The following is a 40667-nucleotide window of genomic DNA, read 5'->3' as shown; positions in this document are numbered from 1 at the left end:
ATCATACTTTTACAAAAGCAAAGCACCAACAATTAGTTGGTGCTAATGTTTCACATGATTTGGGACATTTTCAAAAATGCTTGACAGTTTTTTTGTTGTAAATATTACAATATGGACTAAGATTTTCTTCATAAAATATAAATCAACTAAATTTTCCCAAAATTTTCTTTGAATTGTATTTATTTATTCAAATTATATTTTTCTAAACTTTTAACTATTACAGAATCATATTCTTTTGAATCCAATATTTCCTTAAAACACTTTTGAGAATCTGCGTCCCCATGTACCAGAAAAACCTTTTTAGGTTTTATCTTTATATTTTCCAGAAAATTAATTAAGCCATTTCTATCTGCATGACCGGAAAGCCCTTGTAAATTATATATTTTTGCTTCCACTGAAATATCTTCTCCAAAAATTCTAACCATCTTATTCCCATCTAAAATCCTTCTACCTAGGGTGCCCTCAGCTTGATATCCTACAAATACCACTGAATTTTCACTTCTCCACAAATTATGCTTTAAATGATGTTTTATTCTACCTGCATCACACATTCCACTACTTGATATTATAATGATTCCCTTTTCTATATCATTAAGCTTCATAGAATCCTCAGCGCAGTGAGTAAAAGTAAGTCCTTTAAACTCCAGTACATTACTATCATGTTTTTGGTATTCTTTTGCGTCAGCATCGAAATATTCTGTATTACTTTCAAAAATTCTTGTTGCTTTTTCTGCAAGAGGGCTATCCACATAAACACCACAGTTTTTAATAGTATCTTCTTCGATGTACATATTAAGTGCATATAGTACTTCTTGTGTTCTTCCCACTGCAAAGGATGGGATTATAACATTTCCACCTCTATCGAAAGTTTCTTTTATTATATTAGCTAATTCTTTTAATACATCTTCTAATTTACTATGTACCTTATCTCCATAAGTAGTCTCCATAATCACATAGTCTGCACTCTCTATAGGTATAGGATCATTTATTAGTGGGATATTGAAATTACCTAAATCTCCACTATAAACAAGCTTTACTGATTTTTCATCTTCTTCTTCCATTTCCAGTTCGATAATAGCCGACCCAAGTAAATGGCCTGCATCCTTTAAAATAAGTGTTAGTCCTTCAAAAGGCTTTATTTCCTCATTATAATCATAACCTTTAAAAAGTTTTATACATTCTTCTGCTATTTTCGAAGTATATAATGCCTCTTCCGGTAGTAGGCCTTTCTTTTCAATTTTCTTATTTTTCCAGTGTACCTCCATCTCTTGAATATGCCCACTATCCGGTAGCATAACCTGACACAATTCCATTGTAGCTTTACTACAAATTATTTCACCTTTGAATCCTCGCTTATATAATAATGGGATTCTACCACTATGATCCATGTGAGCATGGGACAATATCACTAAATCTATATCTTCTGGATTAAACCCGAAATTTCGATTTTTACCTTTGTCTCCATCTTTTCCTTGATATAACCCACAATCCAATAAGATAGTTTTGCCTCGTAACCTTAGTATATGGCATGAACCTGTAACACACTGCGTTGCACCTGAAAATTGAAGTTCCATTTTCTTCTCCTTTAATTTAAATTTTAAAACAATTATTTATCCTCATAATTACAGTCTTCACCACTTTCGTTTTTTTTATATGCAAAATATTATTTTAATATTTATTAGCTAATTAGAACCTAATAAAAAGATGAAGAATTTTCACATTCATCATCTTTTTCTATATTTTTCTATTAAATCTACTATTAAATCAATACTTTTTTCAGTATTGCTAGAATTCATGCTTTTAATATATTCGTGTCTATCATTATAGAGTTCATTAATTTTTGTTTCTAAATTTTCAGGGGTGAGCTCATCCTCTTGGATAACCATACTATAACCGCTTTTTTGAAAAGACTCTGCATTAAGTATTTGATCTCCTCTGCTAGATTTACCGGATAGAGGAATTAATAAATTAGGCTTCCTCATTGCCAAAAGTTCAAAAATAGCATTGGCTCCCGCCCTTGACACAACAAGATCTGAACTAGTAAGTAAATGAGGTAATTCTTCTTTTACATACTCATATTGCACATACCCCTTTTTGTTTTCAAGTGTTCTATCAATATTACCATTGCCACAAATATGAATAACATTAAAGAGTAATAACAATTTTTCAAGTTTTTTACGTATTGCTTCATTTATAATTTTAGATCCCAAACTACCACCGATAACCATTAGTATTGGTCTATCATTTTTAAAACCACATATTTCCTTACCTTTTATTTTGCTTCCCTGAAATAATTCGGCTCGTATAGGATTTCCAGTTAATACCCCTTTATCATTTTTTATTTCCTTTAACGACTCCGGAAAAGTTACACATAGTTTAGTACAATAAGGAGCCGCCAGCCTATTAGCAAGTCCTGGTGTAATATCACATTCATGTGCAATTACTGGCACTTTATTTAAGTATGCTGCAAGCACTACAGGTACCGAAACAAAACCGCCTTTAGAAAAAACTATGTCTGGCTTTTGCATTTTTATAATTTTTTTCGCCTCAAAAATACCCTTGATTACTTTAAAAGGGTCAGAAAAATTTTTAAAATCAAAATATCTTCGAAGTTTCCCACTAGATATAGGGTAATATTTTATATTTTCGCCCTCTATTATTTTTCTTTCAATACCATCCTTTGTACCTATATATTCAATTTCATAATCTAAGGTTTTAAGTTTTGGTATAAGTGCAAGATTTGGTGTTACGTGTCCAGCAGATCCGCCACCAGTCATTATTATTTTATGTTTTACCACTTTAACACTCCTTCTAAAAAACATGTTTTAATCAGTATATTCTACATTATTATATACCAAGTTGGATGAAAAGTTCTACTGTTCACTAAATAAATTTATTGTTCACTAAATAAATTTATTGTTTATTATAATTATAGTTGTCCATAATTTGCTAAACTGTATATAATTTTCAAAACTCTCCTTCAACTCACTAAAATAAAAATTAAATATACGGATAAACTACTATTATAAAATAATCACAAAAATAAAAGGAGGAATTAATAATGGCTAACAAAACATTAGTACCACAAGCAAGAGAGGGACTTAACAAATTTAAAATGGAAGCTGCTCAGGAAGTTGGAGTTAGTTTGAAGAATGGATACAATGGAGATCTTACTTCAAGACAAAATGGTTCCGTAGGCGGACAAATGGTAAAAAAAATGGTAGAACAGTACGAAAAAAATTTATAATTTAAAAACCATAAGTTGAAATTTAAAAAGTTAAGAGGTATATGCTAGTCATATACCTCTTAACTTTTGTTGTTTTCGCCTATTTAAATCATGTAATTATTTTTAAATATATTAAGTATTTCCTAATTTGGTTATCATTAATTCAAAATATTGTACTTGCCTTATTTTCCTTAAATAATCTGTTATATATTTTGAATTTCTGCACAAGATACTATCATAACAAAACAAAATATAATTTAAAAGGAGTGATTAACAAATGTCAAACAGAAAATTAGTACCTCAAGCTAAAGCTGGATTAAATTCATTTAAAATGGAAACTGCAAAAGAACTAGGTGTTAATTTTACAGATTATAATGGTGATTTAACTTCAAGGGAATGTGGTTCTGTTGGCGGAGAAATGGTTAAGAAAATGGTACAACAATACGAAAGTAATTTATAATTTTAAAAAAATATAACAGAGACACATAGGCTTAATGTCTATGTGTCTTTAATGCTTTAATGTATCTTAAATTCTAGAATCTTTAATTGAATAGATGTACGCCCATTATATTCATTAATTTGAGGCGAATAAATCAGATCTAGTTTCATACCTCTAGGGCTTTTAAGATAGTTCATATGATCTTGTCCATAGTTATCTTTTAGCATTTCTATAAACTCTTCGACTTTATTAAAACATATTCCATCTATTATTTTATCTTCCCCTGACACTCGACATTTTATTTTTAATGTATTAGCATTTTTACCTAGTATGTCTATCTTTAGAACAGAAATATTCTTTTCAGCAAGAAGAGGTGCTGGATTTCCTTTGCCAAAAGGCTCGAGCATTTCTAATTCTTCAATTATTTCATAATTTATTTTATTTAATGGCATCCTCTGGTCTATTCTTACCTTTGGAACTATGTCCTCATCTGTTAAAGTGCAAATGCGGTTTAACTTTTCCCTTAACCTATCTATATTTTCTTCTTTTATAGATAGCCCTGCAGCCATGGGATGACCTCCAAATTTCTCCATAAGTTCTTCACATTTTATTAGTTCCTCAAATAAATTGTATTCTTCAATAGACCTTGCAGAGCCTTTTGGATTATCTTTTCCCTTAGTAAGTATTATAGTTGGAACATGAAAAGCTTCCCTAACACGCCCTGCTACAATTCCTGCTATGCTCTCATGAATAGTATCTTTATAAATTACTAGTACTTTATCATTTTTATAAGTGGAATTTTCTATGAGCTTTATTACCTCTTCTACATTAACTGTTGTCATCTCTTGTCTTGTTTTATTAAGATCAAATAATACCTTAGCTAGGTCCTTTGCTCTAGTTTCCTCTTCGCATAGGAGTAACTCCACGGAAAGTGCTGCTGTATCTAATCTTCCTGTAGCATTTATGCATGGTCCTATTTGAAACCCAACATTGTAAGATTTCATCTCCTTGCCTTCAATGCCCAAAATTTCCTTTAGACATTTAAGCCCAAGATTTTTTGTATTTGTTAACGCTTTTAAAGCGTTCTTAGCAATTGTTCTATTCTCTGAAACCAAATCTACCACATCACATATAGTTCCTATCCCTGCTATCTCCATAAGTTCTTGTGCCTTTTCACAATCAATCCCAAGTTTTATATATAGTGCTTGTACAAATTTAAAAGCTATACCTGCCCCAGATAAATTTTTAAAGGGATAATTACATTCCACTTGTTTTGGATTTATAACCGCATCCGCTAGTGGAATTTTAAAAGTTCTTACTCCACTATCTTCTTCGTCAAATGCTAACTCATGGTGATCAGTCACTATAACAGTCATTCCTAGTTCTTTTGCTAGTTTAACTTGTTCAATAGCAGCTATTCCATTGTCACAAGTTAAAATTACTGAAACTCCTTGTTGCTTTAGTTTTCTTATTCTATCACTATTGATCCCATATCCTTCATTTTCTCTATCTGGCACATAGTAATCCACTAGTGCACCGCAGTGTTTTAGTGCCTTATACAGTATAACAGTACTAGTAACTCCATCAGCATCATAATCCCCATATACAACTATTTTTTCACTATTTCCTATAGATAATACTATTATACCTATGGCCTTTTCCATATCTTTCATTAAAAATGGATCATATAAATCATCCAAACTAGCTCTCATAAATTTTTTTATATCTACTTCATTATTTAATCCCCTATTAATTAATATCTTAGCAATAACTTCACTTACCCCAGAGTTTTTTGCTAGTAAACTAATATCCTTAGAGGTATTTCTTAGTAACCACTTTTTCTCCATAATTATCTCCTATTTATTATTATTTGAATTCGGCATTAGTACTTGTATAGTAGGATTCACTAATACTTTGTTTACTACTGCCATTATTTCACTTTCACTTATACTTTGCATACCTTCAAATTCGGAAAAAATTTCTAGTCCACTTCCGTACATGATTTCATGTACACATAAATTCATGCTAGTTTGAATAGATTTCTCTAGTGCTAGCATTCTTCTTAATTTGTAACTTTTGCATAGCTTTAAAATACACTTCTCATCAAAATAATTCCTAGGTTTTTTAACTTTTTCTATTTCATCATTAATAATTTTTATAGTGTTTTGGACATTTTCATATGAAGTTCCAAGATAAATTGTAAAAAGTTTTATTCCTGTTTCATTTTTAATTTTGCTGCCTATATCATATACAAGCCCTCTCTTAGTTCTAATTTCATGGTACAATATACTACTTGTACCTTCTCCGAACACTAAATTAAATAACTTTAATGCGCTAATTTCTCTTGGATTTAAATCATGTACTGAAAAACAATATTGAATTTTTGCTCCTTGTATATCATTTTTATATTGAAAGTAGGTGCCGGGATTATTATTTTCGTATACGTACTCCTCATCCTTTTTTACTGTCTGTTTTTCATTAGTTAACTTAGAATCAGAATTGCATAAATACATCTCTACTATTTTCGAAACACTTTCAATGCTCATCGAGGATACAACTGACACTACACAATTATCCGCAGTATAATGTTTGTGGTAAAAATCTATAATTTGCTTTATCGTAATGGATTTAATGCTTTCCTCCGTGCCAATAATTAAATCCTTTAATCTTCGCTCTTTAAAACAACTATTAAACATGGTATCTTCGCAAAACTGATTTGTGTCATCCTTCCATTCTTTTAGTTCTTCAATAATCACACCTATTTCCTCTTTGAATCCATTTAGCGGGAAAGTTGGGTTTAAAAGAATATCAGAGTAAATTTTAAAACCTTTTTCAAAATCCTCATCTAGGGTGGTTCCATAATATACTGCATAAGGATAATTAGTCATTGCATTACAAAACCCAAAAGTTTCATCGCATAATATATTTATTTGGTATTCTGTCAGCGAAGATGTACCCTTAAAAAGCATGTGCTCTACCACATGAGCAATTCCTAGTTGTTCTTTTTTTTCACTGTTTGCACCTGCATTAAATCCTATTGTAAAAGAAGTCAAATTATTTTCTGCACTCTTATATAATAATTTTATTCCGCTCTTAAGTATTATTTTTTCCATATAAGCACCTTCATTTTTTTATTTGATTTAAAATACAAAAAAGACATGCTAAGATTAGTTTATTTAAACTCACATTGCATGCCTTTTTTATATTTCTATTCTAAAATAACAACCTCTACGTAATCATCCACTAGTGCATTGGTTAAGTTTTTACCTCTACCTGCTCTATTTTGAACGTTTATATCATCAAGTCTTATAACCTTTTTTTCACCTTTAAATGAACTAACTGTTAGTGATAAACCCTGATCTAGTGTGGCAACTACTTCACTACTTGATTCTGTGTTTTTCGTTACTGCAACTACCAAATCTACAAATATAACTTCATCATCATCCTTTAGACTTATTCCTGTTACCCCGGAGGCAACCTTCCCCATAAAGTTAATATTATTCACATTAAATCTTATGCACATTGCCTTTTTTGTTATAAGCAATACGTCTTTCTCGACATTATCAAGGTTGATTTTTACAGAGGTTATTTTATCTTCCTCTGTTTTAAGTTTATAAACAAGTGTAGAGAAAAAGTCTCCCTGAAGTTCACTAAGTTTAGTTCTTTTTGTAAATCCTTTTTTTGTAAAGAAATATATACTAGAATCCTCGTTAAAATCATCAACTGAAACAATATCTACTATTTTATCATAAAGATTAAAATTATCTAATAGAGTATTAATAATTATGCCCTTCTTTGGAGTATTCTGGATCATATAGCTAGGCAGCTTATGAACTATGCCTTTTTCCGTAAATATAAGCAATGTAGAAGATGATTTAGTATAGGTACTTAAGGGAGTATTGCTCCTTCTACTAGATATTTTTATTACACCTTTTACATTTATACTAATATTAAATTCTTTATAGTCAGAATCCTGCGTAAATTCTATTGCACCCACTTGATCCTGTGCTGTAAGGTGGAATAACTGAGTGCCCAGTGTATTTCTATCAATGGATTCTAGTGATGGCCTTTCTACTGAAAATTCCAAACCTTCCACAGTGGATACCTTTATAAATTTTTCTTGTTTTTTCTTGCCTATTAACCACACTTTCAGAAGTGTTTCATTTTCTCTTAATTTTAAAGCTGCTAGTTTAGTATAACTAGTAACAAATTTATCCAGATCAGTTTTCTTTATATTACCTTTGCTAGTAAAAAACATAAATTCATTATGACAAGATAGATTTTCTGCTGAGAAACAATCAACAATTTTTTCTTTTGTAAGGTCTATCCCTCGAATAAGCGTATCAAGTCTTTCGCCTTTTTCTTTCCACTTATATTCTGGAACTATGTCTCCCTTTAGTTGATACATATTTCCAGCATCAGTAAATATCATTAAGGCATCCTTAGTATTTGTTTGAAGTAGACATGTATTAAAATCTCCCTCTCTATACTCTATATCTTCTATATTAGTGTTAGACCTATTATAAGATTTCATAGGTACTCTCTTTATATATCCGTCATTAGATAAGGTTATCATAATATCCTCTACCACGATTAATTCATCTAAATCTATCTTAGCTTCGTTGTCATCTTCAATGATTTCAGAACGCCTTGGATCGTTATATTTTTCTTTAATTTCTGTAATCTCCATTTTTATAACTTTCAAAAGTTCATTTTTATTTTCAAGAATTTTCTTATATCCCTTAATTAGTATTTCTAATTTTTTATACTCTTTTAGAAATATTTTTATTTCAAGGCCCGTAAGCTTATATAGCATAAGTTCAAGTATGGCTTCCGTTTGAGTAGCTGTAAAACCAAATTTAACTTCAATGTTTGCACCAGCATCCTTTTTAGATTTTGAACTTCTAATGGTAGCAATAATCTCATCCATTACATCTATAGCCTTAATAAATCCTTCTACGATATGAAATCTCTTTTCTGCAACTTCTAATTGACTTAGAGTTCTTCTAGTCACAACATCCTTTTGATGATTTAAATAATGCATTAATATAGTTTTAAGTCCCATAGTTTCAGGTTTTCCATTGGCCAGGGCTACCATATTAAAAGGTACCGTACATTGAAGTTCTGTTTTCTTTAATAAGTATCTAAGTACCATAGCTGCAGTGTCCTTACTTGTAGACTTTTTAAATTCAATTACTGATCTAAGTCCACTTCTATCGGATTCATCTCTAATATCTATAATGGATTCTAACGCTTTTGAGTGTTTTTTATCCGCTGTCATCTCAGAAATAAATCCTAGTAATTTCGCCTTGTTTTTTCTGTACGGAAACTCTGTAATAACTATGCCAAGACGTCCAGTTTCTAAAGTTTCAATTTTAACTTTTGAACGTAGTGTTACCTTACCTTCTCCAGTTTCATAGGCAGACTGTATAGCATTCCTGCCTATTAATATTCCGCCTGTTGGCAAATCTGGTCCTTTAATATATTTCATTAACTCTTTTACAGTAATTTCCTCATTATCAGCATAAGCTAGTACTCCATCAATAACCTCTCCTAAATTATGAGGGGGTATATTTGTAGCTATTCCCACCGCTATTCCAAAGGTTCCATTTACAAGCAAATTAGGATATCTTGCAGGCAGTACAGCTGGTTCTTTCTCTGTGTCAGAATAATTATCTACCATATCCACAACGCCTTTATCAATATCCCTTATCATTTCAAGCGCAATAGGAGAAAGTCTTGCTTCTGTATAACGCATAGCAGCTGCATTATCCCCATCCTGACTTCCCCAGTTTCCATGACCATCTATTAACGGTTTTCTTGTAGAAAAACTTTGAGCAAGGATTACCATAGCTCCATAAACAGAGCTGTCTCCATGAGGATGGTATTTACCAAGTATATCTCCAACAATTCTTGCTGATTTAAAGTAGGGTTTATCTGGAAATGCCTTTAGCATATACGCTCCATAAAGAATTCTTCTATGCACTGGTTTTAGACCGTCCCGTACATCTGGAAGGGCCCTTTCTCTAGCAACTTCCACGGCATAAGGAAGATAGTTATCTGGCATTGCTTCTTCAATTGGAGTCATTATTATATTATTATCTTTGGGTATATCAATTTTTTTTGCCATTTAATAAATTCCTCCTAAAATTCAGCATATTTATACATGTAATTTTTTCTAGGTGCAACAACATCGCCCATCAGAAGTGAAACCATTTTTTCTGCCTTAGCTGCATCTTCTATAGTCACCTGTTGAAGTGTCCTAGTAGTAGGATTTAGTGTAGTTTCCCAAAGTTGATCCGGATTCATTTCCCCAAGTCCTTTATATCTTTGGATAAGGTACCCCTTACCGATTTCTTTTTTCGTCCTATTTAATTCTTCATCACTATATGCATACTTAGCTACTTCACCATTTTTTCCATTTTTATAAACTTTGTATAGCGGAGGCATACCCATATAAAGATGGCCATTTGCAATTAGAGGCCTCATATATCTATAAATAAAAGTCATCCATAGTGTTCTAATGTGATATCCATCAACATCAGCATCACTTAAAATAATTATCTTATCGTATTTTAAGTCTTTTTCATTGTAATTGGCCAAAACACCAGTTCCAATAGCGGCATTGAATATTTTGAGTTCTTCACTAGCTAGTACATTTTCTAGCTTCTGTTTTTCAGTATTCATAATCTTACCCTTTGAAGGCATTATAGCTTGAAATCTTCTATCCCTAGCTTGCTTTGCACTTCCACCAGCTGAGTCACCTTCCACCACTATAAATTCTGTAACTCCTGAATCTTTTAGTGTACATACTGCAATCTTACCTGCAAGAGGAGATGCTCCCTTACCTACTTTTTTTCTTTCAGCGTCATTAATTTTTTTTATTTTATCGCGTCTTGCTGCAGCTGACATAGCATTATTTATTATGTTTGTAGCTATTTCTTTATTGTCCTCTATCCATTCTGAAATTTTAACATAACAGAGTTCATTCATCATACTATAGGCTTCATTATTTCCAAGTTTGCTTTTAGTCTGACCTTCAAACATTGGGTTACTTATTTTAATTCTTACAATTGCCGTCATCCCTTCTCTTAAATCGTCCCCTTCAAATTCCTTATCCTTTTCTTTTAAAAGGTTAAGCTTTTTGGCTCCTTCTTTAAAAGCTCTTGTCATCCCCGTTTTAAATCCTGTTTCATGAGTTCCTGATTCTGTAGTTGGTATATTGTTAACATAGCTTGCAATGTATTCCGTAGTAGAATCAGTAAATTGCATACATATTTCTCCGTATAATTGCATTCCATTTATTTCTTTTTCACCTTGAAAGAATATAGCCTCCTTGTGTAGAAGCGTTTTACTTTCATTTAGATAATCAATAAAATCTAATAGACCTCTTTCAGAATGATATTCCTTTTCTGTTTTTTCTTCCATACGCTTGTCAATAAACACTAAGGTAATTCCTTTGTTTTGGAAGGCTAATTCTTGTAGTCTTTCATCAATGATATCTGTTTTAAACTCTAAAGTAGTAAATACATCTTTATCAGGCATAAAACTGACCTTACTACCCGTTTTTTTCGTATCTCCTGTGATCTCAAGCTTACTTACCGGAGTACCTGGCATAAGTCTTTTTAGGTCCTTATCGTAAGCATATTCAAATCTTTGAGTGAAAACTTTTCCCTTTTGTTTTATTTCAACTACTACCCATTCTGATAATGCGTTTACAACTGCGGCTCCAACACCATGAAGTCCTCCAGAAGTTTTGTAATTTTTATTATTAAATTTTCCACCAGTGTGCAGCTCAGTAAACACCATTTCCACACCAGATTTATTTTTTATAGGATGCATACCAGTAGGAATTCCCCTACCATTATCTACAATTGTAACACTTTTATCTTTATTTAAAATTAACTCTGCTCTATCACCATAGCCATTAGCTATTTCATCTATAGAATTATCTAAAATTTCCCATATACAATGATGCAACCCTTTGCTTCCTGTAGTTCCTATGTACATACCAGGTCTTATTCTTACAGGCTCTAGTTTTTCTAAAGAGGTTAAGTCAGTTACATCATAGGTTTGCATTTCTTCAACATCTAAACTCATAAAAATCCTCCAGTAAAATTTTATTACACAATTGTTATTTTATATGTTTACTCGCAAAAGGTAAAGCAAAAAAATCTTTAATTTCTTCAGTAGCAGTTTTTATGTCTACTACCTGAAGTTTTAATGCATATTCGTATTTATCAGAACCATGAGTGTACATAGGGTCATAATGTTTTATCATAAGTTCACTTACCACTTCATCGTATTCTGATTTTAAAACTAACTCAGAGTATCTATCGATGTTTTTTACTCCAATATATTTTTCCAGTCTTTTTAAACATTCGATTATTTCCTCGTTACAGTTTTTATATTTTGTATATTCATTAACAATAAGATCCACTCTAAACGCAATATCTGCTTCTACAAAAATATGTATGCCCGTTTTCATTTTCTGGAATATAAAATCAGGTATTGTGGCGTTTCCTATTCGTTTGCTTTCTGCTTCAAGAAACACGTAAGAATCCTTCCCTTTTTGTAACATATGAAATATGTTGGATTCAAATTGTTTTTGACTAGTAGATTTTCCAAGCCCTACTGTTCCTAGAAGTGATCCTCTGTGATTAGCCAATCCTTCTAAGTCCAAAATATGAAATCCGTCTTGCTGTAACTGTTTAAGTATTTCAGTTTTTCCAACACCAGTGTTACCATGTAAAACAATATATTGAACACTTTCGTTAACCTTTGGTAAATTTTCAACTACAAACCTTCTGTATCCTTTATATCCCTCATTTATTCTCTCTATATTTACTCCAAGAGAACTTAGCAGTGTACCAAGTATACCACTTCTCATTCCTCCTCTAGCACAGAATAAAATAATTTTATCATATTGTTTCTGGAGTTCTTTTACCTCATCATAAATATGGAGTAATTTTGTAGAAGCTACTTCAATACCTATTCTTTTTGCTTTTTCAACACTTTCTCTTGTATATGCGGTACCAATAATTTTTCTTTCTTCATCATCAAATAAGGGTATATTAATTGCTCCATTTATAGTTCCATCGCTGAATTCACCTGGACTTCTTACATCAACTAATATGTAATTTCCTTCAATTTCTCCATATTCTATAGTTTTTAACATTAATTTTTCCTCCTAGTGCAACTTATACTTTCAATGTTATCTTTTATAAAAATATTAACCGGCAGAATTAAACACTCCTACCGGTTAATACAGTAATTCGCTCTAATTTTGTTAAATACTTAATCAATTGTGTTGTTAGTTGGTGGCAATAATGCCACAGCTAATCTCACCAGATATTTTATGCTTTCGTCATCTATGTTACTTTGAAAACACAATAAATTAGTAGCATGCTTTGCCATTTGAATAGCTTTCTCTTCTTTAAAGTTATTATCCATATCTTTATAATTAGTTTCTACATATTGAACTGTTTTTGAAATTACTCTAATGATTTTTTTTGCATTTTCAGCTGTAGCTTCTCCCTGGTCTAAAGAGCCAAGTATTACATAATTGAGCCCATAATAGTCATCCACAATATTTACATCATTATCCTTTAACAAATAAACTAAATAGCCAAGGCCTATCACTAAAAGAAGTATTAATATATATTGAATAATTATTTCTACCATGAACGTACCCCCTTTATTTGAATTTATACTACTTTATATGCAATTCAAATAAGAAAGGGTACAAGTTTCGGTTTAATCCTAAAAATATATGTTTAACTATTTTAAATTTTTACTATATCTACAATAGTTTCTATGTGAGGTGTATGTGGAAACATGTCCATAAGTACTACCTTTTGCACTTTATATCCTCTATTAATCATTTCCTTTAAATCAACTACTAAACTTTTAGGGTTGCAAGAAACATAAACTATATGAGGTGCATCAAATTTTATAACATAATCTAAGGCTGTAGGATGAACTCCAACTCTTGGAGGATCTAGAATAATGCTATCCGGTTTGTATTTTATATCTTGAATAACCTTAGCAATATCCCCTGCTATAAACTCACAATTATCAAGGTTATTAATTTTTGCATTTTCATTTGCAGCAGCCACCGCTTCTTCTATTAATTCGATTCCCAAAACTTTTTTTGCTTTAGGTGCAACAATTTGTCCAATAGTTCCCGTTCCACAATATAAATCAAACACAGTTTTTGATTCTGAATCTCCTAAAAAGTCCCTAACTATGCTGTAAAGCTTTTCTGCTCCCTTTGTATTAGTTTGAAAAAAAGCTAAGGGATTAATTTTAAACTTAAGATCTAATAATTCCTCAATAATATAATCTCTTCCGTATAATATTTCAGTTTTATCATCTTTAACCATATCTGATAACGAGTCATTAAACATATGTATTATTCCAGTAATGTTTCCATCGCATTTTAATTCTTTAAGCATGTTAGTTAACTGCGTAAGATCAAGGTCAATTTGAGTTGTGGTTACTAGATTAACTAATATTTCACCAGTATTTTTAGCCTTTCGTACAACTAAGTTTCTTAAATACCCCTCTCGTGACATTACATTATATTGTGGTAATTTAAGTTCTATAAAATAATTTAATACTAGTTTTAATATTTCTCTAAAATCATTATCTACAATTTTACAATCTGGTACATTAACTATACTAAAGCTTCTTCCTTTGGTATGCATACCTAGAGCGAGTTCCCCACCCTTTTGAAAATCACCAAATGTATACTCCATTTTATTTCTGTATTCGAAGACCTCAGGACTTTTTTCTACTCCTAAAAACTCAAAATCTTTTATTTCTGCTTCCGCAAACAATCTTAATACCTGTTGCTCTTTTAATTCTAATTGTTTTTCATAAGAAAGAAATTGATGGCTACATCCACCACATAAATCCGTAATGCTACACTTAGGCTCAATTTTATAGTCTACATCCTTAAGGATCTTTATAAGTTTAGCCTCTACTCCTACTTGTTTCTTTTTTGCTACCCTACCAATTACTGTTTGCCCTGGCAGTGTACTTTTTATTGAAACTTTCTCACCCTCGTAATAGGCTATGCCCTGTGCTGGAAACTCTATGTCTTCTATATAAAATTCGTAATCTTTTCTTTTTTTCATATTATTTAGCAACTCCTATGCTTTTGTAATAATTAGTCCAGATATTTTTTTGCCAAGTGTAGTTGATGTTTTTCCGCTTTCCATAATACTCGTATATAATACCATTACAACCATAAATATTATAAATGACATTTGGAATTTTTGGGTTACAAAAAAACCTGCTAATCTAAGAATAGAATCTCCTATAAACACTAATGCTGTTGATATTCCACCTATAACTATTAAATCTATAATGCTAGCCTTTAAAGTATCTACAAACCTAGGTTTTATTGATTTATCCACCTTTATATTTTCAGCGATACCTTCTTGGCTTTCCACAACTTCATTATTTTCTATATGGTTTAATTCTTCACTATTATCTTCATTTTGTTCTAACATATTAAATCCTCCTATATTATTGTATTATTCTCATAATTTTCTTACATTTGTTTTACCAAGAGAAAAAAGCTAATGTTTTTAACCCCATCTATATATAATACGTATATATTCCATATAAATCAAGGGTCTATGTGTATCTTTAAGAAATATGACATTAATAACCCTTACATTTATTCTCATAATCAATTATAATGATTATGAAATCTTGTACATATTTTAGCTTTAATTAAAATTAGGTAGGTGTTTTATGATTACTATCCTTCTATGTATAGCTGGGTTTTTAGCAGCTTTTGTCGACTCCATAGCAGGAGGTGGCGGCTTAATAAGTGTACCAGCCTTTATGCTTACTGGGCTACCTATTTACACGGTGCTTGGAACTAACAAATTTAGTGCCACTGCTGGTTCTTTTACCTCTTCTCTTAAATTTATAAAGTCAGGTAAGGCCAATTTAAAGCTTTTAAAATATCTTATTCCCTTTACTTTCATAGGTGCAATGATAGGTGTTAGATCAGTATTATATGTAGATCCAAAATTTCTAAAACCATTAGTTTTAATTCTTATTATGTTTATTGGATTTTATACTCTTTTTTCTAAATCCTTAGGGCTTGAAGATAAATTCCAAGGGCTTACTAAAAAAAATGTGATATATGGAATAATACTCGCTCTTTTTCTCGGCTTCTATGATGGTTTTTTCGGACCCGGTACTGGTTCATTTTTAGTTTTTGGTTTTATAAATATCTTCGGGTTCAATTTTTTAGTTTCTTCTGCCAACGCCAGAGTTTTAAATTTTACTAGTAATGTTACATCCCTGGTTTTGTTTGCTCTAAGTGGTAATATTGATTATACATATGGAATCCCAGTGGCAATATGTATGATTATTGGGGCTAAAATGGGTACAACCGTTGCATTAAACAAGGGTTCAAGACTTATTAAACCTATTTTTATAACAATGTCTTTAGCTGTTGCCATAAAAATGCTTATAGACATGTTTTAATAATTCACTTCAAATTCAAACTAAAAAAGTAGTTGACTATTACCCCAACTACTTTTTTAATTTTATATTTTCTATACATATACTGTAAATATTTAATTATTTACCATTTCAAATAGTTTATCAAGATAATCGTATGCTATAAACTCTCCATGGCGTACCATTTGTTTAATTTCCTTATCGCTTACCCATTTTGCATCAGCTACCTCCTCATACTGAAGTTTTAAATCCCTTATATCCACATTTTGACGTACAAGCCATATATCATCAAAGCCACTAGAGAATTTCACTGAAAATAAATTTTCGCCTTTACCAATATCCAAATCAATGCCCAACTCTTCCTTTGTTTCACGCATAACTGCATTCACACTACTCTCCCCTAGTACTGCACACCCAGCAGCAGAACCATCCCACATATTAGGCCATCCCTTTTTCCAAGGCTGTCTCTTTTGAATTAGATATTCTCCACTATCATTAACAATCCAAACATGAATCACCAGATGATAGTCACCTTCCTTCATAGGCATACCTCTTTTATGAGTCCCTCCAGTTTTTTCTCTATTTCCATCATAAATATCCCATAATTCCATATAAACATACCTCCTCAAAGCCATCTACATTAGAATATAAAAAAGCAGATGATTTATTTCATCTACTTTTTTAGTATTATTCTACTTTCCCACGATTATAATATTTACCTACCTTGTGAAAACCTGATTTTTCTATTTCACTGAGCACTATACTTTGAATAAGATAAGATTGAATAGTATCCTTATGAAGATTAATTATTTCACTTTCAACGCTCCTAGCTAAATTCTCAATATCTGACGTATTTAATGGTTCATTCGCATCATCAGAAGCACTATATATACTAGTTTTTATTCTTTGTATATCAAAACTTTGAAGTCTTCCATCTTGTTTAACAACTTTCATATTTATCATCTCCTTGTATAAATTTCAATAATTGCAATTTAACTTATTTCTAGGTTAATACTTATTTTTATTCTACTAACATCATATAAGACATTTTCACAATATTCAAGCTTTTTATTTCCATATTACAGGAATCATCAACGGCTCATAACTATATTCTCCTACTGCCATCACTGATCATCCTACGGAGTTCACGATTTATCTTTAAATTCTATTTCCCTATATCTTTTCTGTATTGCATTCCATCAAACTTTATTTTCTCCATATCGGCATAAGCCATTTTCCTTGCCTTCTCTAATGTTTCACCAAATCCAGTTATTCCAAGAACTCTTCCACCAGCAGTCTTCATAATACCATCCGTCTCACTAGCCCCTGCAACATATAACTTACCCTCTAGTTTATTAAGCTCACTTATTTCAATTCCTGTACTATAATTACCTGGATATCCTTTTGATGCAGCAATTACACAGCAAGAATGTCCATCTTTCCACTGTAAATCAAAATCCGTAAGTTTTCCATCTAAAGCACTAATTAAAAGTTCAGTAAAATCACTCTTCATAAGTGGTAGCACAGCTTGAGTCTCAGGGTCTCCAAATCTTACATTGTATTCGAGCAGATATATGCCTTTCTTTGTTATCATTATGCCAAAAAATATTATACCCGTATAGTCCATTTCTTCCTCTTGAATACCCTTAAGAGTAGGCCTTAATATATTTTTGGAAAACTCGTCTAATACACTTTTATCACAATATGGATTTGGCGCTATAACTCCCATTCCTCCTGTATTAGGTCCTTTATCACCGTCAAATATTTGTTTGTGATCTTTTGAAGATATAAACGGAATTATGATTTCACCGTCAGTTATAGACAGTATAGAAGCTTCTACTCCCTCCAAAAACTCTTCAATTACAATTTTCTTGCCGCTACCCTTAAATATATCTAAAACCATAAAATCATTTATGCTTTTTTGTGCCTGTGCGTAATCATTACAGATAACTACACCTTTGCCTGCTGCCAAACCATCTGCTTTAATCACTACAGGATATTCACAATTTTTCAAATACGAGGTAGCTTCATCTTCATTTTCAAAAACTGCGTAAGCTGCTGTTTTTATACCATATTTTTTCATGAATTCTTTAGAATAAGATTTACTCCCTTCAAGCATGGCTGCCTTTTTACTAGGTCCCAATATCTTAAGTCCATTCTCTTTAAATTTATCTGCTATACCTTGTACAAGCCATTCTTCTGATCCAACTATGGTAATGTCTATTTTATTTTTAACGGCAAAATCTAAAAGCTCATCCATTTTTGTAATATTGACATTCTCACATTTATTTTCTCTTCTTGTACCACCGTTACCAGGAGCGCAATATATTTTGTCAACAATTGAATTCTCTGAAACCTTCGATACTAGTGCATGTTCCCTTCCCCCAGAACCAATAATTAATACCTTCATAACAATCCTCCTCCTATATATTTATTAAGCTCATGATGAAATAACTAGGTTATCCATCATGAGCTTTATGCTTTCATTCTTAATGTTTAAAATGCCTTGTACCCGTAAATACCATGGAGATACCATTTTTATCGCAGGCCTCTATTGATAATCCATCTTTAATAGAACCACCCGGTTGAATAATGGCTTTTATGCTATATTTTGCAGCAAGTTCTACCACGTCTCCAAATGGGAAGAACGCATCTGACGCAAGTATCGTAGCATCTCCTGCTCTTTCTAAGGCTTGCTCAGCTGCCCATATTCTATTTACTTGACCTGCTCCAATACCTTTAGTCATACCGTCTTTCACCACGACAATAGCATTTGATTTAACATATTTAACTACTTTCATAGCAAATATCAAATCTTTCATTTGGTCCTCTGTTGGACTATTTTTAGTAACCACTTTTAGATCTTCTACTAATTTATCATCAGAATTTTGTACGAGTATTCCTCCATCAACTTTAACCATCTGAGTTTTATCAATTGCTTTACTTGTACATAATATAATTCTTAAATTCTTCTTACTTTTTAGTATTTCTAGAGCATCATCGTCAAACTCTGGTGCAATAACCACTTCTAAAAATATCTTTATAAGTTCCTTTGCAGTTTCACTGTCTACTTTTTTATTAAAAGCAACAATGCCACCAAATATAGACATAGGATCACACTCGTATGCGTTCTTGTAAGTTTCAAGCGCGCTTCCTCCTATGGCAACACCACAAGGTGTATTATGCTTTAATGCGCAACAAGCAGTTTCATCAAATTCACATACCATCTTCCATGCAATATCCATGTCCTTTAAGTTATTATAAGATAATTCCTTGCCATGTAACTGCTCCATATCCTTCATTGCTCCACTTTCTGCTGTGCTAACGTAATAAGCTGCGCTTTGGTGAGGATTTTCCCCATATCTTAAATCCATTTGCTTTTTATAGGAAACAGAAAGATATTCAGGGTATGAATCCTCTCCTAGTAAGAAATTACTTATAGCTGCATCGTAAGCTGAAATTAAATTAAATACTTTTCCTGCTAGATATTTTTTAGTTTCAAAAGCAACTTCCACTTTATCATCCATTGCACTTATAATGTTTTTATAATCTTTTATATCACTGAGTACAATAACATCTTTGAAGTTTTTAGCAGCGGCTCTTAGCATAGTTGGTCCGCCGATATCAATAAATTCAACTTTTTCTTCAAAACTTATATCTTCTGTTACCTTATCAAAGAAGGGATAAAGATTTACTACTACCATATCGATAGGTTTTATTCCTTTAGCTTTAATAGTTTCCATATGCTCTTTGTTATCTCTTATAGCTAAAATTCCGCTATGAATTGTTGGATGTAGTGTTTTAACTCTTCCATCTAGAATCTCTTCAAAGCCAGTAACATCAGATATTTCCAAAACTTTAATGCCATTTTCACTTAAATACTTAAAAGTTCCACCTGTAGATATAATTTCTACACCGTTATTTTGAAGTGAAGTTGCAAGTTCTAAAATATTTGTTTTATCAAAAACACTTATAAGTGCTGTCTTAACCATTTTTATTCCACCTTCCCTACTTTTCTTCCCTGAATGTTTATTTTCCCCTCGCTTATGTATTTAATAGCTTCAGAAAGTGCTATATGCTCCTCTTTTAAAACTCTTGACTGTAGATCTTTAGCTGTATCTTCGCTATAAACCTCTACCACCTTTTGAATTATTATAGGACCTGAGTCTGTGCATTTATCTACAAAATGTACAGTGCACCCTGAAACTTTAACTCCATATTCTATTGCACTTTCATGAACTTTAATGCCATACATTCCAGGTCCACAAAAGGCTGGTATAAGCGCGGGATGAATATTTATTATTTTATTTTCAAAAACTTCTATTATATTTCCACGGAGTATGGATAAAAATCCAGCCAACACTATTAAATCTACTTTGCCTTGCACAATATTTAATATTTCATCTGAAAGCTTAGCACCATATTCTTTTTTATCTACTACATACGTTTTTATGTTTTTGGACTTTGCTCTTTCTAAGCCATATACATCATTCTTATCACTAATTACTGCCTCAATAGAACAATTTAGATATCCACTATCTATATTATCCATTATAGACTTAAGATTGCTCCCACTTCCAGAGACTAATACGGCTATTTTAAACAAACTCCCGCACCTCCAGCCTCAATGTGACCGATTTTATATGCTCTATCACCCGAATCCGAAATAGTCTTTATAACTTTCATAGTGTCCTTGTTTTCAACACATAATACATAGCCTATACCCATATTATATGTGTTAAACATGTGTTCCTCTGTTACCCCAAGAGACATAAGATGTTTGAAAATATCTGGCGTATTAAAACTGTTTTTATCTATAACTGCTGTAAATTTTTCATGGAACATTCTTGGTATATTTTCATAAAAACCGCCGCCAGTTATATGTGCCATACCTTTTATATCGAATTTATCTAAAAGATTTAGTACAGTTTTAGTGTAAATTTTTGTTGGCGCTAAAAGTGTATTCCCAATTTTTTGTCCATTAAACTCAATATCTAAATCAGGTATTAATTTTCTAACTAGTGAAAACCCATTACTATGAAGTCCTGAAGACTCAATTCCTATAAGTGAATAACCATCTTTAATACCTGAACCGTCAATAATTTTGTGCTTATCCACTATACCAACAGTAAATCCTGCCATATCATATTCACCATCTCTATAGAATCCTGGCATTTCTGCAGTTTCACCGCCTATAAGTGCACAACTTGATTGAATGCACCCATCAGATACACCTTTTACTAGCTGTGCTGCTGTTTCAGCGTGTAATTTACCACAAGCTATATAATCTAAAAAGAAAAGTGGCTTAGCACCATTACAAAGGACATCATTTACGCACATAGCAACACAATCAATACCCACAGTATCATATTTGTTCATTCTAAAAGCAATGTCAAGTTTAGTACCGACTCCATCAGTACCAGAAACTAGAACGGGATTTTTATAACCCTCACCTATTTCAAACATACCAGCAAAACTTCCTAAATGATTTAAGACACCTTCGGTAAATGTTTTGGATGCATATTCTTTTATTAAACTTACTGACTTGTATCCCTCTTCAATATTAACACCTGCATCTTTATAAGTTATCATAAATATACCCTACCTTTCTAATCTATCTTTATCATTTTCAAAGGGAGCCGATACTGGATAAGTACCCTTAAAGCAACCTAAGCAAAAGTTGGTATGACCCAAGGATTTTAATAATCCATCAATACTTAAGTATCCCAAACTATCTGCACCTATCTGTTGTCTTATTTCCTCTACTTCTATATTAGCCCCAATTAGATCTTTTCTATAAGGGGTATCAATTCCAAAATAACATGGATATTTTACTACTGGTGAACAAACTCTAAAATGAACTTCTGTTGCTCCAGCTTTTTTTAATATTTCAACTAATCTTCTACTTGTAGTTCCGCGAACTATTGAATCATCTATAAGAATAACTCTTTTACCTTCTACATTTATTTTTAAAGCATTTAGTTTTACAGATACTGCCCTTTCCCTAATTTCTTGAGTTGGACTTATAAATGTTCTACCTACATATCTATTTTTTATAAGACCCATTCCAAAAGGTATTCCGGAAGCTTTAGAATATCCTATGGCAGCTGCCATACCTGAATCTGGAACCCCTATAACCATATCGGCGTCGATTGGTGATTCTTCGAATAACTGTTCTCCAGCCTTAACTCTTGAAGCATACACATTAATTCCATCAATGGTACTGTCAGGTCTTGCAAAATATATATATTCAAATGAACAAGTTGATTTTTTAGCTTTTTCTGCAAAATTAATGGATGTAAGTCCACTTTCATCTATTATTACTATCTCACCAGGATTCACGTCCCTTAAAAACTCTGCACCGATTGCATCTAGTGCACAACTTTCTGATGCAATAACATAACTATTTCCTATTGTCCCAATACAAAGAGGTCGTATTCCGTTTTGATCTCTAACCCCTATTAATTTTTCCTTTGTAAGCATGACTATTGCATAGGACCCTTTAACAGCCTGTATAGCATCAACTACAGCCTTTTCAATACCTTTTTTCGCGCCTCTAGCTATTAGGTTTAATATAACTTCTGAATCTATTGATGTTTGAAACATATGTCCACAGTCTTCTAGTAATTCTCTTATGACCTCTGCATTTACTAAATTCCCATTATGAGCTATAGCTATGTCTCCTAGTTTAAATTTAGTCAGAAGTGGTTGTGCATTTTTCACTTCACTACCACCTGTTGTAGAATACCTAACGTGACCAATGGCAGCATGACCCTTCATTAATTTAAGTTTCTCCTCATTAAAAACATCACATACAAGGCCCATTTTCTTTTCACAGGTAAGAGTTTCACCATCAGAATATACTATTCCCGCACTTTCTTCTCCTCTATGTTGCAATGCATATAATCCATAATAAGTTAAAGTTGAAACATCTAAATCTTTTTCAGTTGAAAAAATTCCAAATACACCACATTCATCTTTAAATTTATCTTCGTATTTATAATCACAACTATCATAAAAGTTTTCTTCATAATTCTCGGATATTTTCTTCGATTCTAAACTTACTTTCAAGCAAATCCCTCCTTGATATGATTCTTTCGTTTAACGCATGGGGCTTAGTTATTTATTTATTCTACTTAATATTTCCTCATAAGCTTCTGTTACATTCCCTAAATCTCTTCTGAATCTATCTTTGTCCAGTTTTTCGCCTGTTTTAACATCCCAAAATCTGCATGTATCTGGTGAGATTTCATCTGCTAAAATAATTTCTCCATTAAATCTACCAAATTCTAATTTGAAATCTATTAAATTAATATCTTTTTCAAGGAAAACTTCTCTTAAAATATCATTTATTTTTGAAGCCGAATTATATATTGCTTTTAATTCTTCTGGTGTAGCAAGTCCCATAGCTACTGCATGTGAATCATTTATAAGAGGATCACCTAGTGAATCATCCTTATAGCTTAATTCAAACACTGTAGTTTTAAGTTCCGTACCTTCTGCTATTCCATATCTTTTTGCCATACTGCCAGCTGCAACATTTCTCACAATTACTTCTAGAGGCACTATCTCAACCTTTTTACAAAGTTGTTCTCTGTCACTTAATTTTTTAATAAAGTGAGTTTTTATACCTTTTTTCTCTAATAGTTGAAACAAACTAGTAGTTATACTGTTATTTAAAATTCCCTTATTCTCAATTTGAGCCTTTTTAATACCATTAAAAGCTGTTGCATCATCCTTATAATATACTCTAACCTCATCTTTATTATCTGTGCTGTACATTATTTTAGCCTTTCCCTCGTATAAAAGTACTGAATCTCCCATTAATAACCACTCCTTAATATTTTATTTTTGTGCTTAAAATTCAACGCCTTGTTCATTATCTGCTATAAACTTTTCTTTCATGTCTTTTCTATATTTCATTAGTTTATTTTTAAGTTCTGAATCTTTAAGAGCTAAAATTTGCACTGCTAGCATTCCGGCATTATAGCTATTATTTATACCCACTGTAGCAACAGGAATGGCTTTTGGCATTTGAACAATTGATAGTAGTGAGTCCATACCCGCAAGCGCTGCATTAATTGGCACACCAATCACTGGCATCACTGTATGAGATGCAATTACACCTGGAAGATGTGCAGCAAGACCTGCCCCCGCAATAATACATTCTACCCCACTACTTTCCATATTTAATATTACTTCCATTAATTTTTCTGGGACTCTATGAGCTGATAAAATATGTACTTCATAATCTACGCCAAATTCCTTTAAGGCTACTGCTGCATTTTTCATTATGTCACTATCTGATTTACTTCCAAAAATAATTCCTACCTTCATTTTACTACCTCCAATATAAATTATTCACCTTTTATAATTGCTAATAAAAAAGGATTATACCATGAGAAAAAATATTCTAATGGTATAATCCTGAATTAAAGGGCATAGAAAACAGTCCTTAGTATAAAGTCAATTCAAGATTCACCAATAGTGAGAAGTTTAAGGCCTCTCGTAGAAACTTCTAAACCATATCTTTAGAAATATATAGATGAACTAATTATTAATTTGTATTGTTAACTATTTTTATCTTAACATCTATCATTTACTAAGTCAATGCATTACGTATAATATAATTAGTATTGTTCGTATTTATACATATATACGAACAATTTAATACTTTTATAATATTTAATGTTCGTGTTATTGATTATTATTTGAAATAATTTACTCCTGCTTCAAATATTTTCTGATCCTTTTCACCAACAATGTTCTTTAGTGTATTTGCAGTAATTCTTTCAGAATGACCCATTTTACCAAACACTCTTCCGTCCATACTAGTTATCCCTTCAATAGCATACATAGAACCATTAGGATTAAAGTTTATATCATAAGTTGGACTTCCGTTAAAATCTACGTATTGTGTAGCTACTTGACCACTCTCAAATAATTTTTTAATTACTGCATCCTCTGCTACAAACCTTCCTTCACCATGTGATATTGGTATGGAATGAACATCTCCAACTTTCAAATTACTAAGCCAAGGAGACTTATTTGAAACTACTTTAGTTTGAACAATACGAGACATATGTTTTCCAATTTCATTATATGTTAAGGTTGGGCTTTTTTCTGTTATATCGGTTATCTTTCCATATGGAAGTAATCCAAGTTTAATTAGTGCTTGAAATCCATTGCATATCCCAAGAATAAGTCCATCCCTATTTTCTAATAACTCACTTATGCTTTCTCTTATTATAGGATTTCTAAAAAATGTAGCAATAAATTTACCCGATCCATCAGGTTCATCTCCTGCGCTAAATCCACCTGGTAGCATAACAATTTGAGCTTTCTTTATTTTCTCTGCAATAATTTTTATAGATTCTTCAATCTGTCTTGATGATAGATTATTTACTACCATAATCTCCACTTCAGCTCCAGCCTTTTCAAAAGCTCTCATAGAATCATATTCACAATTAGTACCTGGGAACACAGGGATTATAACTCTAGGCTTTGGAATTTTAATACTAGCCAGGGATTTTATTTTTGAGTTTTCAAGGGCTCCATAGGTATTGCCTGTGCTAATATTTTCTACTCTGCTATTTACTTTTGTGTTAAACACACTTTCTAGTGGTGCTTCCCATTTACTTATAGATTCTTCTAAACTAATAGTTTCCCCTAAGACACTAATAAATGGTTCAGCTTTGGTATTTCCTAGTATCACAACATTTGCGTACTGCAAAATTAACTCCGAACACAAATTCTTATCTATCTCCATTACTATACTTCCATAATCCTCTTTAAATATACTAATAGCGTCTATATCACGAGCAAATGTAAATCCTATGTTATTACCAAAACACATTTTTGATATAGCCTCGCAAAGACCACCCATTCCTACTGCATATGAAGATAAAACACTACCACTATCTATTAACTTCTTTACTAATTTATAGTTTTCACGAAGTCTATTAAAATCAGGTAATCCATCTTCACCTCTATTTGCATAAACTAAAACTACCTGACTATCACACTTTTTAAACTCAGGAGAAATTACCACCTCTGTATTTATAACGTCAACCGCAAAGGATACCAAAGTTGGTGGTACATTAATATCATTAAAGGTACCTGACATGCTATCTTTTCCACCAATAGCCGCTATACTAAATTGTTTTTGTACATGAAATGCTCCAAGTAGTGCTGAAAATGGTTTGCCCCATTTGTAAGGTTCGTTTGACAATTTCTCAAAATACTCTTGGAAAGTAAGTTTAATGTTTTCATAATCTCCACCACTAGCTACTACCTTTGTTACAGAATCTAACACTGCATAAGCAGCTCCATGGAAAGGACTCCATTTAGATAATTTAGGATTATATCCATAGGACATTATTGTACCTGTATTTGTATTCCCTTTAAGTACTGGTAGCTTTGATACCATAGACTGAATTGGTGTTTTCTGAAACTTTCCACCAAAAGGCATTAGTACTGTTCCTGCCCCTATAGTACTATCAAAACACTGGGATAAACCCTTTTGGCTACAAACATTTAAATTCGATAGTGTGGAATTCCATGTTTCTCTTATTGATTTAAATTCCCCATTGTTTACTAATTCATCTTTTGAAAAGTAGTATTCACTTTCTTTTGGTGCAGATACCTTTACATTAGTAACTTGTTTAACCCCATTAGTATCTAGAAAAGTTCTACTTACATCAACAATAGTATTTCCCTTCCATATCATTTTAAGCCTATTATCATCAGTTATTCTGCCCACAAGCGTTGCCTCTAGATTCTCTTCTTCTGATAGTTTTATGAAAGTCTGTGCATCTTCGCTCCTTACAACAACAGCCATACGTTCTTGGGATTCGGATATAGCAAGCTCTGTACCATCAAGTCCATCATATTTCTTAGGCACTGCATCTAAATTAATTATAAGCGCATCTGCTAGTTCCCCTATAGCTACGGATACTCCACCTGCTCCAAAATCATTACATCTTTTTATAAGTGTAGTTGCAACGGGATTTCTAAACAATCTTTGGATTTTTCTCTCTGTAGGTGCATTTCCCTTTTGAACTTCTGCTCCTGAAGTTAGAATTGAGCTCTCGCTATGCTTCTTTGAGGATCCAGTAGCGCCACCACATCCATCTCTGCCTGTTTTACCACCAAGAAGTATAACTACATCTCCAGCCATTGGCTGCTCGCGAACCACATTCTTATATGGCACCGCTCCAATAACTGCACCTATTTCCATTCTTTTAGCCACAAAGTCCTCATCATAAACCTCAGAAACAAGTCCTGTGGCAACTCCTATTTGATTTCCATAGGAGCTATATCCATGGGCTGCTTCAAGGGTTATTCTCCTTTGAGGAAGTTTACCCTTTAAAGTATCTGAAATTTTCCCTGTAGGGTCACCGCTTCCGGTAACTCTCATTGCTTGATATACATAGCTTCTACCTGATAATGGGTCTCTTATTGCTCCGCCAAGACAAGTAGCTGCACCACCAAAAGGTTCTATTTCAGTAGGATGATTATGAGTTTCATTTTTAAACATTACCAGCCATTTTTCCATTTCTCCATCAATATCTGCTTCTACAACTATACTACAGGCATTTATTTCATCTGAAACATCAAGGTTTTTTAATTTGCCTTTTTTTCTTAAGTCCTTCATACCAATGATGGCCATATCCATAAGTGTAACATCTCTGTTTTTAAGGTCATAAACAAACTCTCTAGTGTCTAAATACTCTGCATAAGCTGCCATAATTGGTTTAGAATATTTACCTTCGTCTATATGAACATCCTGAATCACAGTATTAAACGTTGTATGCCTACAATGATCTGACCAATAGGTATCTATAACTTTTATCTCAGTTATAGATGGGTTCCTCTTTTCAGTTTCTTTAAAATAATCTCTACAGAACTTAAGGTCATTAAAACTCATAGCAAGACCATTATCTTTTAAAAATTCTTTTAAATTTACATCATTCATATCAGTGAAAGATTCGACTATACGAACCTTATTTGGTTCAATAAAATTCTGCTGTAAATCACTTGGTTTTTCCATCCCTGTTTCTCTAGAGTCTACAGCATTTATACAATATTCCTTAATTGTTCTCAGTTCATTTTCAGTAATATTACCCCTTAATATTATAACTTTTGCAGTTTTAACTATAGGTTTGTCCTTTTGAGTTAGAATTTGTATACACTGCGCAGCTGAATCTGCCCTTTGATCATATTGCCCGGGCAAGAATTCAATAGCAAATACTGAATCTGACTCTTCCATCTCTAGCTCTTCATCATAAACCACATCTACTGTAGGTTCTGAAAATATAGTATTCCTGGATTCAAAGTACTGCTCATCTGATATTCCAGTAATATCATATCTATTAACTATCCGAATCCCTTCTAAGCTTATCACCCCTAGATTCACTTTTATATCCCTCAGCATTTTTTTGTTTTCAACATTATAGTTCGCTTTTTTTTCTACAAATAACCTATATATTTTATTTTTCATAGTTAATACCTCCAAAAACTAAAATTTATACGAATGTTAATCGTTAAATACATTTTATAATTCGTTATAATGTGATTATAGTATACTTTATACAAAAGTAAAAGCCTATTTCATAATAAAAATTTAAATTTCTTATTTTAGTATAATTCCATACATTCATTGTTTTAATACTTTTTCAGTATAAATATAATAAAAAAAATACAGAGTGACATATATATGCCACCCTGTATTTTTTTAAAATCACTTAATTAAATTTATTTTTTCTCTTGGCTACCATCTTCGTAATTTTTCAAAGACTTTTTAACTAAAGCTCCAAGTCCTACTAATGCAATTAAATTGGGGATAATCATTAATCCATAAAAAGTATCCGCGAGTTCCCAAACTAGTTCTACCTTTAGAGCTGCGCCTAATACAATAAATACAAGAACTAAACCCCTATATTTATTTAATGCTTTTTTACCAAATAAATATTTAACATTGGTTTCTCCAAAGAAATACCAAGCTACTATGGTAGAAAAAGCAAAGAAAAATAATGCTATAGCTATAAAGGGTCCTCCAGCAGTCCCCATACCATTAATGAAAGCTTTTTGAGTTAGAGCTATACCAGTAGTTTTTCCATCCATTGCTCCTGTGGTTAATATAACAAGTGCAGTTAATGTTAAAATTACAAAGGTATCGATAAATACACATATTATCGCAACCAGACCTTGCTCAGCTGGATGTTTAACTTTTGCAAGTGCATGTGCATGTGGTGTTGAACCCATTCCTGCTTCATTAGAAAATAATCCTCTTGATATACCATACCTCATAACTTCTTTCACCGTAATTCCTACTGCCCCACCAGCAACAGCTTGAGGGTTAAATGCACCTACAAATATCATATTAAATGCTTGTCCTAAATTTTTAAAATTCATTATAATAATTGCTAAACTACCCAGTATATAAAATACAGCCATAACTGGAACTACTTTTTCAGTAAAACCTGCAATACGACCTACTCCCCCAATAAAAATCATTCCAGCTAATATTGCAACTATAACACCAACTATTAAACGAACAACAATATTTGAGCTCATTGCTGCACTTATTGAGTTAGTTTGTACCATACTACCTATAAATCCAAATACAATTATACTCATTACAGCAAAAAATGCTGCAAGCTTTTTACTTCCAAGACCCTTACTAATATAGTAAGCAGGCCCCCCTACAATCTCGCCTTCAACCTTTTGTTTAAATTTTTGAGCAAGCACTGCTTCCGCAAAAATGGTTCCCATTCCAAAGAAAGCACTTAACCACATCCAAAATATAGCACCTGGTCCACCTGCTACTATAGCCGTTGCCGCACCAGCTAAATTCCCTGTTCCTACTTGTGCAGCCATTGCAGTTGTCATTGCTTGGAACGAAGACATTCCATCTTTTCCTGCTTTACTTCCAATTTTAACTCCTCCAAAAGCCTTTTTAAATGTTTCTTTAAATTTTCTTACTTGGACAAATTTAAGATTTATTGTAAAATAAATTCCAGTACCACATAACAAAAGTATTAATATATACCCCCACAAAACACCGTTAATACTTTTTACAATTGATAATAAGTCCATAAGACACGTCCTCTCAAGTTATTTGAAAATTTTTCATGTTAATAAATCATATTTTTCCAAAATTGTTTGTAATCATTTACCGATACATTGTACCATATTTCTCATATTTGTCAGATTTTTTTGTCACAATGTGTTATTATTTTTGTACAATAAAAAAACACCATGCGTTAACATAGTGTTTTCCATAGTGTGACTAAACCTATAAGCCGAGTTTTGTATTTGACCTTTTCATTATTTATATGGATTTTCTTATATCTGCTAGTATTGATTTTACTGTGTTTGATAGGTTTTCTACATTAAATTATATTTATTTCTGTTTAATAATATTTTCAAAACTTTCCAGTGATAAAAGTCATCTTCAACTATAAATTTTTTCATAATTAAAATCATTCCTTTCTCGAGGCACAAAACGTCCGTGTAGCAATGGAACCAAAACGGCAACATTAATGTACGAATCGTTGCCGTATCCCTTAATGATCTTGAAGAATGAAGTAGATTAAATCTCATATGCAAATTATTTCCTTGAAATATAACTATCTTTTGCTATATATCAATATTGTAATTCCATCATTAACTGTTACTTTATCAAGGTGCAAATCAATTTTCGAATAATCACCTTTAAATAATAATCTTCCATTACCTAGAATTGTTGGAATAATTCCAATAATATATTCATCTATTATATCTGCTTTAATAAATGCATCGGTTAAACCAGCACCTCCAAACAACCAAATATTACCATCATGATTTTTTTTCAAATCTAGTATTCTGCCACATATATCACAATTAACAAATTCTACATTTTCTCTGCTCTCTAAATCTCTTGAAGTTGCAACAACAATTTTCTTATCCGCATATGTTTCAAGTCCAAATAATACACAATCTTCATAGGCTTTTGATCCCATTACAACTGTATCGATACTTCCCATAAACTCGGAAAAATCGAACGTCTCCTTTGAGTCATTGTTATTATCACCATGACCAACAATCCAATCAAATCCTCCATTATTATCTGAAATATAACCATCCAAACTAATTGCTAAGTTTAAAATTATCTTTCTCATATAAATTCTCCTTATGTTCTATATTGAATGTTTTTCCCAGAATACGCTAATTCCTTTCTTGATTTTTTATAACTCCTCAGCCTTTCTTCTGCAAGTATGCCTTCGTTAATTGCCTGCTTTACTGCACATTTAGGTTCACTCCGTTCGAGTTTAAGTGTCTACAATACTATACTAACACCAACTTTGTAAAATAGCCCTTATTCCCCCTTTGGGAGGGGATTGGTAAAAACGCCCAAATAGAATATTTATAGATTATTCATAAAAATTAATCATATTCGTCATACAATATGGAATGGAATTTTTTACGATGAAAAGCTTACTAGTGCTATTATTGACATACTTGTTCATCACAATCATTTATTAGTCTTTACCGGCCCAAGTTACAGATTAACACACTCAACCACGAATCCCCAGTAATAGGAATATAATCAAACGCTGGTGGTCTAAAAATAAAATTTCATTCTACACTTATACCAACGACATTAAATATCTCTAGAAAGCACGTTGAGTGGGGGGGGAGTTCATTTTGATAGGATGATAAAAAAAAGCCATGAAAATCATAGACTTCCACCGCTCTGTTTGAATAAAATTAATTATAAATTATGTTTTCAATAGTATTAGGTTATAGTTAGCAACTATCTTCTACTGTAAATCAACATAGCAATGCCATCATTAACTGTCGCTTGGTCACTGAATACAATTTAAGTATCCAGTTACGATATCACTCTTATTTACTTTTGTTTAATCCAATAGCCTCATCAATTGCTGCTTTGTCAAACCCGATGATAACTTTGTCATTGATTATAATTACTGGAACACTATCTTGTCCTGAAATTCTCTCCATTTCATCCCCTGCAGCATCATCCTCTTGTATATTAATATCTGTATATTCCAAATTATTTAAGTCGAAATATTTTTTTGACTTTTGGCACCATGAACAAGTTGGTAACGAATAAATTTTTATCATTTTTAACACTCCTTCTAGTTTTTTCGTTGTTTTGTAATATATCTCTCAGCCATCAAGGAAGCCACTGCTCCATCCCCTACCGCTGTTGAAACTTGTCTAAATTGTTTTTTTCTAATATCCCCTGCTGCAAAGACTCCTTTAATATTAGTTTCAGTTGATTCTCCAGCTAATATATATCCCTGCTCATCTACATTTATGGAGTCCTTAAAAAGCTCTGACTGTGGAAGCATTCCCACATAAACGAATATTCCATCAATTTTAACATCAATAATTTCTTGAGTTTTTAAGTTTCGCACACTTACACCCTCTAACTTTTTCTCACCATAGGCACTAACTATTTCTGAATTCCACATGTATTTTATTTTAGGAATACTATATAATTCATCCTGGATTGATTTTTCTGTCTTAATACTTTCTCTGCGGTGTATCAACGTTATATTATTCGCATATCTTGAAAGATATATCGCGGCTTCTGCTGCTGAGTTTCCACCACCAACCACTATGATGTTTTTATCCTTATACATAAACCCATCACAAAGTTCACAATAATGAATACCTTTACCATAGTATTTAGATTCCTGAGCTATAGGTAAACTTCTATGCTTTGCGCCACTTGTTATAATTACAGCTAAGGGTTTATAGATAGCACTTGCAGTTTCAATAATTTTTTCTTCGTCACTAAATTTTATAGATACTATCTCATCAAATTCATCAATTACTGCTCCGGATTTTTCAGCTTGCTCCATCATTCTACTGGTCAACTCTTCTCCAGTAATTTCAATGAATCCTGGGTAATTTTCAATCCTATAAGTATTTCGAATCTGACCTCCCATAACTCCATTCTCAAGGAGTAGTGTATTTATCATTGCTCTCCCACCATAAATAGCTGAGGTAAGTCCTGCCGGGCCACCCCCTATAATTAATAGGTCTATCACTTTGGAGGGTTTTTCTTTTATCATAAAAATCACATCCTATTTTTTTAATATACTAGTTTGTCACATTTCACATATCTATTGTATTTTCATTATAAATTATTATCTCCTAAGATTCTGTAAGATATTTCACATACCTAATTTATTAATTGTCAAACTATTCTTAATATTTAAACTTTCCCATAAATCCACGATCAATATAGTCCTTCAATTTCCAGCTTAGTCTCCCCATATTAACCATTCTCTTATACTGCATAATTCCTTTTTTATTCCCAGCAGATATAATAGCCAGATAGTCTATCTGAGGTATATATTCCTTTAATCCTTCATTGTCGATAAATTTCAGTATGTTGTTAAAGAGGTATGGGGCTTCCCTAATAGCATAAACACCAACCTTCTTTACATATTCGAAATCAGAAAAAGAAATACAGTCTCCCGCTCCGAAAATAAAAGGATAGTCAACTGACTGAAGATAGCGATTTACCATCATATAACCAGCCTTATCAACAGTAAGCCCTGAATTCTTATACATTGGATTTGACTTTGCTCCGGCAGCCCATACTAAAAAATCATATTTTATTTGTTTTCCAGATTCTATGTAAATACTATTTTCTGAAACATTTGATATTTTATTTTGGGATAAAATTTCAATTTTATCTTTCATAAGCTTTTTTAAGGTCTTTTCTCTGACGTTTTCATTGTACCCCTTTAATATTGAATTCCCACTGTGCACCAAAGTGACTTTTACGTTTTTCTCCATTTTGTCAGACAGGACTTTTAACGCAAATGCTATTTCAATCCCCGCAGCTCCTGCACCTACTATTACCACTTGACTTTCTTCAAACATCTGCTCTATAAAATTTTTACGTAGCTTGAATAGGTTTTCTAATGGCTTAACGCAATATGCATATTCCACAACTCCCTGAGTATTTTTCCCTGCCATTTCAGACCCTGTATCCACAGAAATCACATCAAAAGATACTGTTTCATGATTTTCTAGTTTAACACATCTATTTTGAACATCAATTCCAGTTACTCTACCCTCTATATATTTAACCCTACTCTTCTGACACATTTTCTTTAAATCAAAGGACATGTCCTCCTCTTTGTAGATTCCTTCCACATATCCAGCAGCCATTCCTGAGTAATACTGATATTGACCTGCAGTCACAAGAACAACTTCAAGTCCTGGAATGTTTTTCAAACAAAATTGCTTTATAAGGAATACATGGGCATGACCACCACCCACGAGCAGTAACTTTTTAGTTTTTTGCATAATATTCACCCTCTTCCTTTTGCACAAAGTGAAGGTTATTTGTTGGAAATATAATTCCTACCCTTTGTCCTAGCTTTAAAACCTCATTTGAAAAATCTTCAACAAGTAAATTTACATTTCCGTCTGTTACTCTATAGGTTGCTTGTTTGCCTGTTACTTTACACTCCACTACAGTGTAATCATTTCCACTAAAATCAATCTTAATCTGATGTGGCCTTAGTAGTAGTTCAATATTTTCCCTTGTATTAGTCTTAACCGTAAAATTGCCAATAATACTATTGAAAATATTCCCTACTATTTTACCGGGAATGAAGTTGCACTCACCCATATAGAGTGCTGTAGTTTTATTTATAGGTTTGTAATAAATATTTTGTGGTGTATCTATTTGTGCTATGTGCCCCTCTACAATGAAAGCAATTGAGTCAGATAGCGCAAGGCTTTCATTTCTGTCATGGGTCACAAATATAATGCTAGCGCCCTCAGTCGCCTGTATTAATTTAATTAGTTCACCCATTTCACTCCGAAGTCCCGGATCAAGGCTAGAAAATGGCTCATCCATAAGTAAAATTTGAGGCCTAGGTGCCAATGCTCTAGCTATTGCAACCCTCTGCTGTTGTCCGCCTGAAATCTCAGAGGGCATTCTCTTTTCAAGCCCTTCAATCTGTAAAAGCACAAGAAGCTGCTTAGTCCTTTCCATCATTCGTTTTTTATCCCACTTTTTTACCTCAAGGCCAAAGCATATATTTTCTTCAACCGTCATATGAGGAAAAAGTAAAGGTGACTGAAAAACATACCCAATATCCCTTTTTTCTGCAATAAGCTTAGTTATGTCAGTATCATCAATGATAACACTTCCAGTATCAGGTGTAAGAAGTCCTGCTATAATGCGGAGAATAGTTGTTTTTCCTGCTCCCGATTCTCCTAATATTGAAAGTAGCTCTCCCGCTTTAACTTTGATACTGATATTATCCAGAATTTTTAAATTCCCATATTTTTTTGAAATATTATCAAGAATAATTTTCATATAAACCTTTCCCTCTTTTGAATTTCTTTTGTCATTCTATTTTTTACTCCCTTCAATTTTGCATCATTCTATATTATTCAAATAAGTAATTATCAATCTTGTTCTTTTTACGGGACAACAGGTCTGCAAGAAAAAACACAGATATATTAACCAAAATAAATATTACCCTTATCTTCAAAAGCGTACATTATTTACTTCTCTTTTTTATAATTACTTTAATAAGATAACTAAATATAAAAATAATAATAGCTGATATAACTAAAATAGTAATGATCTTTGAATAAGAGCTGAGTTTAGACATTTCATTACCTAAAACTACATAAGCGATGGTTCCAGGTATCATACCAATGCCTGTAGCAACTAAAAATGGAGTTAATTTCATGTTGCTTAAGCCTGCAGCATAGCTTAAAAAATCAAAAGAAATAAATGGTAACAGTCTCCCTACTAATATAACCTTAACTCCCTGCTTATTACTTATTTCATCAACCTTTTCCCATAAACCTTTTGTAGATTCGAATTTTTTCACAAAAGCCTCTCCGAAAACCCTAGATAAATAAAATGTTCCTAACGCTCCAAGCATCGCTCCAAACCAAGAAATAAAAGTACCAAGCCAAATACCAAAAACTGCTCCATTAGCCCCGGTAATTAAGAAAGCAGGAATTGGAGCTATAAAGGCTTGTAGGAGCATAAGTAGAATACTTAATATCGGTGCAGCAATGCCCCAGGATCTAATTATATTTGCAACCTGTTCTATGGATCCCTTTGAGAGCATGTCAATTATATTTTTAAACCTTGCTCTGTATACATAAGTAAGAAGTAATACTGTAATGAACGAAACCAAATAAATAATATGTTTTTTACTTAACTTCTTTAACACCATTAAATTATCCTCCAAGTTTTTATTCCATTAAATCTTTAGTAAGCTAATTTGTCATTTTACTATATTTAATTACTTTATTAAATCTTATTATGCCTGTTAAAAATAAAATGTAGGCTCAAATCTTCCACGCCATCTAGTGTCAATCATTTTAACGCCACCTTTTAAACAATTCTTATAGTTAAATCATATTTTTAGATCCTGCATTACAATATAACTATTTTATTATAGACAATATGCTCAAAATATCTATAGGCTCCATTCTCTCTGTATAGTCTAAATTTACAAAAGAATAACGAATAAGAGCATTTTTATCAATTATGAAGGTAGCTGCTAAAGGCAGTGACCATTTTTCGCCCATATTATACTCTGAGAGATTTATTCCCATTGCTTCATAAACCTCCCGTAAATAAGTAGGCACTTCAAACAATATATTATATTTTTCTGAAGTTTCTCCATCTATGTCTGTTAGGAGTTTAAAAGTAAGGTTATTCTTTTCTGCTACACTAATTGATTTTTCTTGTTTTTGTGGGCTTATGGCTATAAGCTCAGCACCTTCTGCTTGTATTTGAGGAAATATATCTTCATAAGCTCTAAGTTGAAGATTGCAATATGGACACCAAACCCCTCTATAAAAAGTAAGTACTACAGGACCGTTTTTTAATTTCTCGTATAACTCAATATCATTTCCTAAAGTATCTTTTAATGTAAAGTTAGGGGCCCTGCCACCGGCTTTTATTCCTTTTACCTTTCCTGTTTCTTGTAACTCCTTTATAGCTCTACTAAATATTTGTTTTATTTCATCAGGTGTTTTTTCTTTAGCAATATCTTTTAATTTTTTAATTTCTTCTTTTAAGCTCATGTTATGCATTTTTATCTACCTCTCAATTATAATAATTTAATATGTTATTTGTATTATAAATTAAATCAATAAATTATTATGTAAAATTCTTCACATAACAATAGACCATCAGCTACTTTTTACAATTAGTTCACATGTCTATATATTTAAAAAGAACAGCTAAATTTCATTTTTTAGCTGCCTCTTATAATACCCAGTAATGTATATTATGATTTACTATCTAATTTATCTTGCGAAAACTTTTTTTGCAAATGCCTCAACCTTATCTTAAAAAAAAGTAATTTTATAAGCTTATTCTGCCACTCTTTAAATGAGTTCTTTAAAACCTTTAGAGATGGCTTCTTTAATATCCTTACTGAAATACTGACAGCATTTCTTTTCTTAAGCCAATGCTCATTCTTCCCGTTATTATAACCTCTTCCTTAACTAATTCATTTAAAGTTGAGGTAACAGATTCTCTAGTAGAACCAATCATATTGGCTAATTCCTGATGACTTAGAGCCAGGTCAATGGTTATAATTTCGCCTTCCTCATTTCCAAATTCATTAGCCAGTTTTATTAGCCAATACATCAGCCTTTGTTTTATATCATAATTTGCTAACTGTTCCAACATTAGATTTTGTTCATTTATTTTTTCACCCATTCTTTTTAAAATATTCATGAGAAGCTTAGGTCTTCCCACCAAAAACGCTTCAAAATCATCATCCTTAAAAAGGCAACGTAGAGTATCCTCAATGGTCTCAATATATGTATCTTTAGTTTCCATAGAAAAAAGACTAGTTTCACCAAAAGTATTCCCATGACCAATAATTCCAATAGTGAATTGCTTTCCACTGGAACTCAATTTATATATACGTAACTTACCCTTTTTTACTAAATATAATCCTAAATGGCTACTATCTGGTGTTTGTATTATTGTATGTTTAGGGATAGTAGACATATGTGTTACACCATTAATCTTTATTAAATCCTCTTTTGGTAAGTTTGAAAATATTTTTATTTGTGACAAGTACCAAAGCTTTTCCATAAATCCACCCCAAATTGTTTATATTTTTCACTAAAAGTTATGTTACAGTGATTATATCATAAATGGAAGCATTCTAAGGAAACTCGCTTACATATTTTATATACTATTTGACTTAACCCAAATTTTATTTTTTAATGTTTCACCTATTATAGTATGAATGAACAGCCTCATTTCCCTGCTCAAAATAACTAGCACTAACGGATATGCCATACTTACCTTCCAAACTAAATTCTCCTATTTTAAGATTATTAAATAAATGTGGGTTGATAGTATGTGAAATACCTTACATATGCTTTAATTGTTAAAGGTTATACTATAGTCAATACAAAATATTTAAGACTGGAGGGATTCAAATGAAAAAAGTTGTTATTTACACTAGTACTTCTTGCATGTTCTGCCACGCGGCAAAGGATTTTTTCAAGGAAAATAATATTGTTTATACTGAATATAATATATCTGAAGATAAAGAAGCTAAAAAAGAACTGATAAAAAAAGGATATCGCTCTGTTCCAATTATTAAAGTTGATGACACGGAACTAGTTGGTTTCGATAAAGATTTAATTAGTTCCTTATTGGGATTGTAAATTACTTTGCACAATGGTTTATGGAATAAAAAAAATAGATGGAGGTAATACAATGGATTTAAAATTTGAATTAGCAAAAGTAAATGAAAACTTTATGAAGGTAGCCCCAAAAGATATTATTGATTTATTTAAAAGACAAGCAGAAAAGCTTGCACATAAGGAAATAGAAAAAACCGCTTTAAAACCAGGTGATAAATTACCTGATTTTGAACTTGAAAATAGTATTGGTGAAAAAATAAATTCTTACGATTTATTATCTAATGGCCCCTTAGTTATAAGTTTTTATAGAGGGAAATGGTGCCCATATTGTAATTTAGAAATACAAGCGTATCAAGAAATTCTTCCTGAAATAAGGGATTTAGGTGCTCAATTAGTAGGTATTTCACCTGAACTACCAGACAATTCTATGTCTTTAGTAGAAAAATACTCATTAAAATTCGAAATTTTAAGTGATATTGATAATAAATTAGCAAATAAATTTGGTTTAACTTATTACGTTGAAAAAGAATTACAAGAGGCTTATAAAAATCTCGGTATCGATTTGGTTTCATCTCAAGGAAACAGTAATTATGAATTACCAGTTCCAGCAACATATGTAGTTAACAGCAATGGTACTATAGTTTTAGCATTTATTGATACAGATTACACAAAGAGGTTGCAACCTAGTGGAGTCATAGAAACGCTTAAAGGCTTATACAGTTAATTTTATTAAAGCTAATGATATTCTTTTATAAAAAAGTCATGACCCCATAGAAGCTATCTCCTATGGGGTCACTTTAATAAAGTATAATTATATTTATATTTCTAATTTTTCTATCAACACACTAATATGTTTTCTTCCTCATAGAAAATGTACTGTTGTATTTGCCACATATAGATTATCTGACTTTATTAAAATGAGTTAAAATATGTTTGCTAACCAAAAAAATTAGTGGAAACAGTATGAGAAGCTGAACCACTGGAATTAGAGCAATATTGGTATTTGGAAATAATGGCATATTTTCACTATACGCCCATCTTCCATTATGTAAAGCGCTAATTTCAAAATAAAAGCTTAAGAATAAGGCATATAAAATCATAATCACCCATTCCTTTCTATCCCACTTTTTCATAAACCACTCCAATTCACCATTAACAATTGATAATAAACTATATAATGCCAGCGTCATGATTACATCCCCAAAAGTAGCACTAATCATTAATCTTGTATGATTGCTCAAGTCATCCACTGTGAAGAATATACTACATTGGCTATATTCCCATACTGCTTGAAATATTGTAGATACAATAGCTATAACAAAAATATTCCTCAGAAGTTTTTTCATCTTATCACCACGCTAAAACTTATTTTCCCTCTTAAAGTCATGTTTCTCCATTTTATCATTCTAATGCTACCCCAAGTCCGTCAGCAATTCTATTAACATAAGTGAACTCACTTCCACTTATAGAAGTGGATGCTTCTTGGGTAGTATATCCTAGCGGAGATAAATTTACCAAGCTAACAAGGTAGAACCAACCTCTTTTATATTTATACTGGCATTGAAGTCTCTATCTATACTAAGACCGCAATATTCACAGATATATATTCTATCCTTTAACTGCAGATTTTCATTTATATTCCCACAACTACTACAAGTCTTAGATGAGGGATACCATTTGTCTACTTTGATAAGTTGTTTTCCCTTATCTTCTAATTTGTAGTTTAGAAAACTTCTGAACATACCAAAACCATTATCAGTAAGATTTTTAGCTAATTTTAATGTTTGAGCCATTGCTCTTAGGTTTATATCCTCAACTATT

37 protein-coding genes and 1 riboswitch are annotated in these 40667 nt (G+C 32.0%); of the genes, 6 read left to right on the top strand and 31 right to left on the bottom strand.

Going from position 1 to position 40667, the window contains the following annotated elements; all coding sequences use genetic code 11:
* Nucleotides 1-179: 179 nt before the first annotated feature.
* Complete coding sequence (locus JJD95_RS09360) at nt 180-1574, bottom strand: MBL fold metallo-hydrolase (RefSeq protein ID WP_291642658.1); 1395 nt, start codon at nt 1572-1574, stop codon at nt 180-182.
* 150 nt (nt 1575-1724) lie between these two features.
* Nucleotides 1725-2798: an undecaprenyldiphospho-muramoylpentapeptide beta-N-acetylglucosaminyltransferase gene (locus JJD95_RS09355; RefSeq protein WP_291642656.1), complete on the bottom strand. Its 1074-nt coding sequence runs from the start codon at nt 2796-2798 to the stop codon at nt 1725-1727.
* A 263-nt stretch (nt 2799-3061) separates the two neighbouring features.
* Here JJD95_RS09355 and JJD95_RS09350 point away from each other — a divergent pair, with 263 nt between their 5' ends.
* Nucleotides 3062-3247, top strand: coding sequence for an alpha/beta-type small acid-soluble spore protein (locus JJD95_RS09350; RefSeq protein WP_291642654.1), 186 nt, complete (start codon nt 3062-3064; stop codon nt 3245-3247).
* 256 nt (nt 3248-3503) lie between these two features.
* Complete coding sequence (locus tag JJD95_RS09345; RefSeq protein WP_291642652.1) at nt 3504-3686, top strand: alpha/beta-type small acid-soluble spore protein; 183 nt, start codon at nt 3504-3506, stop codon at nt 3684-3686.
* Between the two features lie 56 nt (nt 3687-3742).
* On the opposite strand, the gene recJ is transcribed toward JJD95_RS09345, so the two are convergent.
* The 8 genes from recJ to JJD95_RS09305 all read right to left on the bottom strand — a co-directional run bounded on the left by recJ (nt 3743) and on the right by JJD95_RS09305 (nt 15184).
* Nucleotides 3743-5512, bottom strand: coding sequence for a single-stranded-DNA-specific exonuclease RecJ (recJ, locus tag JJD95_RS09340; protein WP_291642650.1), 1770 nt, complete (start codon nt 5510-5512; stop codon nt 3743-3745).
* A 9-nt stretch (nt 5513-5521) separates the two neighbouring features.
* The gene (locus JJD95_RS09335) at nt 5522-6778 is read right to left on the bottom strand and encodes a pitrilysin family protein (RefSeq protein ID WP_291642648.1); all 1257 of its coding nucleotides are present in this window, start codon (nt 6776-6778) and stop codon (nt 5522-5524) included.
* 95 nt (nt 6779-6873) lie between these two features.
* Entirely contained in the window at nt 6874-9795 is a 2922-nt protein-coding gene (locus JJD95_RS09330; protein ID WP_291642646.1) for a DNA topoisomerase IV subunit A, read from the bottom strand.
* Between the two features lie 14 nt (nt 9796-9809).
* Nucleotides 9810-11765, bottom strand: a complete 1956-nt coding sequence (locus JJD95_RS09325) for a DNA topoisomerase IV subunit B (protein WP_291642644.1) — start codon at nt 11763-11765, stop codon at nt 9810-9812.
* Between the two features lie 34 nt (nt 11766-11799).
* On the bottom strand, nt 11800-12843 hold the full coding sequence (mnmH, locus tag JJD95_RS09320; protein WP_291642643.1) for a tRNA 2-selenouridine(34) synthase MnmH: 1044 nt from the start codon (nt 12841-12843) through the stop codon (nt 11800-11802).
* 119 nt (nt 12844-12962) lie between these two features.
* Complete coding sequence (locus JJD95_RS09315; RefSeq protein WP_291642641.1) at nt 12963-13349, bottom strand: hypothetical protein; 387 nt, start codon at nt 13347-13349, stop codon at nt 12963-12965.
* Between the two features lie 101 nt (nt 13350-13450).
* Nucleotides 13451-14806, bottom strand: a complete 1356-nt coding sequence (rlmD, locus tag JJD95_RS09310) for a 23S rRNA (uracil(1939)-C(5))-methyltransferase RlmD (RefSeq protein WP_291642639.1) — start codon at nt 14804-14806, stop codon at nt 13451-13453.
* Between the two features lie 15 nt (nt 14807-14821).
* Nucleotides 14822-15184: an RDD family protein gene (locus JJD95_RS09305; RefSeq protein ID WP_291642637.1), complete on the bottom strand. Its 363-nt coding sequence runs from the start codon at nt 15182-15184 to the stop codon at nt 14822-14824.
* Nucleotides 15185-15431: 247 nt separating this feature from the next.
* Between JJD95_RS09305 and JJD95_RS09300 the strand changes: the two genes are divergently transcribed.
* Nucleotides 15432-16178: a TSUP family transporter gene (locus tag JJD95_RS09300; protein ID WP_291642635.1), complete on the top strand. Its 747-nt coding sequence runs from the start codon at nt 15432-15434 to the stop codon at nt 16176-16178.
* Between the two features lie 92 nt (nt 16179-16270).
* On the opposite strand, the gene JJD95_RS09295 is transcribed toward JJD95_RS09300, so the two are convergent.
* The 12 genes from JJD95_RS09295 to JJD95_RS09240 all read right to left on the bottom strand — a co-directional run bounded on the left by JJD95_RS09295 (nt 16271) and on the right by JJD95_RS09240 (nt 31318).
* Entirely contained in the window at nt 16271-16765 is a 495-nt protein-coding gene (locus JJD95_RS09295; RefSeq protein WP_291642633.1) for an NUDIX domain-containing protein, read from the bottom strand.
* A 76-nt stretch (nt 16766-16841) separates the two neighbouring features.
* A complete protein-coding gene (locus JJD95_RS09290) occupies nt 16842-17108 on the bottom strand; it encodes an ATP cone domain-containing protein (RefSeq protein ID WP_291642632.1) in 267 nt (88 codons plus the stop codon).
* A gap of 211 nt (nt 17109-17319) precedes the next feature.
* Nucleotides 17320-18564: a phosphoribosylamine--glycine ligase gene (purD, locus tag JJD95_RS09285; protein ID WP_291642630.1), complete on the bottom strand. Its 1245-nt coding sequence runs from the start codon at nt 18562-18564 to the stop codon at nt 17320-17322.
* 79 nt (nt 18565-18643) lie between these two features.
* A complete protein-coding gene (gene purH, locus JJD95_RS09280) occupies nt 18644-20146 on the bottom strand; it encodes a bifunctional phosphoribosylaminoimidazolecarboxamide formyltransferase/IMP cyclohydrolase (protein ID WP_291642629.1) in 1503 nt (500 codons plus the stop codon).
* Nucleotides 20147-20148: 2 nt separating this feature from the next.
* Nucleotides 20149-20760 (bottom strand): phosphoribosylglycinamide formyltransferase, encoded by a 612-nt coding sequence (gene purN / locus JJD95_RS09275; protein ID WP_291642627.1) that lies wholly within the window; start codon nt 20758-20760, stop codon nt 20149-20151.
* Nucleotides 20748-21746: a phosphoribosylformylglycinamidine cyclo-ligase gene (gene purM / locus JJD95_RS09270; protein ID WP_291642625.1), complete on the bottom strand. Its 999-nt coding sequence runs from the start codon at nt 21744-21746 to the stop codon at nt 20748-20750. The genes purN and purM overlap by 13 nt, the downstream gene beginning before the upstream one ends.
* A 9-nt stretch (nt 21747-21755) precedes the next feature.
* Nucleotides 21756-23198 carry an amidophosphoribosyltransferase gene (gene purF / locus JJD95_RS09265; RefSeq protein ID WP_291642663.1) on the bottom strand — a complete coding sequence of 481 codons (1443 nt, stop codon included), beginning with the start codon at nt 23196-23198 and terminating at the stop codon, nt 21756-21758.
* Between the two features lie 75 nt (nt 23199-23273).
* Nucleotides 23274-23978, bottom strand: a complete 705-nt coding sequence (purC, locus tag JJD95_RS09260) for a phosphoribosylaminoimidazolesuccinocarboxamide synthase (RefSeq protein WP_291642623.1) — start codon at nt 23976-23978, stop codon at nt 23274-23276.
* 33 nt (nt 23979-24011) lie between these two features.
* The gene (gene purE / locus JJD95_RS09255; protein ID WP_291642621.1) at nt 24012-24491 is read right to left on the bottom strand and encodes a 5-(carboxyamino)imidazole ribonucleotide mutase; all 480 of its coding nucleotides are present in this window, start codon (nt 24489-24491) and stop codon (nt 24012-24014) included.
* Nucleotides 24492-24619: 128 nt separating this feature from the next.
* Nucleotides 24620-24719, bottom strand: a riboswitch (purine riboswitch).
* 142 nt (nt 24720-24861) lie between these two features.
* A complete protein-coding gene (locus JJD95_RS09250; RefSeq protein WP_291642620.1) occupies nt 24862-28656 on the bottom strand; it encodes a phosphoribosylformylglycinamidine synthase in 3795 nt (1264 codons plus the stop codon).
* Nucleotides 28657-28910: 254 nt separating this feature from the next.
* Nucleotides 28911-30254 (bottom strand): sodium:alanine symporter family protein, encoded by a 1344-nt coding sequence (locus JJD95_RS09245; RefSeq protein ID WP_291642618.1) that lies wholly within the window; start codon nt 30252-30254, stop codon nt 28911-28913.
* Between the two features lie 533 nt (nt 30255-30787).
* Nucleotides 30788-31318, bottom strand: a complete 531-nt coding sequence (locus JJD95_RS09240; protein ID WP_291642616.1) for a dihydrofolate reductase family protein — start codon at nt 31316-31318, stop codon at nt 30788-30790.
* A gap of 243 nt (nt 31319-31561) precedes the next feature.
* Between JJD95_RS09240 and JJD95_RS09235 the strand changes: the two genes are divergently transcribed.
* Nucleotides 31562-31735, top strand: a complete 174-nt coding sequence (locus JJD95_RS09235; RefSeq protein WP_367114797.1) for an ATP-binding protein — start codon at nt 31562-31564, stop codon at nt 31733-31735.
* A 310-nt stretch (nt 31736-32045) separates the two neighbouring features.
* On the opposite strand, the gene JJD95_RS09230 is transcribed toward JJD95_RS09235, so the two are convergent.
* From JJD95_RS09230 to JJD95_RS09200, 7 genes are all read right to left on the bottom strand, one after another.
* The gene (locus JJD95_RS09230) at nt 32046-32285 is read right to left on the bottom strand and encodes a glutaredoxin family protein (RefSeq protein ID WP_291642614.1); all 240 of its coding nucleotides are present in this window, start codon (nt 32283-32285) and stop codon (nt 32046-32048) included.
* Nucleotides 32286-32299: 14 nt separating this feature from the next.
* Nucleotides 32300-33244: an FAD-dependent oxidoreductase gene (locus JJD95_RS09225; RefSeq protein ID WP_291642612.1), complete on the bottom strand. Its 945-nt coding sequence runs from the start codon at nt 33242-33244 to the stop codon at nt 32300-32302.
* Nucleotides 33245-33380: 136 nt separating this feature from the next.
* Nucleotides 33381-34493 (bottom strand): FAD-dependent oxidoreductase, encoded by a 1113-nt coding sequence (locus JJD95_RS09220; RefSeq protein WP_291642610.1) that lies wholly within the window; start codon nt 34491-34493, stop codon nt 33381-33383.
* Nucleotides 34480-35517, bottom strand: coding sequence for an ABC transporter ATP-binding protein (locus JJD95_RS09215; protein WP_291642608.1), 1038 nt, complete (start codon nt 35515-35517; stop codon nt 34480-34482). Before JJD95_RS09215 ends, JJD95_RS09220 begins: the two co-directional genes overlap by 14 nt.
* A gap of 187 nt (nt 35518-35704) precedes the next feature.
* Nucleotides 35705-36397 carry a TVP38/TMEM64 family protein gene (locus JJD95_RS09210; RefSeq protein WP_291642607.1) on the bottom strand — a complete coding sequence of 231 codons (693 nt, stop codon included), beginning with the start codon at nt 36395-36397 and terminating at the stop codon, nt 35705-35707.
* A 214-nt stretch (nt 36398-36611) separates the two neighbouring features.
* Nucleotides 36612-37265, bottom strand: coding sequence for a peroxiredoxin-like family protein (locus JJD95_RS09205; RefSeq protein ID WP_291642605.1), 654 nt, complete (start codon nt 37263-37265; stop codon nt 36612-36614).
* A gap of 343 nt (nt 37266-37608) precedes the next feature.
* Complete coding sequence (locus tag JJD95_RS09200) at nt 37609-38283, bottom strand: Crp/Fnr family transcriptional regulator (protein ID WP_291642603.1); 675 nt, start codon at nt 38281-38283, stop codon at nt 37609-37611.
* A gap of 353 nt (nt 38284-38636) precedes the next feature.
* Here JJD95_RS09200 and JJD95_RS09195 point away from each other — a divergent pair, with 353 nt between their 5' ends.
* The gene (locus tag JJD95_RS09195) at nt 38637-38867 is read left to right on the top strand and encodes a glutaredoxin family protein (RefSeq protein ID WP_291642601.1); all 231 of its coding nucleotides are present in this window, start codon (nt 38637-38639) and stop codon (nt 38865-38867) included.
* Between the two features lie 52 nt (nt 38868-38919).
* Complete coding sequence (locus JJD95_RS09190) at nt 38920-39570, top strand: peroxiredoxin-like family protein (RefSeq protein WP_291642599.1); 651 nt, start codon at nt 38920-38922, stop codon at nt 39568-39570.
* A 175-nt stretch (nt 39571-39745) separates the two neighbouring features.
* Here JJD95_RS09190 and JJD95_RS09185 read toward each other — a convergent pair whose 3' ends face one another.
* On the bottom strand, nt 39746-40192 hold the full coding sequence (locus JJD95_RS09185) for a hypothetical protein (protein WP_291642598.1): 447 nt from the start codon (nt 40190-40192) through the stop codon (nt 39746-39748).
* Nucleotides 40193-40357: 165 nt separating this feature from the next.
* On the bottom strand, nt 40358-40667 hold a 310-nt coding region (locus JJD95_RS09180; protein ID WP_291642596.1), incomplete at its 5' end, for a transposase.

The organism is Clostridium sp., assembly GCF_016650035.1.
GTDB lineage: Bacteria > Bacillota > Clostridia > Clostridiales > Clostridiaceae > Clostridium_AD.
Note: the sequence above shows the minus strand (reverse complement) of the source record. Positions and strands in the feature narration are given on the sequence as shown.

Coding starts and splice junctions, on each gene's coding strand:
- JJD95_RS09210 (WP_291642607.1), bottom strand. CDS start 36,397: ATGGTGTTAAAGAAGTTAAGTAAAAAACATATTATTTATTTGGTTTCG.
- JJD95_RS09240 (WP_291642616.1), bottom strand. CDS start 31,318: ATGAGAAAGATAATTTTAAACTTAGCAATTAGTTTGGATGGTTATATT.
- JJD95_RS09345 (WP_291642652.1), top strand. CDS start 3,504: ATGTCAAACAGAAAATTAGTACCTCAAGCTAAAGCTGGATTAAATTCA.
- purC (WP_291642623.1), bottom strand. CDS start 23,978: ATGGGAGATTCAGTACTTTTATACGAGGGAAAGGCTAAAATAATGTAC.
- JJD95_RS09245 (WP_291642618.1), bottom strand. CDS start 30,254: ATGGACTTATTATCAATTGTAAAAAGTATTAACGGTGTTTTGTGGGGG.
- JJD95_RS09305 (WP_291642637.1), bottom strand. CDS start 15,184: ATGTTAGAACAAAATGAAGATAATAGTGAAGAATTAAACCATATAGAA.
- JJD95_RS09205 (WP_291642605.1), bottom strand. CDS start 37,265: ATGCATAACATGAGCTTAAAAGAAGAAATTAAAAAATTAAAAGATATT.
- JJD95_RS09350 (WP_291642654.1), top strand. CDS start 3,062: ATGGCTAACAAAACATTAGTACCACAAGCAAGAGAGGGACTTAACAAA.
- purD (WP_291642630.1), bottom strand. CDS start 18,564: ATGAAGGTATTAATTATTGGTTCTGGGGGAAGGGAACATGCACTAGTA.
- JJD95_RS09360 (WP_291642658.1), bottom strand. CDS start 1,574: ATGGAACTTCAATTTTCAGGTGCAACGCAGTGTGTTACAGGTTCATGC.
- JJD95_RS09185 (WP_291642598.1), bottom strand. CDS start 40,192: ATGAAAAAACTTCTGAGGAATATTTTTGTTATAGCTATTGTATCTACA.
- JJD95_RS09200 (WP_291642603.1), bottom strand. CDS start 38,283: ATGGAAAAGCTTTGGTACTTGTCACAAATAAAAATATTTTCAAACTTA.
- JJD95_RS09295 (WP_291642633.1), bottom strand. CDS start 16,765: ATGGAATTATGGGATATTTATGATGGAAATAGAGAAAAAACTGGAGGG.
- JJD95_RS09290 (WP_291642632.1), bottom strand. CDS start 17,108: ATGAAAGTTGTTAAACAAGATGGAAGACTTCAAAGTTTTGATATACAA.
- mnmH (WP_291642643.1), bottom strand. CDS start 12,843: ATGTTAAAAACTATAGAATATGGAGAAATTGAAGGAAATTACATATTA.
- JJD95_RS09195 (WP_291642601.1), top strand. CDS start 38,637: ATGAAAAAAGTTGTTATTTACACTAGTACTTCTTGCATGTTCTGCCAC.
- purH (WP_291642629.1), bottom strand. CDS start 20,146: ATGGTTAAGACAGCACTTATAAGTGTTTTTGATAAAACAAATATTTTA.
- JJD95_RS09330 (WP_291642646.1), bottom strand. CDS start 9,795: ATGGCAAAAAAAATTGATATACCCAAAGATAATAATATAATAATGACT.
- purM (WP_291642625.1), bottom strand. CDS start 21,746: ATGATAACTTATAAAGATGCAGGTGTTAATATTGAAGAGGGATACAAG.
- JJD95_RS09225 (WP_291642612.1), bottom strand. CDS start 33,244: ATGATAAAAGAAAAACCCTCCAAAGTGATAGACCTATTAATTATAGGG.
- JJD95_RS09335 (WP_291642648.1), bottom strand. CDS start 6,778: ATGGAAAAAATAATACTTAAGAGCGGAATAAAATTATTATATAAGAGT.
- JJD95_RS09250 (WP_291642620.1), bottom strand. CDS start 28,656: ATGAAAAATAAAATATATAGGTTATTTGTAGAAAAAAAAGCGAACTAT.
- JJD95_RS09215 (WP_291642608.1), bottom strand. CDS start 35,517: ATGAAAATTATTCTTGATAATATTTCAAAAAAATATGGGAATTTAAAA.
- JJD95_RS09300 (WP_291642635.1), top strand. CDS start 15,432: ATGATTACTATCCTTCTATGTATAGCTGGGTTTTTAGCAGCTTTTGTC.
- purE (WP_291642621.1), bottom strand. CDS start 24,491: ATGAAGGTAGGAATTATTTTTGGAAGTAAATCAGATAGTGACATAATG.
- JJD95_RS09190 (WP_291642599.1), top strand. CDS start 38,920: ATGGATTTAAAATTTGAATTAGCAAAAGTAAATGAAAACTTTATGAAG.
- JJD95_RS09230 (WP_291642614.1), bottom strand. CDS start 32,285: ATGATAAAAATTTATTCGTTACCAACTTGTTCATGGTGCCAAAAGTCA.
- rlmD (WP_291642639.1), bottom strand. CDS start 14,806: ATGAAAAAAAGAAAAGATTACGAATTTTATATAGAAGACATAGAGTTT.
- JJD95_RS09325 (WP_291642644.1), bottom strand. CDS start 11,765: ATGAGTTTAGATGTTGAAGAAATGCAAACCTATGATGTAACTGACTTA.
- JJD95_RS09220 (WP_291642610.1), bottom strand. CDS start 34,493: ATGCAAAAAACTAAAAAGTTACTGCTCGTGGGTGGTGGTCATGCCCAT.
- recJ (WP_291642650.1), bottom strand. CDS start 5,512: ATGGAGAAAAAGTGGTTACTAAGAAATACCTCTAAGGATATTAGTTTA.
- JJD95_RS09315 (WP_291642641.1), bottom strand. CDS start 13,349: ATGGTAGAAATAATTATTCAATATATATTAATACTTCTTTTAGTGATA.